Source organism: Variovorax sp. J22R115 (assembly GCF_030317005.1).
In the GTDB taxonomy this organism is placed as follows: domain Bacteria; phylum Pseudomonadota; class Gammaproteobacteria; order Burkholderiales; family Burkholderiaceae_C; genus Variovorax.
The window spans coordinates 56,924-111,117 of record NZ_JASZYM010000017.1 but is presented as its reverse complement, the minus strand read 5'-3'; the positions used below and the strand labels follow the sequence as shown (position 1 = coordinate 111,117).

58 protein-coding genes (2 of these 58 running past the window's edge) are annotated in these 54,194 nt (G+C 64.8%); 36 read left to right on the top strand and 22 right to left on the bottom strand.

Annotation, left to right across the window (positions count from 1 at the left end; all coding sequences use genetic code 11):
• Together QTI04_RS27175 and QTI04_RS27170 are read left to right on the top strand one after the other, a co-directional pair.
• Nucleotides 1–395 carry the 3' portion of a LysR family transcriptional regulator gene (locus tag QTI04_RS27175; RefSeq protein ID WP_286618270.1) on the top strand. It extends 493 nt beyond the left edge of the window, so only the last 395 of its 888 coding nucleotides appear in the window; its start codon lies beyond the left edge, outside the window; it ends in the stop codon at nucleotides 393–395.
• Nucleotides 396–516: 121 nt separating this feature from the next.
• Nucleotides 517–1,470: a YihY/virulence factor BrkB family protein gene (locus QTI04_RS27170; RefSeq protein WP_286618269.1), complete on the top strand. Its 954-nt coding sequence runs from the start codon at nucleotides 517–519 to the stop codon at nucleotides 1,468–1,470.
• On the opposite strand, the gene QTI04_RS27165 is transcribed toward QTI04_RS27170, so the two are convergent.
• Nucleotides 1,445–2,446, bottom strand: a complete 1,002-nt coding sequence (locus QTI04_RS27165) for an SDR family oxidoreductase (protein WP_286618267.1) — start codon at nucleotides 2,444–2,446, stop codon at nucleotides 1,445–1,447. The two genes, QTI04_RS27170 and QTI04_RS27165, sit on opposite strands and share 26 nt — an antisense overlap.
• Before the next feature lie 158 nt (nucleotides 2,447–2,604).
• On the opposite strand from QTI04_RS27165, the gene QTI04_RS27160 reads away from it, so the two are divergent.
• The 3 genes from QTI04_RS27160 (at nucleotide 2,605) to QTI04_RS27150 (ending at nucleotide 5,801) form a co-directional block, all read left to right on the top strand.
• A complete protein-coding gene (locus QTI04_RS27160; protein WP_286600371.1) occupies nucleotides 2,605–3,900 on the top strand; it encodes an Nramp family divalent metal transporter in 1,296 nt (431 codons plus the stop codon).
• Between the two features lie 237 nt (nucleotides 3,901–4,137).
• Nucleotides 4,138–5,397 carry a porin gene (locus QTI04_RS27155; RefSeq protein WP_286600370.1) on the top strand — a complete coding sequence of 420 codons (1,260 nt, stop codon included), beginning with the start codon at nucleotides 4,138–4,140 and terminating at the stop codon, nucleotides 5,395–5,397.
• 167 nt (nucleotides 5,398–5,564) lie between these two features.
• Complete coding sequence (locus tag QTI04_RS27150) at nucleotides 5,565–5,801, top strand: hypothetical protein (RefSeq protein WP_286618266.1); 237 nt, start codon at nucleotides 5,565–5,567, stop codon at nucleotides 5,799–5,801.
• Nucleotides 5,802–6,187: 386 nt separating this feature from the next.
• On the opposite strand, the gene QTI04_RS27145 is transcribed toward QTI04_RS27150, so the two are convergent.
• Complete coding sequence (locus QTI04_RS27145; RefSeq protein ID WP_286618264.1) at nucleotides 6,188–6,691, bottom strand: Lrp/AsnC family transcriptional regulator; 504 nt, start codon at nucleotides 6,689–6,691, stop codon at nucleotides 6,188–6,190.
• A gap of 91 nt (nucleotides 6,692–6,782) precedes the next feature.
• On the opposite strand from QTI04_RS27145, the gene QTI04_RS27140 reads away from it, so the two are divergent.
• Nucleotides 6,783–10,376: an indolepyruvate ferredoxin oxidoreductase family protein gene (locus QTI04_RS27140; protein ID WP_286618263.1), complete on the top strand. Its 3,594-nt coding sequence runs from the start codon at nucleotides 6,783–6,785 to the stop codon at nucleotides 10,374–10,376.
• A 62-nt stretch (nucleotides 10,377–10,438) separates the two neighbouring features.
• On the opposite strand, the gene QTI04_RS27135 is transcribed toward QTI04_RS27140, so the two are convergent.
• Nucleotides 10,439–10,681, bottom strand: a complete 243-nt coding sequence (locus QTI04_RS27135) for a hypothetical protein (protein ID WP_286600365.1) — start codon at nucleotides 10,679–10,681, stop codon at nucleotides 10,439–10,441.
• A 609-nt stretch (nucleotides 10,682–11,290) separates the two neighbouring features.
• Between QTI04_RS27135 and QTI04_RS27130 the strand changes: the two genes are divergently transcribed.
• The 5 genes from QTI04_RS27130 to QTI04_RS27110 all read left to right on the top strand — a co-directional run bounded on the left by QTI04_RS27130 (nucleotide 11,291) and on the right by QTI04_RS27110 (nucleotide 14,227).
• A complete protein-coding gene (locus QTI04_RS27130) occupies nucleotides 11,291–12,721 on the top strand; it encodes a basic amino acid/polyamine antiporter (RefSeq protein ID WP_286618262.1) in 1,431 nt (476 codons plus the stop codon).
• 17 nt (nucleotides 12,722–12,738) lie between these two features.
• Nucleotides 12,739–13,209, top strand: a complete 471-nt coding sequence (locus tag QTI04_RS27125; RefSeq protein WP_286600362.1) for an SH3 domain-containing protein — start codon at nucleotides 12,739–12,741, stop codon at nucleotides 13,207–13,209.
• Between the two features lie 51 nt (nucleotides 13,210–13,260).
• The gene (locus QTI04_RS27120) at nucleotides 13,261–13,482 is read left to right on the top strand and encodes a DUF1049 domain-containing protein (protein ID WP_286600361.1); all 222 of its coding nucleotides are present in this window, start codon (nucleotides 13,261–13,263) and stop codon (nucleotides 13,480–13,482) included.
• A 35-nt stretch (nucleotides 13,483–13,517) separates the two neighbouring features.
• A complete protein-coding gene (locus QTI04_RS27115) occupies nucleotides 13,518–13,895 on the top strand; it encodes an SHOCT domain-containing protein (protein ID WP_286600359.1) in 378 nt (125 codons plus the stop codon).
• A 134-nt stretch (nucleotides 13,896–14,029) separates the two neighbouring features.
• Nucleotides 14,030–14,227, top strand: a complete 198-nt coding sequence (locus QTI04_RS27110; RefSeq protein WP_286600356.1) for a hypothetical protein — start codon at nucleotides 14,030–14,032, stop codon at nucleotides 14,225–14,227.
• A 26-nt stretch (nucleotides 14,228–14,253) separates the two neighbouring features.
• Here the strand turns inward: QTI04_RS27110 and QTI04_RS27105 are convergent, their stop codons facing one another.
• Nucleotides 14,254–14,532, bottom strand: coding sequence for a DUF2164 domain-containing protein (locus tag QTI04_RS27105; RefSeq protein WP_286618259.1), 279 nt, complete (start codon nucleotides 14,530–14,532; stop codon nucleotides 14,254–14,256).
• Between the two features lie 162 nt (nucleotides 14,533–14,694).
• Here QTI04_RS27105 and QTI04_RS27100 point away from each other — a divergent pair, with 162 nt between their 5' ends.
• Together QTI04_RS27100 and QTI04_RS27095 are read left to right on the top strand one after the other, a co-directional pair.
• Complete coding sequence (locus tag QTI04_RS27100) at nucleotides 14,695–15,174, top strand: VOC family protein (protein ID WP_286618256.1); 480 nt, start codon at nucleotides 14,695–14,697, stop codon at nucleotides 15,172–15,174.
• A 157-nt stretch (nucleotides 15,175–15,331) separates the two neighbouring features.
• Nucleotides 15,332–17,614: a helicase C-terminal domain-containing protein gene (locus QTI04_RS27095; protein ID WP_286618254.1), complete on the top strand. Its 2,283-nt coding sequence runs from the start codon at nucleotides 15,332–15,334 to the stop codon at nucleotides 17,612–17,614.
• Between the two features lie 12 nt (nucleotides 17,615–17,626).
• Here the strand turns inward: QTI04_RS27095 and QTI04_RS27090 are convergent, their stop codons facing one another.
• Complete coding sequence (locus QTI04_RS27090; protein WP_286618251.1) at nucleotides 17,627–18,400, bottom strand: GDSL-type esterase/lipase family protein; 774 nt, start codon at nucleotides 18,398–18,400, stop codon at nucleotides 17,627–17,629.
• A gap of 190 nt (nucleotides 18,401–18,590) precedes the next feature.
• Between QTI04_RS27090 and QTI04_RS27085 the strand changes: the two genes are divergently transcribed.
• Nucleotides 18,591–18,902: a plasmid stabilization protein gene (locus QTI04_RS27085; RefSeq protein WP_286618250.1), complete on the top strand. Its 312-nt coding sequence runs from the start codon at nucleotides 18,591–18,593 to the stop codon at nucleotides 18,900–18,902.
• A gap of 23 nt (nucleotides 18,903–18,925) precedes the next feature.
• On the opposite strand, the gene QTI04_RS27080 is transcribed toward QTI04_RS27085, so the two are convergent.
• Nucleotides 18,926–19,111 (bottom strand): hypothetical protein, encoded by a 186-nt coding sequence (locus QTI04_RS27080; protein ID WP_286600346.1) that lies wholly within the window; start codon nucleotides 19,109–19,111, stop codon nucleotides 18,926–18,928.
• A 121-nt stretch (nucleotides 19,112–19,232) separates the two neighbouring features.
• Here QTI04_RS27080 and QTI04_RS27075 point away from each other — a divergent pair, with 121 nt between their 5' ends.
• Entirely contained in the window at nucleotides 19,233–20,438 is a 1,206-nt protein-coding gene (locus tag QTI04_RS27075; protein WP_286618301.1) for a M20 aminoacylase family protein, read from the top strand.
• 36 nt (nucleotides 20,439–20,474) lie between these two features.
• Nucleotides 20,475–21,449, top strand: a complete 975-nt coding sequence (locus tag QTI04_RS27070; RefSeq protein ID WP_286600344.1) for a tripartite tricarboxylate transporter substrate-binding protein — start codon at nucleotides 20,475–20,477, stop codon at nucleotides 21,447–21,449.
• Nucleotides 21,450–21,464: 15 nt separating this feature from the next.
• Here the strand turns inward: QTI04_RS27070 and QTI04_RS27065 are convergent, their stop codons facing one another.
• The 4 genes from QTI04_RS27065 to QTI04_RS27050 form a co-directional block, all read right to left on the bottom strand.
• Complete coding sequence (locus QTI04_RS27065) at nucleotides 21,465–22,439, bottom strand: tripartite tricarboxylate transporter substrate binding protein (protein ID WP_286618249.1); 975 nt, start codon at nucleotides 22,437–22,439, stop codon at nucleotides 21,465–21,467.
• 92 nt (nucleotides 22,440–22,531) lie between these two features.
• The gene (locus QTI04_RS27060) at nucleotides 22,532–23,449 is read right to left on the bottom strand and encodes a c-type cytochrome (protein ID WP_286618248.1); all 918 of its coding nucleotides are present in this window, start codon (nucleotides 23,447–23,449) and stop codon (nucleotides 22,532–22,534) included.
• On the bottom strand, nucleotides 23,446–23,763 hold the full coding sequence (locus QTI04_RS27055) for a hypothetical protein (protein WP_286618247.1): 318 nt from the start codon (nucleotides 23,761–23,763) through the stop codon (nucleotides 23,446–23,448). Before QTI04_RS27055 ends, QTI04_RS27060 begins: the two co-directional genes overlap by 4 nt.
• The gene (locus QTI04_RS27050; RefSeq protein WP_286618245.1) at nucleotides 23,760–24,215 is read right to left on the bottom strand and encodes a hypothetical protein; all 456 of its coding nucleotides are present in this window, start codon (nucleotides 24,213–24,215) and stop codon (nucleotides 23,760–23,762) included. Before QTI04_RS27050 ends, QTI04_RS27055 begins: the two co-directional genes overlap by 4 nt.
• Before the next feature lie 8 nt (nucleotides 24,216–24,223).
• Between QTI04_RS27050 and QTI04_RS27045 the strand changes: the two genes are divergently transcribed.
• Entirely contained in the window at nucleotides 24,224–24,949 is a 726-nt protein-coding gene (locus QTI04_RS27045; RefSeq protein WP_286618244.1) for a TetR/AcrR family transcriptional regulator, read from the top strand.
• Between the two features lie 6 nt (nucleotides 24,950–24,955).
• On the opposite strand, the gene QTI04_RS27040 is transcribed toward QTI04_RS27045, so the two are convergent.
• The 5 genes from QTI04_RS27040 to QTI04_RS27020 form a co-directional block, all read right to left on the bottom strand.
• Entirely contained in the window at nucleotides 24,956–25,279 is a 324-nt protein-coding gene (locus tag QTI04_RS27040; RefSeq protein ID WP_286618243.1) for a hypothetical protein, read from the bottom strand.
• Nucleotides 25,280–25,362: 83 nt separating this feature from the next.
• Nucleotides 25,363–25,533, bottom strand: coding sequence for a hypothetical protein (locus QTI04_RS27035; RefSeq protein ID WP_286600336.1), 171 nt, complete (start codon nucleotides 25,531–25,533; stop codon nucleotides 25,363–25,365).
• 34 nt (nucleotides 25,534–25,567) lie between these two features.
• Nucleotides 25,568–26,962 carry an ATP-dependent RNA helicase DbpA gene (gene dbpA, locus QTI04_RS27030; protein ID WP_286618242.1) on the bottom strand — a complete coding sequence of 465 codons (1,395 nt, stop codon included), beginning with the start codon at nucleotides 26,960–26,962 and terminating at the stop codon, nucleotides 25,568–25,570.
• A gap of 8 nt (nucleotides 26,963–26,970) precedes the next feature.
• A complete protein-coding gene (gene infA / locus QTI04_RS27025; protein ID WP_286519699.1) occupies nucleotides 26,971–27,243 on the bottom strand; it encodes a translation initiation factor IF-1 in 273 nt (90 codons plus the stop codon).
• A 54-nt stretch (nucleotides 27,244–27,297) separates the two neighbouring features.
• Entirely contained in the window at nucleotides 27,298–27,546 is a 249-nt protein-coding gene (locus tag QTI04_RS27020; RefSeq protein WP_286600334.1) for a hypothetical protein, read from the bottom strand.
• 512 nt (nucleotides 27,547–28,058) lie between these two features.
• Here QTI04_RS27020 and QTI04_RS27015 point away from each other — a divergent pair.
• Nucleotides 28,059–29,009 (top strand): DMT family transporter, encoded by a 951-nt coding sequence (locus QTI04_RS27015; RefSeq protein WP_286618241.1) that lies wholly within the window; start codon nucleotides 28,059–28,061, stop codon nucleotides 29,007–29,009.
• Between the two features lie 85 nt (nucleotides 29,010–29,094).
• Complete coding sequence (locus QTI04_RS27010; RefSeq protein ID WP_286618239.1) at nucleotides 29,095–30,183, top strand: S1C family serine protease; 1,089 nt, start codon at nucleotides 29,095–29,097, stop codon at nucleotides 30,181–30,183.
• A gap of 1 nt (nucleotide 30,184) precedes the next feature.
• On the opposite strand, the gene QTI04_RS27005 is transcribed toward QTI04_RS27010, so the two are convergent.
• The gene (locus QTI04_RS27005; RefSeq protein WP_286618237.1) at nucleotides 30,185–31,240 is read right to left on the bottom strand and encodes a sugar phosphate isomerase/epimerase; all 1,056 of its coding nucleotides are present in this window, start codon (nucleotides 31,238–31,240) and stop codon (nucleotides 30,185–30,187) included.
• Nucleotides 31,241–31,415: 175 nt separating this feature from the next.
• Between QTI04_RS27005 and QTI04_RS27000 the strand changes: the two genes are divergently transcribed.
• The gene (locus QTI04_RS27000; RefSeq protein ID WP_286600327.1) at nucleotides 31,416–32,297 is read left to right on the top strand and encodes a gamma-glutamyl-gamma-aminobutyrate hydrolase family protein; all 882 of its coding nucleotides are present in this window, start codon (nucleotides 31,416–31,418) and stop codon (nucleotides 32,295–32,297) included.
• Here the strand turns inward: QTI04_RS27000 and QTI04_RS26995 are convergent.
• Both QTI04_RS26995 and QTI04_RS26990 read right to left on the bottom strand, forming a co-directional pair.
• On the bottom strand, nucleotides 32,294–32,467 hold the full coding sequence (locus QTI04_RS26995; protein WP_286600326.1) for a hypothetical protein: 174 nt from the start codon (nucleotides 32,465–32,467) through the stop codon (nucleotides 32,294–32,296). The two genes, QTI04_RS27000 and QTI04_RS26995, sit on opposite strands and share 4 nt — an antisense overlap.
• Nucleotides 32,468–32,484: 17 nt before the next feature.
• Nucleotides 32,485–35,412: a DNA topoisomerase III gene (locus tag QTI04_RS26990; protein ID WP_286618236.1), complete on the bottom strand. Its 2,928-nt coding sequence runs from the start codon at nucleotides 35,410–35,412 to the stop codon at nucleotides 32,485–32,487.
• A gap of 181 nt (nucleotides 35,413–35,593) precedes the next feature.
• Between QTI04_RS26990 and QTI04_RS26985 the strand changes: the two genes are divergently transcribed.
• The 3 genes from QTI04_RS26985 to QTI04_RS26975 are packed head-to-tail and all read left to right on the top strand — an operon-like array spanning nucleotide 35,594 to nucleotide 37,235.
• Nucleotides 35,594–36,250, top strand: coding sequence for an SET domain-containing protein (locus QTI04_RS26985; RefSeq protein WP_286600324.1), 657 nt, complete (start codon nucleotides 35,594–35,596; stop codon nucleotides 36,248–36,250).
• Nucleotides 36,251–36,252: 2 nt separating this feature from the next.
• Nucleotides 36,253–37,050: a biotin--[acetyl-CoA-carboxylase] ligase gene (locus QTI04_RS26980; protein WP_286618234.1), complete on the top strand. Its 798-nt coding sequence runs from the start codon at nucleotides 36,253–36,255 to the stop codon at nucleotides 37,048–37,050.
• Nucleotides 37,047–37,235 (top strand): sporulation protein, encoded by a 189-nt coding sequence (locus tag QTI04_RS26975; protein ID WP_286600320.1) that lies wholly within the window; start codon nucleotides 37,047–37,049, stop codon nucleotides 37,233–37,235. Before QTI04_RS26980 ends, QTI04_RS26975 begins: the two co-directional genes overlap by 4 nt.
• Here QTI04_RS26975 and QTI04_RS26970 read toward each other — a convergent pair.
• The 3 genes from QTI04_RS26970 to QTI04_RS26960 all read right to left on the bottom strand — a co-directional run bounded on the left by QTI04_RS26970 (nucleotide 37,232) and on the right by QTI04_RS26960 (nucleotide 40,028).
• Nucleotides 37,232–38,698: a sensor histidine kinase gene (locus QTI04_RS26970; protein ID WP_286618232.1), complete on the bottom strand. Its 1,467-nt coding sequence runs from the start codon at nucleotides 38,696–38,698 to the stop codon at nucleotides 37,232–37,234. The genes QTI04_RS26975 and QTI04_RS26970 overlap by 4 nt on opposite strands.
• Before the next feature lie 40 nt (nucleotides 38,699–38,738).
• Complete coding sequence (locus QTI04_RS26965) at nucleotides 38,739–39,413, bottom strand: response regulator transcription factor (RefSeq protein WP_286600318.1); 675 nt, start codon at nucleotides 39,411–39,413, stop codon at nucleotides 38,739–38,741.
• Between the two features lie 129 nt (nucleotides 39,414–39,542).
• On the bottom strand, nucleotides 39,543–40,028 hold the full coding sequence (locus tag QTI04_RS26960; protein WP_286600317.1) for a MarR family winged helix-turn-helix transcriptional regulator: 486 nt from the start codon (nucleotides 40,026–40,028) through the stop codon (nucleotides 39,543–39,545).
• A 146-nt stretch (nucleotides 40,029–40,174) separates the two neighbouring features.
• On the opposite strand from QTI04_RS26960, the gene recA reads away from it, so the two are divergent.
• Both recA and recX read left to right on the top strand, forming a co-directional pair.
• Nucleotides 40,175–41,254, top strand: a complete 1,080-nt coding sequence (gene recA, locus QTI04_RS26955; protein WP_286618231.1) for a recombinase RecA — start codon at nucleotides 40,175–40,177, stop codon at nucleotides 41,252–41,254.
• 72 nt (nucleotides 41,255–41,326) lie between these two features.
• Nucleotides 41,327–41,776, top strand: a complete 450-nt coding sequence (recX, locus tag QTI04_RS26950; protein ID WP_286618229.1) for a recombination regulator RecX — start codon at nucleotides 41,327–41,329, stop codon at nucleotides 41,774–41,776.
• 4 nt (nucleotides 41,777–41,780) lie between these two features.
• On the opposite strand, the gene argC is transcribed toward recX, so the two are convergent.
• Complete coding sequence (argC, locus tag QTI04_RS26945; RefSeq protein WP_286618228.1) at nucleotides 41,781–42,704, bottom strand: N-acetyl-gamma-glutamyl-phosphate reductase; 924 nt, start codon at nucleotides 42,702–42,704, stop codon at nucleotides 41,781–41,783.
• Nucleotides 42,705–42,889: 185 nt separating this feature from the next.
• Between argC and sucC the strand changes: the two genes are divergently transcribed.
• The 11 genes from sucC to QTI04_RS26890 all read left to right on the top strand — a co-directional run.
• Nucleotides 42,890–44,056: an ADP-forming succinate--CoA ligase subunit beta gene (gene sucC / locus QTI04_RS26940; protein ID WP_286600313.1), complete on the top strand. Its 1,167-nt coding sequence runs from the start codon at nucleotides 42,890–42,892 to the stop codon at nucleotides 44,054–44,056.
• Nucleotides 44,057–44,065: 9 nt separating this feature from the next.
• Nucleotides 44,066–44,959: a succinate--CoA ligase subunit alpha gene (sucD, locus tag QTI04_RS26935; RefSeq protein WP_286618227.1), complete on the top strand. Its 894-nt coding sequence runs from the start codon at nucleotides 44,066–44,068 to the stop codon at nucleotides 44,957–44,959.
• A 91-nt stretch (nucleotides 44,960–45,050) separates the two neighbouring features.
• Complete coding sequence (locus QTI04_RS26930) at nucleotides 45,051–45,731, top strand: TerC family protein (RefSeq protein WP_286618226.1); 681 nt, start codon at nucleotides 45,051–45,053, stop codon at nucleotides 45,729–45,731.
• 26 nt (nucleotides 45,732–45,757) lie between these two features.
• Nucleotides 45,758–46,567, top strand: a complete 810-nt coding sequence (locus tag QTI04_RS26925) for a Stp1/IreP family PP2C-type Ser/Thr phosphatase (protein ID WP_286618225.1) — start codon at nucleotides 45,758–45,760, stop codon at nucleotides 46,565–46,567.
• Between the two features lie 68 nt (nucleotides 46,568–46,635).
• Nucleotides 46,636–47,292 carry an FHA domain-containing protein gene (locus tag QTI04_RS26920; RefSeq protein ID WP_286600306.1) on the top strand — a complete coding sequence of 219 codons (657 nt, stop codon included), beginning with the start codon at nucleotides 46,636–46,638 and terminating at the stop codon, nucleotides 47,290–47,292.
• Between the two features lie 39 nt (nucleotides 47,293–47,331).
• Nucleotides 47,332–49,599 (top strand): CHASE2 domain-containing protein, encoded by a 2,268-nt coding sequence (locus QTI04_RS26915; protein WP_286618300.1) that lies wholly within the window; start codon nucleotides 47,332–47,334, stop codon nucleotides 49,597–49,599.
• A gap of 40 nt (nucleotides 49,600–49,639) precedes the next feature.
• Nucleotides 49,640–50,437, top strand: a complete 798-nt coding sequence (locus tag QTI04_RS26910; RefSeq protein ID WP_286618299.1) for an MBL fold metallo-hydrolase — start codon at nucleotides 49,640–49,642, stop codon at nucleotides 50,435–50,437.
• 204 nt (nucleotides 50,438–50,641) lie between these two features.
• Complete coding sequence (locus tag QTI04_RS26905; RefSeq protein ID WP_286618223.1) at nucleotides 50,642–51,136, top strand: pilin; 495 nt, start codon at nucleotides 50,642–50,644, stop codon at nucleotides 51,134–51,136.
• Between the two features lie 92 nt (nucleotides 51,137–51,228).
• Entirely contained in the window at nucleotides 51,229–52,017 is a 789-nt protein-coding gene (locus QTI04_RS26900) for a hypothetical protein (protein ID WP_286618221.1), read from the top strand.
• Nucleotides 52,018–52,028: 11 nt separating this feature from the next.
• A complete protein-coding gene (locus tag QTI04_RS26895) occupies nucleotides 52,029–53,189 on the top strand; it encodes a hypothetical protein (protein WP_286618219.1) in 1,161 nt (386 codons plus the stop codon).
• A 188-nt stretch (nucleotides 53,190–53,377) separates the two neighbouring features.
• A protein-coding gene (locus QTI04_RS26890) for a glycosyltransferase family 2 protein (RefSeq protein WP_286618218.1) crosses the window boundary here: on the top strand, nucleotides 53,378–54,194 show its 5' portion. Its footprint extends 449 nt past the window's final position; 817 of the gene's 1,266 nt are visible here — the first part of the coding sequence; the start codon lies at nucleotides 53,378–53,380; its stop codon lies off the right edge, out of view.

Genomic DNA, 54,194 nt, shown 5'->3' with positions numbered 1-54,194 from the left:
TCAAGGTGGTGGCCGCGCCCTCGCTGATCGCCCGCGTCGGCACGCCGGAGGACGTCGATGCGCTCGCCGCCTTGCCGCTCACCGCGCTCATCGACGGCAACTCCGGCCGCCCGTGGCCCTGGCTTTTCAGCAAGGGGCGGCACATGACCATGCCGCCCGCGGCCTTCATCACCGACGACACCGATGCCGAATGCGCCGCCGTGCTCGCCGGCCTGGGTTTCGGGCAACTGGTCGCGTCGCTGGCGGAACCAGGCTTGACGTCCGGCGAACTCGTGTCCGTGCTCGACGCCGACGCGCCCGAGCCCTGGCCCATGTACGTCTACCGCTCGCAGCGCACGCCGGTGCCGGCAAGAGTGCGGCTGGTCTACGACGAGCTGATTCGCGTCCTGGGCTGAGCCGATCGCCCGGCGCGCGGCATCGAGGAGTGGGCCGGCGCCTACTCCAACATGCAAACTTGGCGCATGACAGCGGTGCGTGCCGGAGCGACATTGGCGCTCTCGACTTCGCACGCCCGCCATGAAGCCCAAGCATCTCTTCGACCTCTGCCGCAAGGCCGCGATGGCCTGGGTCGACGACCTGGCGCCGAGCATGGGCGCGGCCATCTCCTATTACACGATGTTCTCGCTGGCGCCCCTGCTGGTGATCGTCATCGCGATCGCGGGCGCGCTCTTCGGCCGCGAGGCGGTGCAGGGTGAGATCGTCGCCCAGCTCACGGGGCTGATCGGCCGCGAGGGCGCGATCGCGGTCCAGGGGCTGGTGCGCAGTGCGAGCGAGCCCGAACGAGGCTTGATTGCCGGCGTGGTCAGCGTCGTCGTGCTGGTGGTGGGCGCCACGACGGTGTTTGCCGAACTGCAGAGTGCGCTCGACCGCATCTGGCACGTGCCGGAGAAGGACAAGCCCTCGGGCGTCTGGGCCGTGCTGCGTGCGCGGCTGCTGTCCTTCGGGCTGATCCTGGGGCTGGCTTTCCTGCTGATGGTGTCGCTGATCGTGAGCGCGGGTGTCGCGGCCGTTGGCACCTGGGCCGGCGGGATACTGCCGGCCTGGGAACTGCTGCTGCAGGGACTCAACATCCTGGTGTCGCTGTCGATCACCACGCTGCTCTTCGCGATGATCTTCAAGTTCATGCCGACCGCTCCAATCGCGTGGCGCGACGTGTGGATCGGCGCCGCCGTGACAGCGGTGCTCTTCGAGATCGGCAAGCTGCTGATCGGCCTCTATCTCGGCAAGAGCGGCGTCACCGAATCCTTTGCCGCCGCGGGATCGCTCGTCGTGCTGCTCGCGTGGGTGTACTACGCGGCGCAGATCTTCCTGCTGGGGGCCGAGTTCACCAAGGTGTATGCCAACGAGCACGGCTCGGTCGCCGGCGCAAAGGCCGTCGTGGCCACCAAGGTGATGGCGAAAGAGGCCGAGGCCGGCACCGATCGCATCCCGACCCCGCCCCACGCTACACCGCGCCCACGCTCCCTGTGATCGGCAGCACGATGCCCGTGATGTAGCTCGCGCAGCACGGCGCAGCCAGGAACACGTAGGCCGGCGACAACTCCTCGGGCTGGGCCGGGCGCTTCATGTCGGTGTGCTTGCCGAAGTCCTTCACCTCCTCGCCGGAGCGGTCGGCCGGGTTCAGCGGCGTCCACACTGGGCCAGGCGCGACCGCGTTGACGCGGATGCCTTTGTCCAGCAGGTTGCTCGCGAGCGACTTCGTGAAGGCGTGAATCGCGCCTTTGGTGGTCGAGTAGTCGAGCAGCTGCGCGCTCCCTTCGAGCCCCGTCACGGAACCGGTGTTGATGATCGAGCCGCCCTTCGGAAGATGCGGCACCGCCGCGCGCGCCATCTGGAAGTAGCCCATCACGTTGGTGCGCAGGGTGAGGTCGAGCCGCTCGTCCGTGATGTCCTCGATCGAGGCGGCATGCAATTGGAATGCGGCGTTGTTGACGAGGATGTCCAGCTTCCCGAAAGCCTGCAGCGTCTCTTGTACCGCCTGCTTGCAGAACGCGGGGTCTCGCACGTCACCGGGAATCAGCACGCAGTGCTGGCCCTCGGCCTCGATGCAGCGCCTGGTTTCGTCGGCGTCCACCTGCTCTTCCTTCAGGTAGACGATCGCGACCTGGGCGCCCTCGCGTGCATACAGCAAGGCCACGGCCCGTCCGATGCCCGAGTCGCCGCCCGTCACCAGCGCCACCATGCCGTTGAGCTTGCCGCTGCCGAGATAGCCCGGCGCCTTGAACCGCGGCTGCAGATCCATGTCGGCTTCGATGCCGGGCTTTTTCAGATGCTGAGAGGGCATGGGGTTTTCGGGCTCGGGACGATGGCCGGCCTGCACCGGTTTCTCGCTCCTGACATTGGGCTTGGCGGCGCGGTCCTTGGCGTCCTGCTCGCGCTGCACCTTGCGCTGCTGGACCGCGACGTCGCCAGCTTCCGTTTTCGACGGGTCATGGGATGAAGTCATGGGCTGCTCCTGGGTTGATGCCCCACCGTAGGCAGCCGCCGCGGCGCGCCATGTCATCCAAGGCCGCATCCCCCGCGCAGACGTCGATGACGTCCCACAGCGCGCCGGGGCCCGCACCTATGTGGCGCCATGCGTCGTCGCGGCAACGTCTCCCCTCCATGAGCACCCCTTCGACGAGCGCGCCCGGCCGTACCCCGCAGACCAGCGAGCGCTGGTGGTCCAAGCTCGGGCCGGGCCTCATCACGGGCGCGGCGGACGATGATCCGAGCGGCATCGCCACCTATTCGCAGGCCGGCGCCCAGTTCGGCTACGGCGTGGGGTGGACGCTGCTCATCACCTATCCCCTGATGATGGGCATCCAGCTCGCCAGCGCGCGCATCGGCCGAGTCACCGGCAAGAACCTCACCGAGACCTTCGCGCGCTTCTGCCCGCGATGGATGGTCGCCTCGTTGGTGCTGCTGCTGCTGGTCGCCAACGTGATCAACCTCGGCGCCGACCTGAGCGCCATGGGCGCCTCGGCCGCACTCGTGCTGCACGGACACGGAGCCTGGTACGCGGCGGGCTTCGGTGTCGTCTCGCTGCTGCTGCAGGTCTTCATGTCCTATGAGCGCTATGTGCGCGTGCTCAAGTGGCTGACGCTGTCGCTCTTTGCCTACGTGGGCGTCGTGTTCGCGGTCGACGTGGATTGGGGCGCGGCGATGCGGGGCGTGTTCGCGCCCTCCTTCCAGTGGAGCCGCGAGTACGTGACCACCGTCGTCGCCATCCTCGGGACCACCATCAGCCCCTATCTCTTCTTCTGGCAGGCCTCGCAGGAAGTGCAGGACATCAAGCGTGTGCCCGAAGACCGTCCGCTGCGTGTCGCACCCGAGCAGGCACGGCGCCAGTTGCGCCGCCTGCGCATCGACACGGCGGTGGGCATGGGCTTCTCGAATCTCATCGCCTTCTTCGTCATCACCGCCGCGGCGGCGACGCTGCATGCCAACGGTCAGACCCAGATCGACTCCACCGAGCAAGCCGCTGCAGCGCTGCGCCCGATTGCGGGCGATGCGGCCTTCCTGCTTTTCGCGCTCGGCATCATCGGCACCGGCATGCTGGCGCTGCCGGTGCTCGCGGGATCCGCGGCGGAGGCGGTGGCGAGCTACTTCCATGTGCGCAAGGGGCTGGACCTGACGCTGGCGCAGGGCCGCAGCTTCTACGGCATCCTCGCCGCCGCCATGGCGATCGGCGTCGCGGTCAGCGTGTCGGGCATCAACCCGATCTCGGCGCTCTACTGGGCTGCGGTGATCAACGCCGTCATCTCCGTGCCGGTGATGGCGGCCGTGATGATCGCGGCGTCGAGCCGCAAGGTGATGCGAGAGATGGTGCTGCCGCGCAAGTGGAAGGTGCTGGGATGGCTCGCGACGGCGGCGATGGCGACGGCTTCTGTGGCGCTGGGGGTGGTTTCCGTCGGGTGAGGTGATCCAACGAAGCCAGCGAATGTCCGATTCTCGGCCCTCATATCGGGCCTTTGGGGTTGCGTTGGGGTGGACGAGTGTGCGTCCAAGAAAGGATCGTTTGGCGCGCGCGCGAGCGCGCAAGCAACCCGGGCACAGACAAGAAAGCCGCAGGCCATGTGATCCTTCGCGTCCTATTGCTGTAATCTCCGCGCTCTACGGTGACTTCGGTCATTGGTCAGCCTCAGGAGATGGGCGATGAAGAAATACGTAGCAGCGATGATGCCTCTGGCCGCATTGATGAGCATCGGTACAGCCTCGGCTCAATCCACCGTCACGCTGTTCGGTATCGTGGATACCGGCGTCAGCAGTTACTGGAACCAGGCTCAGGGCCCGTTCGGCACGACCATCACGACCAAACAGACCCTTCTGACCAATTCCGCCTACAACTCCAGCCGGCTCGGCTTCAAGGGCACGGAAGACCTCGGCGGCGGTCTGCTTGCTGGCTTCTGGCTCGAAGCCGGCATCAATTCCGACGACGGTACAGGCGTCAGTTCAAACGGTGGCCTGCAGTTCAACCGCCGGTCGACTGTGAGTCTCGAAGGCGGCTTCGGCGAAATTCGCCTGGGCCGCGACTACACGCCGACCTACTGGAACGACAACCTCTTCGATCCGTTCGGCGTGAATGGCGTCGGCACGAGCCTGATCAGCACTGCCAGCGGGCAGACTTCGCCCGGAAGCGTCAGGAGCGGCTGGACGAACGGACAGTATTCGCGCTCCAGCAACTCGATCGGCTACTTCCTGCCGAAGCTCGGCGGCTTCTACGGCCAGTTCATGTATGCCTTCAACGAGTCGACCCGCTACGACCCGGGCGGCCTGACGCCTCCCGGTGTCGCTGCGATCGTCGCCGATCCGTCGCTGGCATCCGTCGCCGACGACGCACGCGCTGGCCGATACATCGGCGGCCGCGTCGGCTACAACAACGGCCCGCTGGATGTGGCGCTGGCGTATGGCGAAAGCACCGTCGGATCCAACTTCTACCTCGGGACGACGTCCAACATCAATATCTGGAGCATTGGCGGGACCTACGACTTCGGCGTGGTCAAGCTGTTCGGGGAGTACTCGAACAACAAGATGGACACCAGCTTCGCGACCAACGCCTTCAATCCCTTCGGTACCACCAGGCCGGGATTCGACGGTCTGCTGATCGGCGCGACGATCCCCGTTGTCGGGTACGACCTGATCCGCGTCTCGTATTCCGCGGTCAGGTACAACAATGTCAACACGGACTTCTTCGGGTTCAACCCGAACCCGGAGGCCGACAAGTTCGCGATCGGATACGTGTACAACTTCTCCAAGCGCACGGCCGTGTACGCGACGTTCGCCTACCTGAGCAACAAGAACGGCGCCGCCCTGACGGTCGGGGGCCCGGCCTACTACACCGCGCCAATCGCCGGCTTCGCGCCGGTGCCGGACAAGTCGTACGGCTACGACCTCGGTCTGCGCCACTCCTTCTGACCTTGCTCATCATCTTGAGAGTTGACGCAGACGGCTCCGGGGTCTTCAATTGAACCTCCACGGACGGACAGCTTAGGAGGTCTCGCGTGACGATATCCTCAGCTGTGGCCGCGCTCTTCGGATGCATATCCGTCCTCGGCTGCGACGTGCAGCCAAGCGTCTTGTTCGTGGCCAACGGCACCCTGTTCCAGATGTTGCAGTTGACCGACGCGCAAGACGGATGCCCTGCCGCAAGCCGGGTTTGCTACCTGACGCTGTGGGATGGCTCAGCTTCTCGCGGATGCTGGGTCCGCGAACATTCCCACATCCGCGTTCGATTTGCCGATCTGGGCGAAAAGCTGATTCCAGTGAACGAGTTCCAACGCACGATGGTGGGCGAGTATCGGAATTCGTCCTTGGACTAGGAAACCATGCGCCGCGAAAACGCGGGCCTGCGAGGCTTGGCAGTCGGGTCAAAAAACGTGAGCAGCGAATGCGCCTGCTTGTTCGGTGAGCACCGCAATGAAAGCCAAGCCGGATGCGGCTCCGGCGAGATGCTCAGTGGGTTATCCACAGAGTCATGCACCGGCCAAGGGGACAACAAAGCCTTGACTTTCGCATTTTGGTGCAGTGCACAACCCCCTTTCTTCATTGGGAACGGCACACTTTATGTGCGTCAGGACAGTGCAGCGCAGCACGCCACGTTGGTGCGTCGCTTACTTTCTTTTCCACAGCGAGATGCAAGCGGTAACTCACTTGCCCGTGGCGTTACCGAAGCGCGGAGATGGCAGCGCTCCGAGCCTGCCACCGTTCAGGCGCGCGAACGCCGGGCCGGCCCGAAGTCGACCGGCAGGCTCCCTTCGGTCTTCACTTCCCGCAGCACGATCGCCGAGCGCACGTGGGTGACGCCGGCCTGCTCGAACAAGGTGGTGTGCAGGAATTTCTCGTAGTGCTTGATGTCCGGCACCAGCACCGTGAGGATGTAGTCGGCCGGGCCGGTGGCCGACACGCATCGCACGATCTCCGGGCTCGCTTCGACGGCCTTTTCGAAGTCGCGCACCTTCGATTCGTTGTGCCGGTCGAGATTTACTTCCGTCACCGCGGCGATATGGAGGCCGACCTTCTCGCGGTCGACCACGACGGTGTAGCCGCGAATCACGCCCGCGGCTTCCATCTCCTTGATGCGGCGCCAGCAGGGCGTGGACGAGAGGCCGACCTTGTCGGCGATCTGCTGCACCGTCTGTCGCGCGTCGCGCTGCAGTTCCAGCAGGATCTGCAGCGAGTAGTTGTCGAGAGGAATGGAATCGTCATTCATGGGGCTCTGCGAGAATGAAATTCTCGGAACTAGGGTCGTTTCGGGTGCATTGCAGAGGATATTCCTCCCGAGGGCGGAGAACAATTCTCGGATGAACTCGATCGAGACTCCTTCTCCCATCCGGCGCCCCGCGTATCAGCTTGCCGACAGCCTCTGGGCTCGCTCCGGCGCCGTTTTCCTGACCGGCACGCAAGCGCTGGTGCGCGTGCTGCTGATGCAGCGCCAGCGCGATGCGGCCCGCGGATTCGACACCCAGGGCTTTGTCAGCGGCTACCGCGGTTCACCGCTCGGCATGGTCGACCAGGCGATCTGGAAAGCCGGCCCTCGATTCGGAGATGCGGGCATTCGCTTCGTGCCGGCGATCAACGAGGAACTGGCGGCGACGCAGGTGCTCGGCACGCAGCGCGTGGAGTCGGACCCCGAACGCACTGTCGAGGGCGTGTTCGCGATGTGGTACGGCAAGGGCCCGGGCGTCGACCGTGCCGGTGATGCGCTCAAGCATGGCAATGCCTATGGCTCGTCGCCGCTCGGCGGTGTGCTGGTAGTGGCGGGCGACGACCACGGCTGCGTCTCTTCCTCGATGCCGCACCAGAGCGATAACGCCTTCGTCGCCTGGAGCATGCCCGTCATGCAACCGGCGAGCGTCGCCGAGTACCTGGAGTTCGGCCTGTACGGCTACGAGCTGTCGCGCTTCTCGGGTGCGTGGGTCGGCATGGCGGCGCTGTCCGAAGTGGTCGAGAGCGCGGGCACGGTGGACCTCGACCTGATCGACGCGCGCATCGCCGCGTGGGCCGATGCCGACACGGTGCGCGCCGCCACTGGCCATCGCGCGCCGGCCGATGGCTTGCACTACCGCTGGCCCGACCTGCCTTCGCTGCGCATCGAATCGCGCCTGGCCGACAAGCTGGAGGCGGTGGCTGCGTTTGCGCGCGTCAACAGCATCGATCGTCACGTGATCGAGAGCCCGCATGCGAAGGTGGGCATCGTGACTTGCGGCAAGGCGCACTACGACCTGATGGAAGTGCTGCGCCGTCTCGAAGTGACGCCGGAGAGTCTCGCGCACGTCGGCGTCAGGCTCTACAAGGTGGGCCTGAGCTTTCCGATCGAGCAGACCCGCATCCAGGCCTTCGCGCAGGGCCTCGACGAGATCCTGATCGTCGAGGAGAAAGGCGCGATCGTCGAGAGCCAGTTGCGCGACCTTTTCTACAACGCGCCGTCCGGTGCGCGACCTGCGCTGGTCGGAAAGCACGACCGCGACGGCCGGCCGCTGGTATCGGCGCTCGGCGAGCTGCGGCCATCGCGGCTGATCGAACTGGTGGCCCATTGGCTCTCGGTGCACTTTCCCGACAACGCCGAGCTCGGTGATCACTTCCAGCACGTGCGCGACTTCACGCCGCCGGAGCTGCTGAGCAACGACGGCGATTCGGTCAAGCGCCTGCCGTACTTCTGCGCCGGCTGCCCGCACAACACGAGCACCAAGGTGCCCGAAGGCTCGACGGCGCGCGCCGGCATCGGCTGCCACTTCATGGCCAACTGGATGGACCGCAGCACGGCGGGCCTGATCCAGATGGGTGGCGAGGGCGTCGACTGGGTCTCGCACTCGATGTTCACGCGCACCCCGCATGTCTTCCAGAACCTCGGCGACGGCACCTACTACCACTCGGGCTATCTCGCGATCCGGCAGGCTGTCGCGGCCAAGGCGACGCTGACCTACAAGATCCTGTTCAACGACGCGGTCGCGATGACCGGCGGACAGCCGGTCGACGGCATCATCAGCGTCGATGCCATCGCGCGGCAGGTCGAATCCGAAGGCGTGAAGCAGGTGGTCGTCGTCAGCGATGCGATCGAGAAGTACGCGGCGATCAAGGGCAAGTTCCCGGCCGGCACCGAGTTCCACGACCGCAGCGAACTCGACGCGGTGCAGCGCCGCCTGCGCGAGATCCCCGGCGTGACGGTGCTGATCTACGAACAGACCTGTGCGGCCGAGAAGCGCCGGCGCCGCAAGAAGGGCGAGCTGGCCGATCCGCCCAAGCGCCTGTTCATCAACGAGGCGGTCTGCGAGGGCTGCGGCGATTGCAGCGTGCAGAGCAACTGCGTGGCCGTACTGCCGCATGAAACCGACCTCGGCCGCAAGCGCAAGATCGACCAGACGAGCTGCAACAAGGACTATTCCTGCGCGAAGGGCTTCTGCCCCAGCTTCGTCGGCGTGACCGGCGGCGCGCTGCGCAAGAAGAGTGGCGCACTGGCCGCCGGCCGCGAGGCCTTCCTGCAGCATGTGGCCGCATTGCCGCGCCCGGCCTCGCGCACATGGGATGCGCCCTATGACCTGCTCGTCACCGGCGTCGGAGGCACCGGTGTCGTGACCGTGGGCGCGGTGATCGCGATGGCCGCGCACCTCGAAGGCAAGTCGGCCAGCGTGCTGGACTTCATGGGCTTCGCGCAGAAGGGCGGCGCGGTGCTCAGCTTCGTGCGCCTGGCCGATACGCCCGAGCGCTTGAACCAGGTGCGCATCGACACCCAGCAGGCCGATGCGATCCTGGCCTGCGACATCGTCGTGGGCGCTTCGCCCGATGCACTGCAGACTGTGCGGCATGGACGCACCCGCATCCTCGCGAACACGCACGAGATTCCGGTGGCCGAGTCGCTGCGCAACCCGGACGCCGATCTCAAGGTCGAACTGCTGTTGGAGAAGATGCGCTTCGTTGCGGGCAGGAGCCAGGTCGAGACCTTCGATGCGCAGACGATGGCGGAGGAATTCCTCGGCGACACGCTGGCGTCGAACATTCTCGCGACCGGCTATGCGTGGCAGCACGGGCTGGTCCCCCTGAGCCTGGAGGCGGTGACGCGCGCGATCGAACTCAACGGGGTCGCGGTCGCTGCGAACCTGATGGCCTTTTCGCTCGGCCGGCTTGCCGCAGGCGCACCGCAGGCGATCGAGGGATTGCGGAGCGCGACCGCATCCAACATGCAGGATGAATCATTGGAGGCCTTGATCGCGCGCGGACGCCAGCACCTCACCGGCTACCAGAACGCAGCCTGGGCGCAACGCTTCGAGGCGCGCGTGCGCACCCTGCAGCAGCGCGAAGCGGCACTCGCCGGTGGCGACCCGAGTCTGCCGGTCACGCGCAACGCAGCGCGCAGCCTGCTCAAGCTCATGAGCTACAAGGACGAGTACGAGGTCGCGCGCCTCTACAGCGACGGCAGCTTCCGCGAGAAGCTCGCGGAGCAGTTCGAAGGCGACATCCGGCTCGAGTTCCAGATGGCCCCGCCTCTGCTGTCTCGGCCGAAGGACAGTCAGCCGCCGGTCAAGATCCGCCTCGGCGCGTGGATGCTGCCGGCCATGAAGTGGCTCGCCCACGGCAAGCGACTTCGCGGCACGGCCCTCGACCTCTTCGGACACACAGCGGAACGCCGGCTGGAGCGCTCGCTGATCGACCAGCTCGATGCGCGGCTCGACGAGTTGATGTCCGAGCTGTCGCCCGACAACCAGAAGCTCGCGGCGCAGATCGCCGCCGTGCCCCTGACGATCCGCGGCTACGGTCACGTGAAGCTGGCCAATCTCGCACTCGCGCGCGGCCGCGAAGCCGAGCTGATGCACCGCTTCTCGCCCGGCCGCTACCCGAGGCCGGCCACGGAAGCGAAGGCCGGGCAGATCCGCGGGATTGCGGTTGTCGCGACGAACTGAATTGCCCGGTGCGTCGCCTCACGCGCGGGGCTACGCCACGACCTGCTCTGCGTTCACGTCCTTCACCAGCCTTGCCATTGCTGCTGCTGCCTGCCGCCGTGGATATTTCCGGCGATTGCGCCGGCAATGCCACCGATTGCGGCGCCTGTCCATGCGTCGCCCCCGGCGATTGCCGCGATGCCTGCGCCGCCCGCAGCGCCCATGGCCGCGCCGCTCATCGTCCCTTGCTGCTGCGGCGTCATGTCCACGCAACTCGCCAGGAGCGTGAGGGCCGCGACACTTGTCATCCATGCGAGTTTTTTCATGGTCAGCCTTCTACGATTTAGAGCACCGGCTACTTCGATGCGGGTACCTGCATTTCATTGCGACGGATCGTGCCGCCGCCTTGCACGCTTCCTCGAACCTGCGTGTCGCCTGCGCCCGTGACGCGTTTCTCGCACGCGTCACGGGCAGTGCCCGCCGGCTGACGCTGGCAACGCGCCAACGCGTTCTCGTCGTAGCCTCCAGTGCTATTGAGTTTGCCCCGGCTCTTTGCATCTTGCGCCGCCGCCGCTTCGCGCAAACAAGCCGTTCGATCGACGCGAGGATCGTTGCATCGATCGAGGTCACTTGCAGCGAAGGTGCTAGTTGCGCCCACTGTGGCGCCGACAGCTAGCAGTACTTTCATCACTGATCGAAGAGGCCTTTTCATTTGGCTTGCTCCTTGTGCGAGTGAAGAGGACGCGCAGTTTGACGCCATTCCTCTCTTCTGCCAACTCCAGGTGGCCGCCGCTCCGGTGCGATGGGAACAAGTGCCCGATGGTGCTATTGACAAAGGCCGACCACCCACTGATCCTCGTTCGCGAAGGCGAATCGATTCAAGAAAAAGAGGAGATTCCATGGCTTCGAATGAGAGTCCGCAGCGCTGACCTGGCATGACCACACCGGAGGACCAGACACTCTCGCGAGGTGCGCTTGTTGGCCTCGTCGTCGGCTCGATGGTCGGTGCCGGCATCTTTGCGCTGCCGGCGGCTTTCGGCCGTTCGACCGGGGTTGTGGGTGCGCTGGTTGCATGGACCATCGCCGGGACCGGCATGCTGATGCTGGCGTTCGTCTTCCAGACCTTGTCTCGGCGGCGGCCCGACCTCGACTCCGGCATCTACGCCTATGCCAAGGCCGGGTTCGGCAACTACCTCGGCTTTGCAGCGGCAGTGGGCTACTGGATCGGTGCATGCCTGGCCGACACCGCTTGCCTGATCCTGATCAAGGCAACACTGGGGCAGTTCATCCCGGCCTTCGGTGACGGCTCGACGGCGGCGGCGATCGTCTCTGCGTCGGTGCTTCTGTGGGGCGTGCATATCCTGGTCCTGCGCGGCATCAAAGGGGCAGCGGCGCTGAACTCCATTGCCACGGTCGCGAAGATGGTTCCGATCGTCATCTTCATCGTCGTCGCCTTCTTCGGTTTCAAGGCGGACATCTTTGCGCTCAATTTCTGGGGCAGCGAAGAACCAACCGTGTCCAGTGTGGCCAGCCAGGTGCGCGGCACGATGCTGGCGACCGTCTTCGTCTTCGTCGGAATCGAAGGGGCAAGCGTCTACTCGCGCTACGCGAAGAACCGAGAGGATGTAGGCATAGCCACCGTGCTTGGATTTCTCGGTGTGCTTTGCCTGCTCGTGCTCGTCACCATCCTGTCTTATGGTGTGCTGCTGCGCCCTGACCTCGCGGCACTCCCCACACCCGCGATGGCCGGCGTGATGGCGTCCATCGTCGGACCGTGGGGCCTGGTCTTCATCAGCATCGGCCTGCTGATCTCCATCCTCGGCAACTATCTGTCGTGGTCCTTGCTCGCGGCCGAAGTTCTGTTCTCCGCGGCGAACGCCAAGGTCATGCCGGCCTTCCTGGCGCGCGAAAACGCCAACAAGGTTCCTGTGGCGTCGCTGTGGCTGTCGAACATCGTGATCCAGCTGTTCCTGCTCGTGACCTGGTTTGCCGAATACGCCTTCACGCTGGCGTTGAAGATGACGAGCTCGATGACGCTCATCCCCTACCTGCTCGTCGCGGCCTATGGGCTGAAGCTTGCGTGGACAGGTGAGACCTACCAGGCGGACGCACGCGCCCGAACCGCAGATGGGGTGCGCGGCGCCATCGCGACGGTCTATGCCATGGGCATGCTCTACGCGGGCGGCCTCAAGTTCGTGTTGCTGGCGGCGGTCCTGTATGCGCCCGGAACGATCCTTTATTTCATCGCCCGGCGTGAGCAGAAGGAGCGGCTTTTCACAACGCCCGAGTTGATGGTCTTCGCAGTGCTGATCGTGGCTGCGATCGCCGCACTGATCGCGCTCGGTTCCGGCGCGATCACCGTGTAGAGCCGCAAGGAATACGAATGTCGATGTCGAACCCCTCGCGCCATGCCGCTGCGTTGCTGCTCTTGCTGCTGCCTCTCCCGGCGCTCGCAATGAACGCAATGACACTGCAGGCGGTCAACATGAGAAGCGGACCGGACCGCGCCTTCCCGTTGGTGACCTGGCTGCCTGCGCGAGCCCCCGTCAGGGTGATGGGCTGCACCAACGGCTGGAGGTGGTGCGATGTCAGTTCGGGCCGCAACCGTGGATGGGTCGATGCGCGCTATCTGTCCAATTCTGTTCGAGGCCGGGCACCCATCGTGCGCTTCTCGCCCGAGCGCTACTGGGACCAGCACTATCGCGGCCGCCCGTGGTACGCCGATCGTTCGAACTGGATCAACTGGTGGGCCGCGCCTTCATTCGGGCCGCCGCCATCGCCACCGGCATGGCGGCCCGGCATGCAGCCTTCGCGGCAGCCACCGGCGTCGCCGGGCAGGCCGCCCAGCGGCTGAGTGTGCTTCATCGATACCTTCAACCCTTCCACTTCTCATGGAGCGAGCCGTATGACCCGTTATCTGTACATCGCGCTGATTGTGATCCTCGCTGGCGTCGTCCTGCTGTTCAAAGTCCAGAACATGGAGACTGCGACGGTCTCTCTGTTCAACATGAGCGTCACGCTCCCGACCTCGGTTCTTGTTCTGATCGTGTATGTGCTTGGCATGTTCACGGGCGGCTCCGTCTTCGGGCTCATGCGCACATGGACGAACAAGGCCACTGCACGATAACGTTCACCTTCATCGACAAATTCAAAGGAAGTCAAATGAGCAATTTCTGGGACTTGATTCAACTGCTGCTGTCGACCTTCGTCCTCATCGTCTATCTGCTCATCCTGTTCCAGATCATCGGGGACCTCTTCCGCGATTCGGAGTTGGGTGGCGGATTCAAGGTGCTGTGGATCATCGGCCTCATCTTCGTCCCCGGCCTCACGGCCATCGTCTACATCATTGCGCGGGGTCGAGGCATGGCAGAGCGGCAGCGCGCCAGTCTGCAGCGTGCCAAGTCAGACGCCGATGCCTACATCCGCGAGGTGGCCGGCAAGGCGCCGGCCGAACAGATTGCCGATGCCAAGGCGCTGCTCGATGCGGGAACGATCAATCAGGACGAGTTCGCAAGGTTGAAGGCCAAGGCACTGTCCTGAGGCCAGAGTTGCTGCGCTACCGTTCCGGCCATGGGCTGTTGTGACAAATACACGAGGGAGTACGTTTTTCGCGCGTCGACGTTACATTTGAATACGTTTGGGCTACTATCGCCTCATCCAATGAGGTCGAAAGTATGAACACGTACCAGACATCCAGCCAAGCCACCGGGGTCGCACGCACGCTCAGCAGGAGCAGCCGCAGCACCATCGTTGTTTACAAGACGGCAGAAAACAGGTTCGTGACGGCCAGCCCCAAAGACACGGTGCGCGGGCTGGTGCTTGGCGCCTATCGCAACGGCTACGGGATTCCCGTCGGCGAAGCGGTCAGGTAAGCAAACCGGGGGCAGCGGGTCGAACTTCATGACCTCTGCGACCGCCCCTTGTGCTCGTACTTGCGCCAGTACTGAAACTCGTCCTCATGGACTTCGATGTCCAGTTCCGAGACCCTGGCCTGGAGCCTTTCCTGTACTTCGGCCACGGCCCGGTTGTAGATTGCCGGACCCACTTCTTCCAGGAAGAACCCAAGGAGAGCGCCAGCAGCAATGTTGCCGATGCGTTCCTCCATGTTCTCGCGGAAGTACCTCTCGATGGAGGCGACGGCTTCCTTCCGTGCCTCCTTGCTCAGTTCAATGGTCATGGCGCCCCTCTCCAGGAATGCATGCAGGTTGCCGCCGATTCTGCCGTGCCGTACAACGGTATCAGTCTCATCCGACAGACCGAAATGCCGCGACGAGGAGGATTGGCGCTGTTTGGACCGTGACGGCGGATGCCAGATCCTCAACTCTTCAGGAGATACGGAATGACCAGCAAGAACACGATATGCCTGTGGTACGACCGGGACGCCGTCGACGCCGCAAACTTCTATGCCAAAACATTCCCCGACAGCGCCGTCGGCACCGTCTTCCGCGCGCCGGGCGACTATCCCGATGGCAAACAGGGCGATGTGCTGACGGTCGAGTTCACTGTCGCCGGCATCCCTTGCCTCGGGCTGAACGGCGGTCCGCACTTCAAGCACAACGAGGCTTTCTCCTTTCAGATCGCGACCGACGACCAGGCCGAAACCGACCGCCTGTGGAACGCGGTCGTCGGCAATGGCGGCCAGGAGAGCGAGTGCGGCTGGTGCAAGGACCGGTGGGGCCTGTCATGGCAGATCACCCCGCGCGCCCTCACCGCGGCAATAGCTGACCCCGATCGCGCGGCGGCCAAGCGCGCGTTCGACGCGATGATGACCATGAGAAAGATCGACATTGCCGCGATAGAAGCGGCACGACGGGGCTGAAACTTGTCCTCAAGTTGGCGGGCGCACATCGTCGTTGGCCCTCAGGCTCGCCCGAGCGGGCCTTCGATCAACTTCACAGCCCCGCTAACATGTGTACGTTCATCCAGTGTCCGACGCGCTGGAGCCAAGGGGCTGCGCCCCTCATTCATTCATCCTCATGGCGTCCGCAGATTCGTCATCCTCCGCGTTCACCGTTTCCGTCAAGACGCTCTGCGCTTTCGGCGCCAAGGCCGGTGACCTGGATCTGCGCTTCGTCCCCGCGCCGAGCGCGCAGGAGGGACAGGCTGGGCATCGGCTGGTGCAGGCGCGCCGAGGCTCGGGCTACGAAAGCGAAATCGCCCTCTCGTCGCGCCACGAGCACCTGCACGTGCGAGGACGCGCCGACGGCTACGACACGCATCGCCGGCGCGTCGAGGAGATCAAGACCTTTCGCGGCGACTTCGAAGCCATCAAGGCCAATCACCGCGCGCTGCACTGGGCGCAGGCCCGCACCTACGCCTGGATGCTGTGCGAGCGCGATGCGCTGGAACAGGTCGAGGTGGCGCTCGTCTACTTCGACCTGGGCACGGAACGGGAAGTGGTGCTCGAAGAGGCCTGCACCCGCGACGCACTTCGCCAGCATTTCGAACTGCTCTGCAGCGGCTTTCTCGCCTGGGCCGAGCAGGAGGCCGCACACCGCGCCGGCCTCGACGAGGCACTCGGCGCGCTGAGCTTTCCTCATGGCGAATTCCGCGCGGGCCAGCGCGATCTGGCGCAGGCCGTGTACCGCTCGGCTGTCTCTCAACGCTGCCTGCTGGCGCAGGCGCCCACGGGCATCGGCAAGACGGTGGCCACGCTCTTTCCGCTGCTCAAGGCCCGGCCCGGGCGCCAACTGGACAAGATCTATTTCCTCACCGCGAAGACCTCTGGCCGGTCGATTGCGCTGAACGCCCTGCGCACGCTGGACCGCGAACTTGCGCCGCTGCGCGTGCTCGAGCTCGCCGCGCGGGAGAAGGTCTGCGAATATCCCGGCCGCGCCTGCAACGGCGAAGCCTGCCCATTGGCGCGGGGCTTCTACGACCGTCTGCCGGCGGCGCGCAGCGAAGCCGCGCGAAGCGCATGGCTCGACCGCGCGGCAGTGCGCAGCATTGCGCTGACGCACGAGGTCTGCCCCTACTTCCTCTCTCAAGAGATGGTGCGCTGGAGCGACGTGATCGTCGGCGACTACAACTACTACTTCGACGGCAGTGCTTTCCTCTTCGGGCTGATGAAGGAAGAAGACTGGCGCGTCGCGCTTCTGGTCGACGAGGCGCACAACCTTCTCGACCGCGCGCGCGGCATGTATTCCGCGGAAGTGGAGACGCAGGCCGTGGAGGCCGTGCGCGGCAAGGCACCGCCCGTCATCAAGAAGGCCCTCGGCCAGTTGCAGCGTGAATGGCAACTGCTGCAGCGCGATCAGGTCGCCGCCTACCAGGCGCGCGACGAGATCCCGGAGCGCTTCACGCGTGCCCTGCAGGACGTGGTCGCGGCGATGGCCGAGCACTTCTCGGCGCGGCCCGACGATGCGCAGGGCCTGTTGCAGCAGTGCTTCTTCGACCTGCTCCAGTTCAGTCGGCTCGCCGATTCTTTCGGCAAGCATTCGGTCTTCGAATGCACGGTGGGCGAAGACGGCGCGCGGACGCTTGCCATTCGCAACCTCGTGCCCGCGCCCTTCCTGAAGGGCCGCTTCGCGGACTGCAACTCGGCGGCCTGTTTTTCAGGCACGCTCGCACCCTTCTCGTTCTATCGCGACACGCTGGGTCTGCCGGCGGACACGGCCACGCTCGACGTGGGCTCGCCCTTCCGAAGCGAGCAATTGACGGTGCGCGTCGCGATGGACGTATCGACCCGCTTCCGCGACCGCGGCCGTTCATTGACGGCGCTCACCGACATCATCGCGAGCCAGTTCGCCGGCCAGCCGGGCAACTACCTTGCCTTCTTCAGCAGCTTCGACTACCTGGCCAGTGCTTCGGCCGCCTTTGCGCACCGGCATCCGGAGATTCCGGCATGGTCGCAGTCACGTGGCATGCGCGAGGCGGATCGCGACGCCTTCCTCGCCCGGTTCATCGCCGGCGGGCAGGGCATCGGCTTTGCGGTTCTGGGCGGCGCCTTCGGCGAGGGCATCGACCTGCCGGGCGACAGGCTCGTCGGCGCCTTCGTCGCCAGCCTGGGCCTGCCGCAGTACAACGAGCCGAACGAGATCATGCGCGAGCGCATGCATGCGCTGTTCGGCGACGGCTACGAGTACACCTACGTCTATCCCGGCCTGCAGAAGGTGGTGCAGGCGGCCGGCCGCGTGATTCGCACCGAAACCGATGCGGGCGTGCTGTACCTGCTGGACGACCGCTTTGCGCGGCAGGAGATCCGCGCATTGCTGCCCGCGTGGTGGGAAGTGCAGCCGTTGTTCGCGGCGCAGCGGTAGGACGGGCCGGCCTCAGAAAGCGGACCCGCGCGCCGCCGCGCTGCGTCCGATCTTGCGGAGCTTGGCCGACAACTGCACCTGCGCTTCGAGCTCGCGCTGCCAAAGCTCGTAGCCCGCATCGCTGGGATGGAGCCCGTCGCGCGCGTTCATGCGCTGGGGATGGCGCGCGAAGGGGTCGCCGTCGCGGTCCCGGAAGAGCGACACATAGAGGGCGCCGTTGGCCTGCGCCTCTTGCGAGACGATGGCGTGCAGCCTGCGCGAGCGGTAGCTCATCCACCAGTTCCACGGCGGAAGGAAGAAGGGCGCATTCCCGATGTTGCCCGGCGGCATGAAGACCACCAGGTCGGAGCGCACCCGCGCGCGCTGGGCCACGCGCCGGATGCTGTCGCGCAAGGCGGCGTCGCGTGTCATGCGGAGCACGTCGTTGGCGCCGCCGAGGATCAGCACGGCATCGAAGCGCTCGTCCCCCTCCAGTTGCGCGAGCAAGTCTTCGAAGCGCGCCCTGTCATGCCCCCGGTTGACCACGGTGAGCGACGGGTTGGCGCGGCACAGCAGCCCCGGCAGGCTGTACTCCGGCGTGCTGGCGCCCGTGCCTTTGGCGGTGCTGTCGCCGACCACCAGCAGCCGGGCGCCTTCAGCCTGCGCAAGCCTGTCGAAGGCGTGACCCTTGTGGGCCAGCCTCGCCGATTGCCGCAGCCGGAGCGCCGCGTAGCCAGCGGTCGCCGCGGCAATGCCGACCAGCACGGACAGGCCTGCGAAAGCTGCGATGTTCTTCTGGCGTTTCACGCTGGCTCCTCGTCGAATGTCTCAAGCGTAAAGGTAGCGAGTTCAACCGCTTGTAGGAAGCGGCCGAACGGCCAGCATGCGAGCCATGAAAGCGTGTACTGACGAACAACGCCCGTCTCTTCCTACCCGTCTCGCGCGCGGGGTGCGAAACATGGGCATTCCAGCATCCAACGATAGAAGGAGCATCACCATGCCAAGAGGTGACAAGTCGTCGTACACGGGCAAGCAGAAGCGCCAGGCCGAGCACATCGAAAAAGGCTATGAGCATCGCGGCGTCGCGAAGAGCGAAGCGGAACGGCGCGCGTGGGCCACGGTGAATGCCGAGACCGGCGGCGGCAAGAAGAGCGGCTCCGGCCGCGGCAAGGCCGAGAACCATGCGCCGGCCCACAAGGGCGGACGCCTCGGCGGTGCGGCCTCCGCCTCACGCAGCGCGGCCGAAAGGTCCGCTTCGGCGAAGAAGGCAGCCGCCACCCGCAAGCGCAACGCCGAGCACCGGGGCTGAGCCCCTCGCTTCGCGCCGCTGGGTCAGGCCGGATCGGCATCCAGGCGTTTGGACATATCACCGAGCTGAAGCTCGATACGGAACAGGCGCTCGTTGAGGATCGCGGTCTGCAGCCGCAGCGCCTCGATGATCGCGCGGGTCTGCGGGTCGGCGGCGTTGTTCGAAAGCTCCTGCAGCTCGTGCAGCTTGTTGCGCAGCTCGTTGCTCATGTCGAAACTCCATCGGGGGCTATGGAGCCATCCTAGGGCCTGAGACGGATAGAGCCAACTACTCATGCGCTCTGGCGTCACGCTGCGTCAGAATCCGTGGCTCGTTCTCTCCAGCCACGTCATGAACCTCGCCGATTCCTTTGCGGACGTCACCCGTTTCGTCGCCATCCGCCGCGACATCCACGCCCACCCCGAACTGGGCTTCGAAGAGCATCGCACCTCGGAGAAGGTCGCGCAGCTGCTGGAGGAATGGGGCATCGAGGTCCACCGGGGCATTGCCGGCACCGGCCTCGTCGGCGTGCTGCGCCGGGGCACGGGCCAGCGCACCATCGGCCTGCGCGCCGACATGGACGCGCTGCCGCTGCACGAAGCCAACGAGTTCGCTCACAAGTCCACGCATGCGGGCCGCATGCATGCCTGCGGCCACGACGGCCACACGACCATGCTGCTGGCGGCCGCGTGGCATCTGGCGCAGAAGGGCAGCCAGTTCGACGGCACCGTGCACTTCATCTTCCAGCCCGCGGAGGAGATGGGCAAGGCCGGCGCCAAAAAGATGATCCAGGACGGCCTCTTCGATCGCTTCCCGTGTGATGCGGTCTTCGCGCTGCACAACTTCCCGGTGGGCGAGGTCGGGCGTTTCGCGCTCAACGAAGGCGCCCTCATGGCGTCCAGCAACACCTACAGGATCACGCTGCGCGGACGCGGCACCCATGCCTCGATGCCGCACACGGGAATCGACCCGGTGGCTGCCGTCATCACGCTGGCGCAGCAACTGCAGACCATCGTGCCTCGCACCATCGCGAGCACGGAGCGCGCACTGCTCGCGGTCACGCAACTGCAGGGTTCGGACGCGCCCAACGTGATTCCCGATTCGGCCACGGTCGGCGGCACGGTGCGCACCTTCTCGATCGATGCGCTCGACAAGATCGAGGCGCGCCTGCGCACGGTCGCCGAAGGTGTAGCGGCTGCGCACGAATGCACGGCGGAGATCAGCTTCAACCGCGCCTCGCCGCCGGTCGTCAATCACGCGGCCGAGGCGCGCTTCGCCGCCGGCGTGATGCGCGAGGTGGTGGGCGATGACATGGTCACCGACGACTTTCCGGCCGTGATGGGCGCCGAGGACTTCGCCCACATGCTGCAGGTGCGGCCGGGCTGCTATGCCTTCCTGGGCAATGGCGACGGCGACCACCGGCTCGACGGGCACGGGCCCGGGCCTTGCATCATCCACAACACCTCGTTCGACTTCAACGACGAGATCATCCCGATCGGTGCCAGCTACTTCGTGAAGCTGGTGGAGCGTTGGCTCCCGGTCGGCGTCAGCGCCTGAATTTTTACCCCCACCGACCCGAAAGCGATCCCGACGATGACCCATCACCCCACCCGACGTTCGGCCCTTCTCGCAGCGGCCGGCACGCTGGCCCTCGGCGCCGCCGGACCTGTTCTGGCGCAACAGCGCGTGATCCACATCGTGGTGCCCTTCGGCACGGGCGCGGTGCAGGACACGGTCGCGCGCGCCTTCAACAATGAGCTGGGCGCGGCGCTCAACGCCGCAGTGATTGTCGAGAACCGCGCGGGCGCGGGCGGCACGGTGGGCGCGGCCATCGCGGCCAAGGCGCCGGCGGACGGCAACACGCTGGTGCTGGCGGCGGCCAGCCACCACATCGCGGGCTTTCTGTACAGCAAGCTGCCCTATGACCCACTGAAGGATTTCGTCGGCGTCGCCAACATCGGCAATGCCGGCTATGTGCTTGCGGTGGCGAGCGGCCTGAACGTGTCGAGCACGGCCGACTTCATCAAGGAGGTCAAGGCCAACCCCGGCAAGTACAACTATGCCTCGGCGGGCAACGGCAGCGCGACGCACCTTGCGATGGCGTCCTTCCTCGCCAAGGCCGGCCTCCAGATGACGCACATCCCGACCAAGTCGACCGGCGAGGCCGTCAACGAGGTGCTCGCGGGCCGCGTGCAGGCGGTGATCTCGTCGAGCATCGGCGTGATCGGCTTCCAGAACGACGCACGCGTGAAGCTGCTGGCCTCCACCGGCCAGCAACGCAGCCCCTTCCTGCCGAACCTGCCGACCGTGGCCGAGAGCGGCCTGCCCGGCTATGCCTTCGATTCGTGGATCGGCCTGCTCGCCCCGGCCGGCACGCCGAAAGCCGAGGTCGACCGCCTCAACGCCGCGACCAACAAGGTGCTGGCCGACCCGGCGATCCAGGAGCGCTTCAAGCGCCTGGGCGTGGAGCCGCGCAGCCAGAGCGCCGAGGAGTTCCAGAAGCTGCTGCGCGCCGACTGGGATGCGATGGGCGCCGTGGTGAAGGCGTCCGGCGCGAAGGTCGATTGAGCGAGCGCCAGGGGCTCAGTCGGCCTTGATGCTGCGGGCCTTGATCACCTTGCCCCAGTACTCGGTGTCCTTCTTGACCAGCGCGGCCAGGGCGTCGGGGCCCAGGTAGCGCGGTTCGATGCCGAGCGTTTCGGCGCGCTTCTTCGTCTCGGGCAGTTCCAGCGCCTTCTTCACGCCTTCCGAGAGCTTGGCGATCACCTCGGGCGGCGTCCCGGCCGGCGCGAACAGGCCGACCCAGGCCTCCAATTCGAAGCCCGGCAACCCGGCCTCGGCCGTCGTGGGCACGTCGGGCAGCATCGGGTGGCGCACCTTGCTGGTGACCGCGAAGGCCTTGAGCTTGCCGGCCTGCACGTGACCCATCACCGAGGGTGGCGTCGTGATGAACACCTGCACCTGGCCGCTCAGCACGTCCTGGATCGCGGGGCCCGAGCCCTTGTACGGCACGTGCGTCATCTCCGTCTGCGTGGTCTGGTCGAACAGCTCGGTCCCGACGTGCGACAGGGAGCCGTTGCCCTGCGATGCGTAATTGACCTTGCCGGGGTTCTGCTTCACGTAGGCGATGAACTCCTTGAGGTTCTTCGCCGGAACCGAGGGGTGCGCGGTGATGACGTTGGTGGCCGCGGCGATCAGCGCCACCGGCACCAGGTCCTTCTGCTCCCACGGCAGCTTGGGGAAGAGCGCGGGGTTGCCCACGTGGTAGGCCGAGTACGAAGCGAGCAGCGTGTAGCCGTCTTTCGGCGCGCGCGCCACCATCTGGTAGGCGATGTTGCCGCTCGCGCCGGCGCGGTTGTCGATGATCACGGCTTGCCCGAAGAGCTTGGTCAGCGGATCGGCGACCAGGCGCGCCGACGAGTCGACCACGCCACCCGGTGGGTTGGGCACCACCACGGTGATGGTCTTGTCGGGGAAGGATTGCGCCAGCGCTACGGGCGCGGCCAGTGACGCGGAAAAGGCGAGGATGGCGGTGCAGACCAGACGGCGGTTGAACATGGGTTCGTCTCCTTGGATGTTGTGGAGACGGATTTTGCGGGCACGCCGTGTCCCTGCCCGTAGCGCTGATTGCAATACGCCCGCGCGCAGGCCTAGCCGTGCGGACTCGCCGGCAGTGTCTTGAGGTAGAGGAACAAGGCTCGCACGTCGATGTCGCTCATTGCGCCGAGTGATCCGAAGGGCATGACCTTCACCGGCGTGCCATCGGGGCGCTTGCCCGTCTTGAACATGCGAGCGAAGGCATCGGCGTCGGCATAGCGCGTCATCGCGGTTCCCTCGCCCGGCGTGAGGTTGGCGGCGGCAGGCCAGTCCGGCGGGCCGCCGGGGATCTTGCCGCCGTTGAGCTTGGCGCCGTGGCAGCCCAGGCACATGTTGGCGACGTAGGCGCCGTGCGTCACGTTCACGCCATCGGGCACGGGTTGCTCGGGCGGCCGTGTGTGGTCGATCTTCGAGGCCGCGTCGTGAATCATCCCGAAGCCGTACAAGGCGCGCATCGGCAGTGGCAGGTCGAGCACGGCGGCCCCGCCCGACGCGGGCTCCATGCGGCGGATGTAGGCGACCAGCGAAGCCAGGTCGTCGTCGGTCAGCCGGTTGTAGTCCTCGCTGGGCATGACCATCAGCGCGTGGCCTTTCGGGTTGACGCCGTGGCGGATCGAGCGCACCCAGTCCTCGGACGTGTAGCCCGCGACGACGCTGCCCGGGCCGGGGCTGATATTGGGTCCCGCGATCCGCAGGCCCTTGCCATCATCGACGAACACCGCGCCGCCGCCCTTGGCGCCATGGCAGTCGACGCATCCGCGCGAGGCGAAGAGATAGCGTCCGCGTTCGAGCGAGGCCGCGTCGTCGCGGAAGGGAAGGCCCTTGACCGTCACCTCGACCTTGCGCTGCATCTTGTGGCGAGCCAACTGGTCGCCGATGAAGAGCGCAGCCGCAGCGAGCGCGAGCAGCGCGACGAGCGCGATGACGATACGTTTCAGCCAGCGTTTGCCGGTCGAGGTGGTGGTGGTCATGCCAGCTCCTTTGTGGCGCGCGGCGCGCCGGAAACCTTCTGGGCGATCAGGCCCGCGGCCATCTTTGGCTCAAGCCGCAGCTTCGGCTTGTGGCCCCGAGTGCTGGTGACGTGGGTGTGGTGGATCTCCCAGCCGGCCGGGTCGATGGTCTGCGTGCCCGCGCCGATCTCGAAATCGAAGCCCGACGGCGTGGCGCCGTAGAAGGAGAAGGTGCCGTCCGGATCAGGGTGCTGCCCCAGTTCCAGGCTCAGCGGCACCTTGTGGCGCCGGGCGCGCTCGCAGGCCCGGCCGATGTCGCACAGCCGCTCGGTCACGCCAAGCCCCGCAGGTCGACGTAGAAGAACTCCATGGCCGCGATGTCGTGCGCGACCAGTACCGCATGGCCCAGGCCGAGATCGCCGGTGCGAAAGCCTTCTGGGAAGTCGGCAGATTCGAAGGGTGCGGTTGCCGGCGTTAGCACCTCATCGCTCGAGCATTCCAGGCCCAGCGCGCCGAGATCGTCCGCCTCGCCCTCCTGCACGATCAGCCGCTGGCTGGCCTCGTCCAGTTGCCAGCCGAAGCTGCCGTCCGCGTTGCTCACCGGTGCGGGTAGCCCGAGCATTTGCTCGCAGAACGCCATCCATCGTGGAATCCCGCGGACTTCAAAGACCAGATAGCCGAGGCGGAGATCAGGACGCATGGCAAACTCTCTCAGATGGATGGATCGACCAAAAATGGACTGTACGTGCAAAAATGAATGATGGCGTAAATTTTGGCGCAGGGTCAATATCACTTTTGCCAGAGGTCCTGGCCGAAAGCGTGTGGGCGCCGCGGCCCGGCCTGCTCAAGCGCGAGCGCACGCGGCTGCAGCTCGTGCAGGCGGCGATCCGGGTGTTCAGCATGCGGGGCTATGGCGACGCGACGATGCAGGAAATCGCGACGACCGCGAGCATGACGACCGGTACGGTCTACAACCACTTCAAGACGAAGGAAGAGGTGGCGAGGGCGGTCGCCCTGCTGCTGGCGCACACCTTGTGCCGCCGCATCACCGACAGCCAGCAGGGCGTCGCGGAGGGCTCACAGCGTATGGCGATCGGAATACAGCGCTACATCTGGCTGGCCGGGCAGAGCCCGGAATGGGCGCGGATGATGCTGGAGGTCTCGGCCGCGGCGCCGGAGATGCTGCTGGAAATCCGCGATTACGTGCTGGCCGACCTGCGGCTCGGGGTGAAGCAGAAGGCCTTTCGCGTTCCAGGCGAGACGGCGGCCATGGACCTGATCAACGGCACCGTGCAGCAGGCGATGCGCACCGTGTCCCTCGGCGGCGTGCCGGCGTTGCACGGCCGTGAAGTAGCGAGCTGTGTGCTGCGGGGCCTCGGCATGGAATGGGCCGAGGCGAAGCGGGTGGCCCAGCGGGCACTGCCGCCCTTCCCTCCAATGATCCCGTCCACGGACGCCGTGACGGCTGCGCGGGCCAAGGCGGCGGCACCGGCAAAGAAGGCGAAGCGCGCGGCGGCCTGAGCGCCTTCAGGCGGCAGGTTCGTCGTCGAGCGGTGGGCACGCCCAGCCGAGCAGCTCGGCGAGCCGGCGCACGATCCATTGCGCTTCGGCCGCCGACACGCCGGCATCGGGCGATGCCAGTCCTGCGAGGATTCGCCGCAGGATCTCGTCCTCCGACGGCACCTCGACGTGGTGCAGGATCTGCGCGTGCTGCACCAGATGATTGGCGAGGTCCTCGCAGACTTCGTAGCGCTGGCGCACGACGGCGATCGGCTCGCTCAGGCGCTGCCTGGCGTCGGTGAACACCGCGAAGAACGAGGGCGGGATGTCGATCTGGTAGTCGTCGGACATGATGCTGCGGAAGGGTCCAAATGAAAAACGCGCCCGAAGGCGCGTTTTGCCGTGAGCCGAGGCTCACAAGGCGCTATGCGCGATCAGCCGCCCTTCTTGGGCCGCTTGCCCGGGTTCTTCTTGCTGCGGGTTGCGGTGCCGCGCTCCAGGCTGACCTTCTGGCCACCGCCCGCCTTGGGAACGTTGTAGCCGGGCGTCGGAACGGGTCGGGGGGTGGCAATGCGGTCTGCCTCGGTGCGGATTTTCTTGGGCATGGAAAGCTCGGTAAAAAGAAATCGAAGGACGTAATTAAGCCACATCGTCGAGCAGCCGTACTTTGACGGTCTTGCCCTTGACGCGGCCGGTGGAAAGCTTGTGAACGGCCTCGCGCGCAATTCGCCGGTCGACCGCCACGTAAGTGGAGAACTCGTTGACGTTGATCTTGCCGACCTGCTCCTTGGTGAAGCCGGCCTCGCCGGTCAGCGCACCCAGCACGTCGCCCGCGCGGATCTTCTCCTTGCGGCCGCCGACGATCTGCAGCGTGGCCATCGGCGGCTGCAGCGGGGTCGGGTCGCCGGCGAGTTCGCCGACGGGGTGCCATTCGGATTCGCGGCCCTGCAATTGTTCGATTTTTCCGACGCTGCCCATCTCGTCCATGCCGGCGAGGCTCAGCGCCAGGCCTTCTGCATCGCCGCGACCGGTGCGGCCGATGCGGTGGATGTGGATCTCGGGGTCGGGCGTCACGTCGACGTTGATCACCGCCTCGAGCTGGGCGATGTCGAGGCCGCGTGCCGCCACGTCGGTGGCGACCAATACGGAGCAGCTGCGGTTGGCGAACTGCACCAGCACCTGGTCGCGTTCGCGCTGTTCGAGCTCGCCGAACAGCGCCAGCGCACTGAAGCGCTGCGCCTGCAGCACCTGCACGAGGTCGCGGCATTGCTGCTTGGTATTGCAGAAGGCGAGCGTGCTGAGCGGGCGGAAGTGGTTCAGCAGCAGGCTCACGGTGTGGAGCCGCTCGCTGTCCTTCACCTCGTACCAGCGCTGGCGGATCTTGGCGCCGTCATGCTGGGCCTGTACCGTGATCTGCTGCGGGCTCTTCATGAACTGCGCGCTGAGCTTGGCGATGCCTTCGGGGTAGGTGGCCGAGAACAGCAGCGTCTGGCGCTCCTTGGGGCACAGCCGCGCGACCTTGGCGATGTCGTCGAAGAAGCCCATGTCGAGCATGCGGTCGGCTTCGTCGAGCACCAGCGTGTTGAGCGCTCCGAGGTCGAGGCTGCCGCGGTCGAGGTGGTCCATGATGCGGCCCGGCGTGCCGACGACGATGTGCGCGCCGTGTTCGAGGCTGGCGAGCTGGCCGCGCAATGCGACACCGCCGCACAGCGTGACGACCTTGATGTTTTCCTCGGCCCGTGCGAGACGGCGGATTTCCGTGGTCACCTGGTCGGCGAGTTCGCGCGTTGGGCACAGCACCATGGCCTGCACCGCGAAGCGCCGCGGATTGAGGTTGGCCAGCAGCGCCAGCGCAAAGGCGGCGGTCTTGCCGCTGCCCGTCTTGGCCTGCGCGATGAGGTCCTTGCCGAGCAGCGCCACGGGCAGGCTGGCCGCCTGGATCGGCGTCATCTGCAGATAGCCGAGCTGCGTCAGGTTCGCCAGCATCTGTGGCGAAAGTGGCAGCGTGGCGAAGTCGGTGGCGGAACCGGTCACTGCGAGGATCAGCGGCGCTGCGAGTTGTTGCCGCCGCTGTTCACGGGCGGGGGACCACGGCGTTCCAGGTGGCGGAACGTGATGCGCCCCTTGGTCAGGTCGTAGGGCGACAGCTCCAGCGACACCTTGTCGCCGGCCAGGATGCGGATGTGGTGCTTGCGCATCTTGCCGCCGCTGTAGGCGATGAGCTGGTGGCCGTTGTCGAGCGTCACGCGGTAGCGCGAGTCAGGCAGCACTTCGGTCACTGCGCCGTTCATTTCGATCAGTTCTTCCTTGGGCATGAATTACCTTTTGAAAATGGTTGTCGTGATTGGATAGGAAATCGGGGGCGCTGTTCAAGCGGCGCAACGCGCATGCGGGGCCGTGCGATCGCGCACCCAGCCCAGGCCCTGGTCGACGGCATAGCGCACCGCGGCGGCATGGCTGCCGAAGCGCGGCGTGAAGCGCATGACGCGGTCGTGCATGCCGCTGCCGCGGCCGGAACGGATCGACACGGAAGCCGAGAAACGGCCGTCGTCCAGATCCTTGATGAGCGGTGAGACAAGGTACTTGCCCACTGCAATGCTGTGTTGAATGATGTCCATGAAAAGCCTTGCGCTCCGCGACGCCGCGAAACGCTGAAATCAATTGAAAAAACGAGCGCAGGCCGGCCGGAAATGGCGCCCACCGGAGCGGACAGCGCGCTGTTCGCTTCAACAAGTACGAAGGCAGTGGTGGCAATCATGGGCGCCGGGTCTGGCGCTCCAACACACTGTTTGAGCCGGCTTGAAATGAAAGGGCCCGGAAATTCCAGGCCAGCCGGCGAGGTGACGAAGTGCTTCGTCGTGGTATCGAAACGAACCCCAGATTCTAACCGATCTGGCACGACAGTTGCTATTTCAGTTCCGTGACAGCGCGCCGAGCGGAGGCGCATGTGTGTCGGAAGCGCCACCCGCGGCGCCTGTAGCCACTGGGTTGTCAGACGACTTTGTTGTTTCTCCGATAATTGCCGGTTTGTTGTACGACAACATGACTGGCAGAACGCGTTTTCAGGGAGAACAACGATGAATGAACCGTCCGGACGGAGAGACAGCCACGAGGTCTGGGGAGCGCGCGCGTGAACAGCCGTGCCTTCTTCACCCACCGCAAGGTCGTCTTTCTTCTCGCTTCGCTGTGCTGCTTGCTGTGGGGCAGCGCCTATCCTGCCATCAAGAACGGCTACGCGATGTTCCACATCGCGCCGGGCGACATTCCCTCGCAGCTCGTCTTTGCGGGCTACCGCTTTCTCTTCGCGGGGCTGGTGCTGTTAGGGGTGGCGGCGCTGGGCGGGAAGAACGTCTTTCCTTTCGACCGGCGCACCGTGGGACAGGTGACCCTGCTGGGCCTGACGCAGACCAGCTTGCAATACCTGTTCTTCTACCTCGGGCTGGCGCACACGACCGGCGTCAAAAGCTCGATCATGAATGCCACCGGCACCTTCTTCAGCGTGCTGCTGGCGCACTTCATCTATCACAACGACCGGCTCAGCTTCAACAAGGTGCTCGGCTGCCTGGTGGGCTTCGTCGGCGTGATGGTGGTGAACTTTGGCAGCGGCCTGATGCAGTTCGACTTCACTCTCCTGGGGGAAGGCTCGGTGGTGATGGCGGCGCTCGTGCTGTCTGCGGCCAGCATCTACGGCAAGAAGCTCTCGCAGCGGATCGATTCGGTCGTGCTCACGGGCTATCAACTGGCGATCGGTGGCGCCGCGCTGCTGGTGATCGGCTTTGCCATGGGCGGAACGCTCGGCAGCCCGACGCCGGCTGCGCTGGCCTTGCTGGGCTATCTGGTCGTGCTGTCGTCCGCTGCCTTCTCGCTGTGGACCACCCTGCTCAAGTACAACCGCGTGAGCATGGTCGCGGTGTTCAACTTCATGGTGCCGGTCTTCGGCACCCTGCTGTCGGCGTTCTTCCTGAACGAGAGTTTCCTGGAATGGAAGAACGGACTGGCGCTGCTGCTGGTGTGCGGGGGCATCTGGCTGGTGACCCGCGACGAACTGCCGGCCGCGCGGCCAGCACTGAAGCCGCAATGACGCACGCTGCTTCGCGCTGAAGCGGACTTGCGAGCGCGGCTTCGGGGGCGCACCATGGGGGACCATCGTTCCAAGGAGCGCGGCCATGCAAGTTCAAGGATCAGTTGTTCGATCTTCGCGGGCCGACTGGTTATCTTGCGCTCGCACCCGATGGGTCGGATGCCTGCTCGCGGGAAGCGCCCTGCTCTTCTCCAGTCTTCCCGCCGCGCAGGCGGCCAATGCGCCGGAGAGTGCATCGTCCAACGCGCAGATCCGGGCGCTCAAGCGCGCGGGCGATGCGGTCGTCGCACTCAACGTCACCGCGACGGAAGGCGCCACCTCGGCTGAGAGCCTGGGCCAGCGGCGCTCGGGATCGGGTGTGGTGATCGGCCCCGACGGGCTCATCCTCACCATCGGCTACCTGCTGCTCGAAGCCGAAACCATCCAGGTCGTGACCCAGGATGAACGCGTCCTGCCCGCGCGCCAGGTGGCCTACGACCTCGCCACCGGATTCGGACTGGTGCGTCCGCTGGTGCCGCTGCGGGGTGTAGAGCCCGTTCCGCTGGCCGGCGTGTCCAGCCTGAACACGGGGCAACCTCTGCTCGTTGCGACCGGCAGCAGTAGCGGCACGGAAGTGGGCTTCACGCGCCTGGTCGGCACGCGTGCCTTCTCGGGCTATTGGGAATATCACATCGAGGCGGCGATCTTCACGAGCCCGCCGGTTGCCAACCACAGCGGCGCATCGCTCTTCAACGCCGACGGCGAATTGCTCGGCATCGGCAGCCTGTTCGTGCTGGAAGCCGCCGGGCCGGAGCAAACCCTGCCCGGCAACATGTTCGTGCCGGTCGACCTGCTGCGCCCAGTCCTTGCGGAGATGCAGTCCACCGGCAAGACGCGCGCTAGCGTCCGGCCGTGGCTGGGCCTGTCATCGTCGGAGCGCGGCGGTCACGTCGAGATCGTTCGGGTCGATCGCTCCGGACCGGCGCTCGAAGCCGGCTTGCGGCCCGGTGACGTGGTGCTGGAGATCGACGGCATCCAGGTCACGACGCTGGAGGCTTTCTACAAGCAGCTGTGGAAGCGGCCGGACGCCGACGCGGATGTCGAACTGACCGTGCGGCAGGGGTCGGAGGTGCGCAAGATCAAGGTGCACGCGGTTGATCGGATGCAAACCCTTCGCAAGCCACAAGGCATTTAGCTCAAGCGATGCCGAGCATCTTTTTGTTGGCGGCCGTGTTGATCCCGCCGCCCGCGAAGTCATCGAACGCGCGATCGGCCACGCGGATGATGTGCTGCGCGATGAACTCCGCGCCTTCGCGTGCGCCGTCCTCAGGATGCTTGAGGCAACACTCCCACTCCAACACGGCCCAGCCCGGGAAGTCGTAGGCCGCCATCTTCGAGAAGATCGCGCCGAAGTCCACCTGGCCGTCGCCCAGCGAGCGGAAGCGTCCTGCCCGGTTCAGCCAGGACTGGAAGCCGCCGTAGACACCCTGCTTGCCGGTCGGGTTGAACTCGGCGTCCTTCACGTGAAAGATCTTGATGCGCTCGTGATAGTGGTCGATGTAGTCGAGGTAGTTGAGCTGCTGCAGCACGAAGTGGCTCGGGTCGTAGAGCAGGCAGGCGCGGGGATGGTTGTTCACGCGTTCGAGGAACATCTCGTAGGTCACGCCGTCGTGCAGGTCCTCGCCCGGGTGGATTTCGTAGCAGACGTCGACGCCGGCCTCGTCGAATCGGTCGAGGATCGGCTTCCAGCGCCGCGCGAGTTCATCGAAGGCTTCCTCGATGAGGCCGGGCGGGCGCGGCGGCCAGGAGTAGAGATAGGGCCACGCCAGCGCGCCGGAGAAGGTCGCGTGGGCGGTCAGGCCGAGATTCGACGAAGCCTGCGCGGCGTAGTGCAGCTGCTCGACCGCCCATTTCTGCCGCCGGACCGGATCGTTGCGCACTTCGGGCGCGGCGAAGCCGTCGAAGCCCGCGTCGTAAGCGGGGTGCACCGCGACCAGCTGGCCTTGCAGATGCGTCGACAGTTCGGTGATCTCGAGCCCATGCCTTGCGAGCGTGCCCTTCACTTCATCGCAGTAGGACTTGCTCTCGGCAGCCTTCTTGAGGTCGAAGATGCGGCCGTCCCAGCTCGGGATCTGCACGCCCTTGTAGCCAAGGCCCGCCGCCCAGCCGGCGATGGTGTCGAGCGAGTTGAACGGCGCGGTGTCGCCAGTGAACTGGGCCAGAAAAATGGCAGGCCCCTTGATCGTCTTCATCGCTTGTCTCCTGGTCAATCGGCGCAAATGATGCACGATTTGCGTCGACGCAACGCGAGGCGTTGTCCGACACGCTGCGAAGCCCCACGGCGTGTGCGCATTACGCCGGAACGTTTCACAATGGGCGCTCTGTCAATCCGAGGGCGAAGCGGCACAGGTCGGCGCCCCGAATGCGATGTCACAAACGGTTTCCGGGCGTCTCAAGATCGGCCTGTCCGCCTGCTTCTCCCACGCCGACCCTGCGCGCTCCTTGTTCACCAACAAGACGCTGCAGTACGTGGAGCAGTCGATCGCCCACTGGCTGATGTCGGCCGGCGCGATGGTGGTGATGGTCCCCTGCCCGACGGGCGAAACGGCGCGTGGCGACACCAAGCTCTCGCACTACGCCGAATGGCTCGACGGTGTCGTGATGCACGGCGGGGCCGACGTCTGGCCTGGCAGCTACGGCGAGGTGCCCCTCAAGGACGCCTGGATCGGCGACCGCGTCCGCGACCTCTACGACCTCGCGCTGGTCGAAGCCTTCGAGCAGGCGGGCAAGCCCATCTTCGGCGTTTGCCGGGGCTTGCAGTTGATCAATGTGGCTTTCGGCGGCACGCTCTACCAGGACATCGAGGCGCAGCATCCCAATGCCCAGCGGCATCGCGATCCGGTCACCTACGACCAGAACTTCCATGAGATCCGCATCACGCCGGGATCACGGCTCTCGCACCTCTACCCAGACATGGAGACAGCGCGCGTCAACAGCATCCATCACCAGGGCGTGAAGGATCTGGCGCCCGGTTTCGAGGTCGAGGCCTGGAGCATTCCCGACCACGTGGCCGAAGCCATCCGCCGCCGGCCCGATCGCGGCCGCAGCTACATCGCGGCGACCCAGTGGCACCCGGAGTTCCACAACTACGGCGCGACCGACACGGTCGACGACACGGCGATCCTCGAGGACTTCCTGTGGGCTTGCGCGACGGCCAAGGTGAGTCCGCGCGGTCCGCTGCGCAGCGCGCCTGGCCGCATCCGCAACCGCGCGGCGCGGCTGCTGCGGCAGGCCTTGCTCATGAACTAGCGGCTCTGGTTCTTGTAGCCGCTGACGCCGGCATCGATCGTGCCGAACACGGTGATGCCGTTGCTGCCCGTGCTGCCGCTGGAGGCCGAGCCGCCGCCGGAGCCCGGCGCGGCGCAGCCCGCGAGCAGGCAAAGGGCCGCAGCGAACGAGATGGCAAAGAACTGCTTCATGCGAATCTCCTGTCTCTTCAGGCCAGATGTTTACCCACGATGCCGGCCAGCTCGAACATCGTGACCTGATCCTTGCCGAACACCGGCTTCAGCTTGGCATCGGCGTTGATGGCACGCTTGTTGGCCGCGTCCTGCAGGCCGTTGGCCTTGATGTAGTCCCACAGCTTCTTGATGACCTCGGTGCGCGGCACGGGGTCCGCGCCGATCACCGCAGCCAGCGCGTCGCTGGGCTTGAGGCCCGCGCCCGGCTTGCGTGGTGCCTTGGGGGCGGCAGCCTTCTTTGCCGCGACCTTCTTGGCTGCCGGCGTTTTCGCCGCCGCCTTCTTTGCAGCGGCCGGTGCGGCCTTGGTGAAGGTCTTGCGCGGCGGGAACTTGCTGGTCCGGGGCTCGAACTCGAAGGTCACCTTGCCCTCTTCCTTGTTCCAGGCCAGGAAGGCCTTGAACGCACGGCGCGTGCGCATGGAGACGAACTTGTCGAGCAGGTCCGTCTTGCCGGTGGCGAGCAGTTTTTCGACCTGCGCGCGATCCACGGGCTGCTGCAGGATGATCTTGCCGGTCTTGAAGTCGCAGCTCGGGGTGGGCTGAGCTTCGGTCGGCACCGACTTCTCGCAGACGTAGTTGCTGCCGTACTCGAACACGCGCGAGGCGCATTTCGGGCACGGGCCGAGCGACTCCTGGCCGGCGAAGTCGACGATCTCTCCGGTCTCGGCGTTCTTGTCGTCGCCGAAGTCGAACTCCAGCTTCCAGTTGTTCGCCTCGTCGTCGAACTTGAGGACGATCTCCGAGGTGAAGGGCCAGCCGGCCTTGGAGCGGAAGCCCTCCAGCGGGCCGATCTGCTTGTCGCGCAGCAGTTGCTCCGCCTCCTCCACTTCGAAGGTGCGGCCCGCGGGCGACTTGCCGAAGGAGAAGCCGCAGGGCTCCTGCCCGGGCTTGCCGGTGCAGGAATAGCGGCGGTAGTTCTCCTTCACCACGCCGCCGCAGTTGGGGCACGGCGTCGCGAGCGTGGCGTAGTCGCCGGGCACGGTGTCGCGGTCGTACTCCTTGGCCTTCTTGACGATGTGCTCCGTCATCTCGGCGATCTCGCGCATGAAGGCCTCGCGGCTGAGCTTGCCATGTTCCATCTGCGCGAGCTTGTATTCCCATTCCCCGGTGAGTTCGGCCTTGGAGAGCTCTTCCACGCCGAGGCCGCGCAGCAGCGTCATGAGCTGGAAGGCCTTGGCGGTCGGGATCAGCTCGCGGCCTTCGCGATGCATGTATTTCTCGGCCAGCAGGCCTTCGATGATGGCCGCGCGCGTGGCGGGGGTGCCGAGGCCCTTCTCCTGCATGGCCTCGCGCAGTTCGTCGTCGTCGATGGTCTTGCCCGCGCCTTCCATCGCGCCGAGCAACGTGGCTTCCGAATAGCGCGCGGGTGGGCGCGTCTTGAGGCCCTTGGGCTCGACGGACTCGACCTTCACCATCTCGCCGGGCTTCACCGGCACGAGGCGCTTGCCGTCCTTGTCGTCTTCCTTTTCGTCGTCCTGCGCTTCCTTGCCGTAGATGGCGAGCCAGCCCGGCTTCACCAGCACCTTTCCGTCGGTGCGAAACGGGTACTTCTTGCCCGCGTGCTCGACCGTGCTGATGCGGGTCGTCACCTGGTATTCGGCGCTGGGGAAGAACACCGACATGAAGCGGCGGACCACGAAGTCATAGAGCTTCTGTTCCGCGTCGGAGAGGCCGCTCGGCGCTTGCAAGGTCGGGATGATCGCAAAGTGATCGCTGACCTTGGCGTTGTCGAAGATGCGCTTCGAGGGCTTCACGTAGTTGCCGTCGATGGCCTGCTGCGCGAAGGGCGCCAGGTGCCGCATCCCGCTGTTCGCGAGCATGCCCATGGTCTGCTTGACGACCGGCAGGTAGTCCTCGGGCAGCGCTCGCGAGTCGGTCCGCGGGTAGGTCAGCGCCTTGTGGCGTTCATAAAGGCTTTGCGCCAGCGCCAGCGTGGTCTTGGCGCTGAAGCCGAAGCGGCCGTTGGCCTCGCGTTGCAGTGAAGTCAGGTCGAACAGCAGCGGCGAAGCCTGCGTGGTGGGCTTGCTCTCCTCGGTGACGGTGGCGGTCTTGCCGCGCGCGGCTTCGGCGATCTCGCGGGCTTCACGTTCGTTCCACACGCGGTCGGCGCGCTGCTCGGGGTCGGCCACGCCGTCCGGGCCGGGCGGCGGCTTTTTCCAGTTGGGGTCGAACCACTTGCCCGGGTATTCGCCCGCCTCGGCCAGGAAGCTGCCGTGCACTTCCCAATAGTCGCGGCTCACGAACTTGCGGATCTTTTCCTCGCGTTCGACCACGACGGAGAGCGTCGGCGTCTGCACGCGGCCCACGGTGGTCAGGAAGAACCCGCCGTCGCGCGAGTTGAACGCCGTCATGGCGCGCGTACCGTTGATGCCGACCAGCCAGTCGGCCTCCGAGCGCGAGCGCGCGGCATCGGCCAGGCCCTGCATCTGCTGCTCGGTGCGCAACTGGTCGAAGCCGTCGCGGATGGCCTGCGGCGTCATCGATTGCAGCCAGAGGCGCTTGACCGGCTTGCCCAGCGGCGACTTGCCGCCCGCGTACTGCTCGATCAGGCGGAAGATCAACTCACCCTCGCGGCCCGCGTCGCAGGCGTTCACGAGCTGCGTCACGTCCTTGCGCTTGGCCTGCTTCACGACCGCGTTGAGGCGGGTCTTGGTCTTGTCGACCGGCTTGAGGTCGAAGCGCGGCGGGATCACCGGCAGGTTGGCGAAGCTCCACTTGCCGCGCTTGACGTCGAACTCCTCGGGCGCCTGGATTTCCACCAGGTGACCGACGGCACTGGTCACGACGTACTTTTCGTTCTCGAAGTGTTCTTCGTGCTTGTCGAACTTGCCGGCCACGGGCGTGAGCGCCCGGACGATGTCCTGGGCCACCGATGGCTTCTCTGCAATCACCAAAGTCTTCATCAACGATTCCATTCTCAAAAAATAGGCCGGCGCCGGGCCGCCCCAAGGCGGCCTGCGGCCCCCTCGGGGGGCAGCGACGACACGCAGTGGGGGAGCGTGGGGGCCACATCTACAATCTGGCGCTTCTCGCGTGCGTACGCGCACGCGCATGCGTACATATTCAAACTAACAGACTTCCGCGATGCCATCCAAATCCCCCGTTTCCGGCGGCCGCCGCATCCAGACGCGGCGCTCCGGCGTTCATGGCAACGGCGTCTTCGCCGTGCAGGATATAGCGGAGGGCGAAACGCTCATCGAATACAAGGGCGAGGTCATCACCTGGAAGGAAGCGCTGCGCCGCCATCCGCACGACCCGGCGCAGCCCAACCACACCTTCTACTTCCACATCGATGATGGCCGTGTGATCGATGGCGGCGTCAACGGCAATGCCGCCCGCTGGATCAACCATTCCTGCGATCCCAGCTGCGAAGCCGACGAGCAGGACGGCCGCGTCTTCATCAAGGCGCTGCGCAACATCGCGGCCGGCGAAGAGCTGAGCTACGACTACGGCCTGATCATCGACGAGCCCTACACGAGGAAGCTGAAGGCCGAGTTCCCCTGCTGGTGCGGCTCCGAAAGCTGCCGCGGCACGCTGCTCGCCCCGAAGTCCGACAAGGACAAGAAGAGCAAGAAGAAGGACAGGAAGAGCGAGAAGAACGGCGACAAAAAGGCCGAGAAAAAGAGCGAAATCAAGCTGAGCAAGAAGCTCGACAAGAACGGCGGCGAGGCCGGCAAGGAACCGAAGAAGAAGGCCAAGGCCGCCAAGGACGGCAAGTCCGGGAAAACCGGCAAGCGCTGATCATGGCCACGCCCTGGTTCGAGGACGAGATCGCGGGCGCAGTGGCGCCCCTTCTGCCTGGGTTCGCCGTCGAGGTCGTCCCCGAGATCGATTCCACCAGCAGCGAACTCATGCGGCGTGCCCGCGATGGCCGCCAGGCGCCGGTGCTGCTGGCCGCCGAGCGACAGACGGCGGGGCACGGCCGGATGGGCCGCGCCTGGCAAAGCGCGCAGAGCGATCGCGAACCCGCCACCCTGACTTTCTCGCTGGGCCTGCCGCTGGCGCCTCGCGACTGGTCGGGGTTGTCGCTCGCCGTGGGGGTCAGCGTGGCGGAAAGTCTCGACCCTTCGAACGCCGTGGGCCTGTCGCTCAAGTGGCCCAACGACCTGTGGTACCGCGAGCGCAAGCTGGTCGGCATCCTGATCGAAACCGCCACGCTCCAACAGGATGCTGCCGAGCGCTATCTGGTGATCGGCATCGGCATCAACATCGGGCCTCGTGACGCCACCGGCCTCAGCACACCGCCGGCCTGGGTGCAGGAATGGCGTCCGCTCGCCACCCCGGCCGAGGTACTGCGTGACATCGCGCTGCCGCTGGTCCGCGATATTCAGCTCTTCGACGAGGATGGCTTCGTACCCTTTGCCCCCCGCTTCGCCGCGCGCGATGTCCTGCGCGGCCGCGAGGTCCAGCTCAGCGACGGCACCGAAGGGCTTTGCGAAGGTGTGGGCTGGGGCGGCGAGCTGCTGGTGCGAACGACTTCGGGCGTGAAGTCGATCATCAGCGCGGAAGTCAGCGTGCGGCCCGTGCGCACGCGACCATGATGTTGCGGCTGCTGGTCGTTGTCCTGCTGCTGGCGAACCTGGGCTACTTCGCCTGGACGCGCGGCGGGCTCGCCGTCTTCGGCACCGAGCCTGCACGCTTCAGCGAACGCGAGCCGCAGCGCCTGACGCAACAGGTGCGGCCGCAGATGCTGCAGATCCGCAAGGACGAGCCTCCGAAGCCCTAGGCGCGAGGCCGTTCGGCGCGGCGTTCGCTTTCGTTGGCGTCGAAGCGCAGGCTCACGAGCGTGCCCGGAGGGTGCTGGCCCGGGTGCGCGTCTTCCAGTCGCACCGTTGCGAAGTGCTGTCGCGCAATCTCCAGCACGATCGGCAGGCCCAGACCGGAACCGTCCGCTTCATTCCCCAGCACGCGGTAGAAGGGCTGGAACACCAACTCGCGCTCGCTCTCGGGGATGCCCGGGCCGTTGTCCTCGACCTGCAGCACGACGATGCGGCCGAAGGGATCGGCCAGCACCCGCGCAGTGATCACGCCCGGCCGCTCCGGCGTGGAGGGCGTGTAGTTGATGGCGTTGTCCAGCAGGTTGCGCACCAGCTCCTTCAGGAGTGTCGGATTGCCTTCGAAGGCCACGCCGGGCGCACCCGGCTCGGCGCCTTCATAGCCGAGGTCGATGCGCTTGTCGATCGCGCGCGGCACCGCTTCGCGCACGACTTCGATCGTCAGTCGTGCGAGGTCGCAGGGCTGCCGGCCGATGTTGGCGCCGCTGCCTTCCGCGCGGGCGAGCGACAGCAACTGGTTCACGGTGTGCGTCGCGCGCACGCTCGCGCGGCCGATCTGCTTGAGGGATTGCTTCAGTTCATTCGCATTGGCGCCTTCGCGCTGCGCCAGGTCGGCCTGCATGCGCAGGCCTGCGAGCGGCGTCTTGAGCTGGTGCGCCGCATCGGCCAGGAAGCGCTTCTGGGTGCCGATGGAGTCGTTGAGCTTGTTCAGCAGATCGTTGACCGACAGCACCAGCGGCACCACTTCGAGCGGCACGGAGGACTCGTCGAGCGGGCTCAGGTCGCCCGGCCGCCGCTCGCGGATGCGCGCCTCCACCACCGACAGCGGCTTGATGCCGCGCACCAGCGCAAGCCAGATCAGCAGCACTGCCAGCGGCAGAATCGCGAACTGCGGCAGCAGCACGCCCTTGATGATCTCGGTTGCGAGCACCGACTGCTTCTCGCGCGTTTCGGCCACCTGCAGCAGCGTCAGCGGCGCGTCGGGCGAGGTTCCGGCGATCCAGAGCGAGGCGATGCGCACGGCCTTGCCATGAATCTGCCCATTGCTCAGGTAGACCACGCCTGGGATCGGAGGGTCGTCCGTGCCAGGAAACGGAATCTCGCGTTCGCCGCTGAGCAGCGTGCCGTGCCCGTCGAGCAACTGGTAGTACACGCGGTCGATCTCGTCGCCGCCGAGGATCTCGCGCGCCGGCTGCGGCAGCACGAACTGGATGCGCCCGTTTTCCACGTCGACAAGCCGCGCGAGGATCTGGATGTTGGCTTCCAGCGCGCGATCGAAAGGCGCGTTCGCGATGCCCTGCGCCACCAGCCACGTGACGCCGATGCTGACTGGCACCAGCAGCAGCAGCGGCGTGAGCATCCAGTCGAGGATCTCACCGAACAGAGAACGCTGTGCGCGCTGAAAAAGCTTCACGTGGCGCGCCCCCGGGCTTCGCGCGAAGCGCAGCGAGGCATCAGGAGGGAATCTTCTCGAGGCAGTAGCCGAGGCCGCGCACGGTGGCGATGCGCACCGGGCCCTTCTCGATCTTCTTGCGCAGGCGGTGGATATACACCTCGATCGCGTTGAGGCTGACCTCCTCGCCCCACTCGCACAGGCGCTCGACCAGTTGGTCCTTGCTCACCAGGCGTCCGGCGCGCTGCAGCAGGACTTCGAGCAGGCCGAGTTCGCGCGCGGAGAGTTCGATCATCTTGCCGTCGATGGTCGCGACGCGGCCGGCCTGGTCGTAGACCAGCGGGCCGTGCTTGATTGCGTTGCTGGTGGCGCCCATGCCGCGCCGCGTGAGCGCACGCACGCGCGCCTCGAGTTCCTGCAGCGAGAAGGGCTTGGCCATGTAGTCGTCGGCGCCGTAGTCGAGGCCCTTGACGCGCTCCTCGACGCTGTCGGCAGCGGTCAGCACCAGCACCGGCAACTGCGAGCCGCGCGCACGCAGCCGCTTGAGGATTTCGAGGCCGTGCAGGTTGGGCAGGCCGAGGTCGAGAATTAGCAGGTCGAATTCGCTGTTGGTCATCAGCGCGGCATCGGCTTGCGAACCGGTCGCCACGTGGTCGACCGCCGAGCCGGAGGTGCGCAGGCTGCGCAGGAGGGCGTCGGCCAGCACCTGGTCATCTTCCGCAATCAGTATTCGCATCCTAGGTTCACCCCCAGCCTCGCCCACGTCGTGTGGCTCTGCACCCCCTCTCCGGGGGCAACCCCAGCGGCCCGGCGGAGCCGGTTCCGCAGGGTCCCTGGACTTGGTCGCGCCAATTCCCATCGAATTCTAGGCCGCTGCATAGGCTTCGAGACCGATGGTTACCACGGTGGCGATCTCGTCGCCCACGCTGGCGCGGAACTCCTTCTCCGCCTGTGCGACGGCGTTGCGGAAGGCCTCGAGCCAGGCCAGGCCATCAGCGGTGAAGAGCACTCGACGCGCGCGCGCATCGAGCGGATCAGGCCCGCGCGTCACCAGGCCCCAGGCCTCGCATTGGTCGACGAGCGCTCCCATCGCCTGCTTGGTCATGCCGGCGCGCTCGGCAAGTTCGGTCAGGCGCGAGCCGTCACGCGCGAGGTGGCGCGTGATGTGGATATGCGCGGCGCTTACCTGCGCGCGTGCCGCGAGGTTCGAGAGCGCGAGCGGCACCTCGGCGTCATGGGCCATCAACGCGAGCACGCGTTCGTCGAAACGGCGCATGGCATGGCCGAGCAGGCGTCCCAGGTGGGTTTGCCGCCAGGCTTCGTGGTCGATCGGGAAAACGGGGGCTGACATGGCGGCCAGATAGTAAAGCAAACTGACCAAAAAATGGGTTTACTCGCACTCATTGGCCCCTACACTACTGTTCAAGCATCCAGCCTGTAATTAAAAGCAGCGGGATGAATCCCACCCAACCCGTTGATATTCAAGGAGTTTTCCACATGGACGCAGTCGTCAAGGGCGCAAGCATTTCGGTCGCCAACAGCGAAAAGGCCAAAGCCCTCCAGGCCGCATTGGCCCAGATCGAAAAGCAGTTCGGCAAGGGCACGATCATGCGGCTCGGCGAAGGCGAAGCGCTGGAAGACATCCAGGTGGTCTCCACCGGCTCGCTCGGCCTCGACATCGCGCTCGGCGTCGGCGGCCTGCCGCGCGGTCGCGTCATCGAAATCTACGGCCCGGAATCGTCCGGCAAGACCACGCTCACGCTCCAGGTCATCGCCGAAATGCAGCGCCAGGCCGGCACCTGCGCCTTCGTCGATGCCGAGCACGCGCTCGACGTGCAGTACGCGCAGAAGCTCGGCGTGAACCTCTCCGACCTGCTCATCAGCCAGCCCGACACCGGCGAGCAGGCGCTCGAGATCGTCGATTCGCTGGTGCGTTCCGGCGCGGTCGACCTGATCGTGGTCGACTCGGTCGCCGCGCTCACGCCCAAGGCCGAAATCGAAGGCGAAATGGGCGACTCGCTGCCCGGCCTGCAGGCCCGCCTGATGAGCCAGGCGCTGCGCAAGCTGACCGCCACCATCAAGAAGACCAACTGCATGGTCATCTTCATCAATCAGATCCGCATGAAGATCGGCGTGATGTTCGGCTCGCCCGAAACCACCACCGGCGGCAATGCGCTGAAGTTCTACGCCTCGGTGCGCCTGGACATCCGCCGCATCGGCACCATCAAGAAGGGCGACGAGGCGATCGGCAACGAGACCAAGGTCAAGGTGGTCAAGAACAAGGTCTCGCCACCCTTCAAGACGGCCGAGTTCGACATCCTGTTTGGCGAGGGCATCAGCCGCGAGGGCGAGATCATCGACATGGGCGTGGCCGCCAAGATCGTCGACAAGTCGGGCGCCTGGTACGCCTACAACGGCGAGAAGATCGGGCAGGGCCGCGACAACGCACGCGAGTTCCTGCGCGAGAACCGCGAGTTGTCGCGCGAGATCGAGAACAAGGTGCGCGAATCGCTGGGCATTCCGCTCCTCTTGGCCGAGGCGCCCGCCGACGCACCGGTCGAGAAAGAGAAGAAGTAAGCCTCGATCGGGCTCGCGCCACCCGTCCCCAGCGGCGGGTGCGCTTCGATACGCAGCGATTCAACCTACCCCATGGCCTTTGCCGCTCCATCTCTCAAGGGGCGCGCGCTGCGACTGCTGAGCCAGCGGGAGCATTCGCGTGCCGAACTCGAACGCAAGCTCGCAAAGTACGAGGAACAGTCGGGCGATCTGGCACGCGCGCTCGACGAACTGGCTGCCAAGGATTTCATCAGCGAGGCGAGGGTGGTGCAGTCGGTCCTGCATCAGCGCTCAGCGCGCCACGGCGCGGCACGCGTGCGCCAGGAGCTGCTGCACAAGGGCATTGCGCCCGAGGCGGTCGCCGAAGCGGTCGCCAGCCTCCAGGGCAGCGAGCTCGATCGTGCACGTGACGTCTGGCGCCGCCGCTTCGGCGAGCTGCCGCAGGATGCGGCGGAGCGCGCGAAGCAGACGCGATTCCTGCTGGCCCGCGGATTCGCCGGCGCCGTGGTCGCAAAGGTGCTGCGTTACGACCCGGACGAGTGAGGGCTCAGAGCCCGAGCATCAGCTTGAGGTTTTGCACCGCGGCGCCGCTCGCGCCCTTGCCCAGGTTGTCCAGGCGGGCGATGACGACCGCATGGCGATGGTCTTCGTTCGGGAACACCCGAATGTCGAGCTGATTGGTGTCGTTGAGCGACAGCGCATCGATCTTGCCGTCCTCGGTGGGCGGCAGCACCTTCACGAACTGTTCCGGCGTGTTGCTCCTGGCGTAGTGCGCGGCCAGTGCGTCATGCAGGTCGCTGGCCTTGGGGCGGTCGGGCAGGTCGTCCAGATGCAAAGGCAACTGCACCAGCATGCCCTGCTTGAAGTTGCCGACGGAGGGAATGAAAACCGGCCGGCGCGTGAGGCCGGTGTATTTCATGATCTCGGGGATGTGCTTGTGCTTGAGCCCGAGCGCATAGGTCTCGAACAGGGGCGCCTGGCCGCTTTCGTACGCCTCGATCATCGAGCGCCCGCCGCCGGAATAGCCGCTGACGGAGGGGAGGGCGATCGGAAAGTCGGGCGGCAGGAGCCCTGCATCGACCAGCGGGCGGACGATGGCGATGGCGCCGGTGGCGTAGCAGCCGGGGTTGGCCACGCGCTCGGCCTTGGCCACGGCGTCCTTCTGCCCGGCCGCGAGTTCGGGGAAGCCGAACACCCATCCCGCAGCCGTGCGGTGCGCGGTGGAGGCATCGATGATCTTGGGGCGGCGACCTTCGAGCTGATCAATTAGTGCGACCGATTCGCGCGCGGCATCGTCGTGCAGGCACAGCACGACCAGGTCGACGCCGGCCATCAGTTCGCGCTTGGCGGCGATGTCCTTGCGCAGGTCGGGCGCGATGCTGACGAGTTCGATCTGCGGCATCTTCTGGAGCCGCTCGCGGATTTGCAGGCCGGTGGTGCCGGCTTCGCCATCGATGAAGACCTTGACCATGACGGGGAGCCTCTGGGATGCTTCTGGAGAAAGTACGTATTGACCACAGCGACGGGTTTGCCGTTGGTGCGGCGCACCATGATACAGTCCTCTGCTGTCCGCCGCCCCCGCCCTCTGGGCGCCGTGGCCCGTGGGCAACAGCCAAATTCTCCCGTTCTCTAAACCTCGATCCGAGAGACATCCTCATGAAGATTCACGAGTACCAAGGCAAGGAAATTCTTGCCAAGTTCGGCGTGCCTGTGCCGCGCGGCATTCCGGCGTACACAGTGCAGGAGGCGGTCGAAGCCGCTCAAAAGCTCGGCGGCCCGGTCTGGGTTGTCAAAGCCCAGATTCACGCGGGTGGCCGCGGCAAGGGCGGTGGCGTCAAGGTCGCCAAGTCGATCGAAGACGTCAAGAAACTCGCTGGCGACATCCTCGGCATGCAGCTCAAGACGCACCAGACCGGCCCTGAAGGCCAGAAGGTCCGTCGCCTCTACATCGAGGACGGCGCCGACATCCAGAAGGAATACTACGTCTCGGCCGTGACCGACCGCGCCACCCAGAAGGTGGCCTTCATCGCTTCGAGCGAAGGCGGCATGGACATCGAGGAAGTGGCCCACTCCACGCCCGAGAAGATCATCACCGTCTACGCCGACCCGAAGGACGGACTGACCGATGCGCAGGCCAAGCAGATCGCCGACGGCATCGGCATGCCGGCCGATTCCACCGCCCAGACCGTGGACATCCTGAAAAAGCTCTACGCCTGCTACATGGAGACGGACGCCTCGCTGGTCGAGATCAACCCGCTCAACCGTGACAGCAAGGGCAAGGTGATGGCGCTGGACGCCAAGTTCAACTTCGACAGCAACGCGCTGTTCCGCCACCCCGAAATCGTGGCGCTGCGCGACCTCGACGAGGAAGATGCGGCCGAAGTCGAAGCCAGCAAGTTCGATCTCGCCTACATCAGCCTCGACGGCAACATCGGCTGCCTGGTGAACGGCGCCGGCCTCGCGATGGCCACCATGGATACCATCAAGCTCTTCGGCGGCGAGCCTGCCAACTTCCTCGACGTGGGCGGCGGTGCCACCCCCGAGAAGGTCACCGAAGCCTTCAAGATCATGCTGAAGAACAAGAATGTCGAGGCCATCCTCGTCAACATCTTCGGCGGCATCATGAAGTGCGACACCATCGCCACCGGCGTGATCGCAGCCTGCAAGGCCGTGAACCTGCAAGTGCCGCTGGTCGTGCGCATGAAGGGCACCAACGAAGTCGAAGGCAAGAAGCTGCTGGCCGATTCGGGCCTGCCGATCATCAGCGCCGACACCATGGCGGAAGCGGCCCAGAAGGTCGTGGCAGCAGTCAAGAAAGCCTAAGGAAACGTCATGTCGATCTATATCAACAAAGACACCAAAGTCATCACGCAAGGCATCACCGGCAAGACCGGCCAGTTCCACACCGAGAAGTGCCAGGAATACGCGAACGGCAAGAACTGCTTCGTCGCGGGCGTGAACCCGAAGAAGGCCGGCGAGTCGATCTTCAACATCCCGATCTTCGGCTCCGTCAAGGAAGCCGCGACGCAGACCGGCGCGACCGTGTCGGTGATCTACGTGCCGCCGGCAGGCGCTGCCGCTGCGATCTGGGAGGCCGTCGAGGCCGACCTGGACATGGCGATCTGCATCACCGAAGGCATCCCGGTTCGCGACATGCTCGAAGTGCGCAACAAGATGAAGGCCAAGGAAGCCGCCGGCGGCAAGAAGACGCTGCTGCTCGGCCCGAACTGCCCCGGCCTGATCACGCCCGACGAGATCAAGATCGGCATCATGCCCGGCCACATCCACCGCAAGGGCCGCATCGGCGTGGTCAGCCGCTCCGGCACGCTGACCTATGAAGCCGTGGCGCAGCTCACCGAGATCGGCCTCGGCCAATCGTCGGCGGTCGGCATCGGCGGCGACCCGATCAACGGCCTGAAGCACATCGACGTGATGAAGGCGTTCAACGACGATCCGGACACCGACGCGGTCATCATGATCGGCGAAATCGGCGGCCCCGACGAAGCCGACGCGGCCCGCTGGTGCAAGGACAACATGAAGAAGCCGATCGTCGGTTTCATCGCCGGCGTGACGGCACCTCCCGGCAAGCGCATGGGCCATGCCGGCGCGCTGATCTCCGGCGGCGCGGATACCGCGGATGCCAAGCTCGCCATCATGGAAGAATGCGGCTTTACGGTGACGCGCAACTTCTCGGAGCTCGCCAAGCGCCTCAAGGCACTTCTCTGATTAGCTCGTTATCTCGCTGACCACACAAGAAGAAGGCGCCCGCAATTCCGATTGCGGGCGCTTTTTCAATCTATAACAGTGGAATAGAGACATGGAATATCTGCAAACAGCGGACTTCTGGATCGGCCTGCTCAAGATCGTCTGGATCAACATCATTCTGTCCGGCGACAACGCCGTGGTCATCGCCATGGCGGCCCGCTCGCTGCCGCCGCAACAGCAACGCACGGCGGTGCTGTTCGGCTCGGGCGCAGCGGTGGTGCTGCGTATCATCCTCACGGTGGTCGCGGCCAAGCTGCTGGCGCTGCCTTACCTGCAGATCGTCGGCGGCGCGCTGCTGCTGTGGATCGGCACCCAGTTGCTCAGCGAAGAAGAAGACGGCGAGGGTGAAGACAAGGAATACGGCAGCATGCTGGCCGCGGTGCGGACCATCCTCCTGGCCGACCTTGTCATGAGCCTTGACAACGTGATCGCGGTCGCCGCGGCGGCTCAGGGCAGCATGGTGCTGCTGATCCTCGGCCTTGCGATCAGTATTCCGTTGGTGATTTTTGGCAGTACGCTCATGATCAAGCTCATGGAACGTTTCCCTATCATCGTCATGCTCGGCGCCGCCCTCATCGGCTGGGTGGGTGGCGAGACGATCGTGAGCGATACGATCCTGCGCGACGTGCTGGTGGCGAAGCCCTGGCTGCACTACGCGGCCGCAATGGCCGGCGCGGTCTTCGTCGTGGCCGTGGGCCGCTGGTTGCAGAAGCGTGCGCGCACCCAGCACTGATCGTCTGCATATCAACTGATTGAGTCATGGCAAATCCCGGCGCGCCCGTTTCCACTGAATCCGGTGTGCAGACCTGGGATTTCGCCGCGCTCACCGATCCGGGCAGGGTGCGCGCCAACAACGAGGACACGATCGCTTTCGACGCCTCGCTGGGGCTGGTCCTGCTGGCCGATGGCATGGGCGGCTACAACGGCGGCGAAGTCGCGAGCGGCATGGCCATCGCGTTGCTGCAAGCCAGTTTCGGTCGCTGGCTCGCGCACGCAGGGCCCCACGCCAACCCGAAGGCGGTGCGCCGCGCCCTGCAGGCGGGCACCGACGAAGCCAATGCGGCAATCCTCGAAGCCGGCATCGCCAACGTGCAACTCCAAGGCATGGGAACCACGCTGGTGCTGGCCGCCTTCGGTCCGCAGCGCGCGATCATCGGGCACATCGGCGATTCCCGCTGCTATCGGCTTCGCGGCGAAAGATTCGAACTCCTCACACGCGACCACTCACTCCTGCAGGAGCAACTCGACGCAGGAGCGATCACGCCCGAGCAGGCCGTCCAGTCGCCGCATCGCAACCTGGTCACGCGTGCGCTGGGCATCGAGCGCCACGTCGAACTGGAAATGCACGAGCACAGCGTGAAGGCTGGCGACCTTTTCCTGCTCTGTTCCGACGGATTGAGCGAGATGGTGTCGGACGCGCAGCTTTTCACACTTTTGTTACAAGATATCGATTTGCCGGAGAAAGCAACACTTTTGGTTGCAACTGCCAACGAGAATGGCGGCCGGGATAACATTTCGGTTGTCCTGGCTCGGGCAGGTGGGAGCGAGACGCCCGAAGTCCCCGGATAGCAAGCTCAAGGAATCCACCCACCGCAAGGGCCCGCTGTGAATAAAAAAATGAGATTCAGGAGTCGGCCATGCCGAAATTGATCGTTTCGATCGATGGTGTCGTCATCAAGGAGGTGACGCTCGCCAAGGACCGCACGACGCTCGGGCGGCGGCCGTACAACGACATCGTGGTCGACAATCTGGCGATCAGCGGCGAGCATGCCGTGCTGCACATGATCGGCGGCGATGTCTACCTGGAAGATCTCAACAGCACCAATGGCACCTACGTCAACGGACGTGCCATCAAGAAGCAGGCGCTCGAGCAGAACGACGTCATCGAGGTCGGCAAATACAAGGTCCGCTACGTGGCGGCGTCTGGCGCTGCCGACAGCGGGACAGCGACACGCACCGTCGTTGCTCCAGCGCCCTCGGGTCCGATTCCCCTTTCGTCCGCACCCACGGTGCAGGCACCGCTTGGCGGCGGCACTGCGGGTGTCGCGGTCATCCGCGTGCTGTCCGGCTCCGGCGCTGGACGCGAGCTTTCCCTGCAGAAGGTCGTCACCACCATCGGCAAGCCCGGCGTGGCAGTTGCTGCGGTTACCCGACGTTTGCACGGCTACGTGGTGGCGCCGATCGACGGCGGCACTTCCCTCAATGGCGAACCTCTCGGCAGCGAGGCGGTCGCCCTGCAAGACGGCGACGTGCTCGAGCTCGGCGGCACTCGGATGCAGTTCGTCGTCAGCTGATCCTTTACCTCCGCCCTGGATGAGCGCATGCGAGGCGCGATGAACGCGCTGCGCCAGCGCTGGGCGCGGATTGCCGTCACCCTTCTGCCCATCGCGCTCGTCGTCGCGCACGTGGTGGGCGTCTGGCGCCTTCCGCTCCTGGAGGAACTCGACAATTTCATCTACGACGCGCGTCTGCGGGCGACCATGCCGCGCACCATGGATTCGCGCGTCGTCATCCTCGACATCGACGATGCGAGTCTCCAGCAACTCGGCCAATGGCCCTGGCGGCGCGACCACCTCGCCCGCCTCACGACGGAGGTCATGGACCGTCAGCAAGCCACTGTGCTGGGCTTCGACATCCTGTTTGTCGAGCGCGATGAAAGTTCAGGGCTCGACGTCCTGAGGCGGCTGGCAGACGGACCGCTGCAGCACCAGATCGGCTTCGCCGAGGAAATCAAGCGCCTCACCGCCGAGCTGGACCATGACGCAGCCTTCGCAGATGCGCTGGCCGGACGACGCGTTGCGCTGGGCTTCTATTTCACCCAGAGCGTCGAGCCACGCGCGAACGGCGTGTTGCCAGCGCCGCTCCTGCTCCCCGGAGCGTTCCCTGAAGGGCGCGCCTACGCGACGCACTGGAACGGTTTTGTCGGCAGCATCCCGCAGTTGGGGGAGGCCGCGCCCGCGGCCGGATTTCTCAACGTGCTGCTCGAAGCGGAGAGGGACGGCATCGTTCGATCGGTGCCCCTGATTGCGCGTTACACCGGCACTAAGGCGCAGCCTGGCTATTACGAGTCGCTCGGGCTTGCCGTGTACCGCCTGGCCGTTGGAGCGGACACCGTCACACCCGTATTTGCACCGGCGGGTGCGAACGCCGGTCCGCCACCGCTCGTAGCCCTGCTGCTGAAGGCCGGCACGAAGTCACTGCGAATTCCGGTGGATTCGAGCGCCAGCGCGCTCGTGCCGTTTCGCGGCGCCGGCGGGCCGCGTGGAGGATCGTTCCGGCACATCTCCGCGGTCGACGTCATCCGTGGCGCCTTGCCCCCCGGCGAGTTGAAGGACAAGGTGGTGCTGGTCGGCTCCACGGCGCCCGGATTGGGGGATCTGCGATCCGCACCGGTAGGCGGAGCCTATCCCGGCGTCGAAGTGCACGCCAACATCGTCTCCGGCTTACTTGACGGGCGAATGCCCGTAGTGCCCGATTACGCGCTGGGCTACGAACTGGTCACGGTGCTGGCAACCGGCCTGATCCTGGCTTTTGGCCTGTCGCTGAGCGCCGCGCCGCGCGCCGTGCTCATTGCCGTGGCCGCGACCGTTGCACTCATTGGCATCAATACATGGCTATTCATCCAGGCGGGTCTCGTGCTGCCGCTGGCATCCGCACTCGCGGTGGTCGCACTGGCATTCGTCCTGAACATGAGCTGGGGCTTTCTCGTCGAAACCCGCGCCAGCCGGAACCTGGCCAACCTGTTCGGCACCTACGTGCCGCCGGAACTGGTGAGCGAGATGCGGGCCGATCCCGAGCGCTACAGCATGCGCGCCGAGAGCAAGGATCTCACGGTCATGTTCTGCGACATGCGCGGCTTCACCAAGATGGCCGAGCAGATGACGCCCCTCGACCTGCAGGACTTTCTGAACGCGGTTTTCAGCCGGTTGACGGAGGTCATCAGCGCGCACCGTGGAACCGTCGACAAGTACATGGGCGACTGCGTCATGGCGTTCTGGGGAGCGCCCGTCGACATGTCCAATCACGCCGATCTGGCCGTGCGGGCTGCCGTCGAGATGGCGGCCGCCGTGCGGGAGCTTAATGCAGCGCATCGCCAGAACGGCCGGCCCGAGATCAGCATCGGCATCGGCATCAATTCCGGGGTGATGAGCGTGGGCGACATGGGCTCGGCCGTCCGGCGCAGCTACACCGTCGTCGGCGATGCGGTCAACCTCGCGTCGCGCATCGAAGCCCTGGGGGGGCGCTACGGCGTCGAAATCGTGGCGAGCGAGGCCACGCAGCGACTCGTCCATACCTTCGTCTGGCAGGAACTCGATTGCGTGCGGGTGCAGGGCAAGGTGGGCACGGCGCGGATCTTCACCCCTGTCTGCCGCCGTGTCGACGCCGTCCGGAGCCAGTATGCGGACCTCGAACGCTGGAATGGAGTCCTTTCGGCCTACCGGGCACAGGATTGGGAGCAAGGTCAAGCTATGCTTTCGCCCCTCATTACTGTGGATGCCAAAAAAGTCCTTTACCTGCTATACGCGCAGCGTTTAGCCTCGATGTCGTTGCAGCCCAAAGATCCGGACTGGGATGGCGCAACCCGGTTCGAAACAAAGTAACAGCCAGCCCTCGGGCTGGCAGATGAAGGGTCTCGCGAAAATGCAGGTGCGTGTGTTGGGGTGCTCAGGCGCCATCGCCAAGGACTGCCGCACGACCTCCTTCCTGGTCGATAGCGACCTGCTGGTCGACGCCGGCACCGGCGTCGGCGACCTCACCCTGGACGAGATGGCCGACATCGACGACGTCGTGCTCACCCATTCGCATCTCGACCACGTCGCCGCGCTCCCCCTGATGATCGATGCCGTCGCCAGCCGCCGCACGCGGCCGCTGCGCGTGCACGCGCTGCGCGCGACCATCGAGGCGCTGCGAGCCCACGTGTTCAACAACGTCATCTGGCCCGACTTCGCGAGCATCCCGACCCGGGAAGCGCCCTTTGTGTGCTTCCATGACCTGGTGATCGGGCAGCAACTGCAGATCGGCAGCCGCAAGCTCAAGCACATCGAGGTGCTGCCGGCCGTGCATACGGTGCCGGCCTGCGGGTATGCCGTGCGCTGCGCCCAGGGCGGGCCGAACTGGGTGTTCAGCGGCGATACCGAGCGGAATGCGCCGTTCTGGGAGCGGGTGAACCAACTCGACGTGGCGATGCTGGTGATCGAGACGGCGTTCAGCAACCGGGAGCAGGCGCTGGCGCAGCGGAGTTTGCATCTTTCGCCTGCGACGCTGGCCGGTGAATTGGCGCAGATTGCGGACGGGAAGAACTATCCTATCTACATCACTCATACCAAGCCGGCTGAGACGGTCGAGATCATGAGCCAGATCGACGGGCTCACAGATGGGCTGGAAGCGCGGGGGCAGGATATTCGGTGGCTGCAGGCGGCAGAAGTGCTGGAGGTGTGACACGATTGCTCGGTGAGTGACAAAAGTGTCACCTCTCGTCAGCCTCGGGCAACAGTTTGGTCACACGTTGTAACCGGAACGTGAACAAATCCGCAGCAACGTCGGCCTAGAGGGACGAAACAAGGTTGGCACAGTTGCTGCGGTTACATGAGCGCACCGGGGGCACACCTCGGGCCCTCTGTAAACCAACCTGGAGTAACTGAAATGAACCGTCGTTCCATCGCACGCAATGTGCAAAAGGGTTTCACCCTCATCGAATTGATGATCGTTGTGGCGATCATCGGTATTCTGGCTGCTGTCGCGCTGCCGGCCTATCAGGACTACACCGTTCGCGCTAAAGTTACGGAAGGCCTCTCATTGGCTGCTAGCGCGAAGACCGCTGTCGCCGAGAACGCGGCAAACGGTCTGGCTTTTGCGTCCGGTTGGAGTTCGCCCGCCGCTACTAAGAATGTCGCATCGGTCGCGATCGGCGCGACTGGCGCGATCACCATCACCTATGACGCCTCGATCGACGGTGGCAAGACGCTCATCCTGACGCCCACTGATGGTGCTCCCACGGGCAGCGCTCTCACGGCTGGAACAATTCCTACGAATGGATCGATTTCTTGGAACTGCAAGTCGGCCGGTTCAAGCTACGGAACTGGTTCGAACGGTACGATTGCAGCGAAATACGTTCCTGCAGAATGCCGTAAGACTTAAAAGTCTGTTCTTATCAACCAAGCCGCCTTCGGGCGGCTTTTTCTATGAACTCGCGGCAGAATAATTCACCTGCCGCAATCACTGAAGTCTAGATGATGTCATCCAAAACCGGCCTTCGCATGCCTCCATCCGAGAAATGCGAAATCATCGCTACTACGATGGTGGCATGGGCGTTGATGGTCATCATTTTCCTGAAATTTGGAAATTTCGGATTTAGCTGGGACGCCTTAAACCATCATATCTATCTTGGTTGGATGGCGCATCACTCGCGGCTGGATCTCGATTTGTGGGCTGCCGCGTCGCAATCTTATCAGTATCCGTATTTGTACTTGCCAATCTATGAATTTTACAGTCATGGAATTCACGGCTCATTGGTGGGCATCGCGACAATTTCCATGAGTTCAATCGCAATTCCCGCGGTATGGCTAATTTCGAACACGTTGGTAGCCGAAAGATCCTGGGGCGCGGTAATTTTTCGTTTTGGAGCCGTACTCCTGGCATTTTCCAGTGCCATAGTGTTGTCAACATTCGCGACGACTGCGAACGATTTTTTCGCGGCCTTGCCCATGATATGGGCAATCGCACTCGCGCTAATTAGCTACGAGCGAATGAAAAATGGAAGTGCTGAGAGATATTTTGGACTCCTAGCGGCATTCATGGCGGGAGTTTCGGTCGGACTCAAGGTTAGCAATATAGTCATCGCAGTTGCCCTGCCTCTATTGTTGTTCCATGAAATTAAGGCTCTGCAAGGCCGCCGTCTTGTTTCATTGATGCTTTGTTCTCTTGCCGGTTACTTGCTGACATACGGATATTGGGGCTGGAAAATGTGGACCAGATTTGGAGATCCTTATTACCCACTTCTTCAGTCAGTGCTAAAATGATGATTCGATTCATGCCAGACGACATCATGGACGGATTCTTAAGGCCGTTCGCGATGTTGCTGCCCGATGCAGACATTTATGCAGAAATCCGAGCGCCCGACGTTCGACTCGCATTGGTTGCGGTGTTTTCGCTAGTTTACGTGGCGACGAGGGTAAAAGGCACTTCAAATAGTCCGGATTCAATGGGTCGCGTGTTGGCTTTCCTTTGCGCGACCTTCATCGCATGGATTCTCACTTCAGGAAATGGCAGATACTATTTGGCAATCTTGGTGATCGTTGGGCCTGTGTGTGTTGCCTTGATTTGGAGGTTACCTCTCTCGGCATTTTTAAAAGGTGCGACGTTAATGCTGGCGCTGGTGGTTCAATTCTGGCTCGCTAGCACCGCGCAACCCCTCCAAGCCTGGTCGCTAACCGATTGGAACAGCGTCTCGCCATTTCACATGGAACTCCCCGAGTCGGATCGAGGCCCTGCAACATTTCTCACTCTCGCTACACCATCCTATTCAGTTTTGGCCCCGTCGTTTTCGTCGGATGCGCGGTGGGTCAATCTAAGCTTTTTGAAGGGTGTAGAAGGTCAGAATAAAGAGTTGCTTCAGAAGCTACTTCGCCAATCCGCCAGAATAAAGACCATTTATCCCAATTATTTGGGGCTGAGTAGTAATAGCGGATACCCATCAAAACAAGTGCTCGAAGATATTAATCTTCAGCTTGCGGAACACCATTTGACTGTCATGTCCGTGGAGCAATGTCGATCAATCATTGCGAAGTCGTTCGGACCGAAATTTGCTGTACAGATTGTCGTTCCAGCCGGCACGATCAGGGGTGCGCCCGGCTTTTGGCTTTGTGACACGATATTCGATTCGACGATTGTCGCTCCGCCATACCCGGGTATTTGGCCTGAGGCTGTCGCAATTTCAAAAGAAATTGAGTCAAGATGTCCGCGATTCTTTGGTCCGGGGAAAGGCGCTCCGACACTGAACGACGACTTTGTGTTTTTCGACTATCCAGCTTCGGATATGCGACTTTACGTATATCGATCAGGCGAGGTGGCTTACAAGTACTACAATGCGCTCAATCCGATTGTACTTCGTAAGGCGCAAGGCGGGTCCTTAAGCCTCGACTGCACAAAGATTAGGCGCACCTTCTTGGGTTCATTGTTCGATAAGAAGTAATCTTTAGGCCTCTGTCGCTGATAGTAATATCGTAAGAGATTGGGCGATGTTCCAAGCGGCGGGGAGAGCTGATGGAGGACTATGGACGCAACATCAATTGACCAAGGAAGGCAGAGCTCGCCGGCCAAAGCTGGATGTGCCTGCGTGTCTTTTCATTGGATACTAGTTTCCTAGAGGCGAGAGTAATTATGACTGCGGCGGTTCTGAATTCGGTAATAGCTCCCCCCGTCGGTCCGGCACATCTTTCAGCATCGGCGAACGCCTCGCCGATTGAGTTGACTATCCTCATGCCATGCCTCAATGAGGTGCGAACGCTCCCAACCTGCATCGCGAGGGCCAAGGCGTTCCTTGCGCGCGCGGGCATCGGCGGAGAGGTGCTTGTTGCCGACAATGGCTCGGCCGATGGCTCGCGGAATCTCGCCGCATCATGCGGGGCCCGCGTCGTCTCTGTGCCCGTGCGTGGCTACGGCGCGGCGTTGATCGCCGGCATTGAAGCTGCAAAGGGGCAATATGTCATCATGGGCGATGCCGACCAAAGTTACGACTTCGGCGAGCTTGACGGCTTCGTCGCTGCACTCCGCAGCGGCAGTCAGCTGGTGATGGGCAACCGCTTTCGCGGCAAGATCTTGCCCGGCGCCATGCCACCGCTGCATCGTTACCTCGGTAATCCGGTGCTCAGTTTTGTCGGACGGTTGTTCTTCAAGTCACCCATTGGTGACTTTCACTGTGGTCTGCGCGGCTTTGAGCGGCAAGCGATCCTGCACTTGGGGCTGTGCTGTGAAGGCATGGAGTTTGCCAGCGAGATGGTCGTTAAGGCATCCTTGAGCCACCTGCGCATTGCCGAGGTGCCGACCACTTTGTCTCCCGACGGGCGCGATCGGCCGCCGCACTTGCGCACATGGCGTGATGGTTGGCGCCATCTGCGCTTTCTGTTGCTATTCACGCCGCGATGGCTGTTTCTTTACCCGGGCGCTGCGCTGGCCCTGCTGGGGTTGGTCCAGTTAG

Bases quoted from the DNA above. Each gene is read 5' to 3' on its own strand.
- QTI04_RS27155 (WP_286600370.1), top strand. From the start codon at position 4,138: ATGAAGAAATACGTAGCAGCGATGATGCCTCTGGCCGCATTGATGAGC.
- QTI04_RS26960 (WP_286600317.1), bottom strand. From the start codon at position 40,028: ATGTCAGCCCCCGTTTTCCCGATCGACCACGAAGCCTGGCGGCAAACC.
- sucC (WP_286600313.1), top strand. From the start codon at position 42,890: ATGAAGATTCACGAGTACCAAGGCAAGGAAATTCTTGCCAAGTTCGGC.
- QTI04_RS26930 (WP_286618226.1), top strand. From the start codon at position 45,051: ATGGAATATCTGCAAACAGCGGACTTCTGGATCGGCCTGCTCAAGATC.
- recA (WP_286618231.1), top strand. From the start codon at position 40,175: ATGGACGCAGTCGTCAAGGGCGCAAGCATTTCGGTCGCCAACAGCGAA.
- QTI04_RS27085 (WP_286618250.1), top strand. From the start codon at position 18,591: ATGCCAAGAGGTGACAAGTCGTCGTACACGGGCAAGCAGAAGCGCCAG.
- QTI04_RS27035 (WP_286600336.1), bottom strand. From the start codon at position 25,533: ATGCCCAAGAAAATCCGCACCGAGGCAGACCGCATTGCCACCCCCCGA.
- QTI04_RS27130 (WP_286618262.1), top strand. From the start codon at position 11,291: ATGACCACACCGGAGGACCAGACACTCTCGCGAGGTGCGCTTGTTGGC.
- QTI04_RS26990 (WP_286618236.1), bottom strand. From the start codon at position 35,412: ATGAAGACTTTGGTGATTGCAGAGAAGCCATCGGTGGCCCAGGACATC.
- QTI04_RS27125 (WP_286600362.1), top strand. From the start codon at position 12,739: ATGTCGATGTCGAACCCCTCGCGCCATGCCGCTGCGTTGCTGCTCTTG.
- QTI04_RS27145 (WP_286618264.1), bottom strand. From the start codon at position 6,691: ATGAATGACGATTCCATTCCTCTCGACAACTACTCGCTGCAGATCCTG.
- sucD (WP_286618227.1), top strand. From the start codon at position 44,066: ATGTCGATCTATATCAACAAAGACACCAAAGTCATCACGCAAGGCATC.
- QTI04_RS27065 (WP_286618249.1), bottom strand. From the start codon at position 22,439: ATGTTCAACCGCCGTCTGGTCTGCACCGCCATCCTCGCCTTTTCCGCG.
- QTI04_RS27070 (WP_286600344.1), top strand. From the start codon at position 20,475: ATGACCCATCACCCCACCCGACGTTCGGCCCTTCTCGCAGCGGCCGGC.
- QTI04_RS26995 (WP_286600326.1), bottom strand. From the start codon at position 32,467: ATGAAGCAGTTCTTTGCCATCTCGTTCGCTGCGGCCCTTTGCCTGCTC.
- QTI04_RS26900 (WP_286618221.1), top strand. From the start codon at position 51,229: ATGATGTCATCCAAAACCGGCCTTCGCATGCCTCCATCCGAGAAATGC.
- QTI04_RS26910 (WP_286618299.1), top strand. From the start codon at position 49,640: ATGCAGGTGCGTGTGTTGGGGTGCTCAGGCGCCATCGCCAAGGACTGC.
- QTI04_RS26895 (WP_286618219.1), top strand. From the start codon at position 52,029: ATGCCAGACGACATCATGGACGGATTCTTAAGGCCGTTCGCGATGTTG.
- QTI04_RS26905 (WP_286618223.1), top strand. From the start codon at position 50,642: ATGAACCGTCGTTCCATCGCACGCAATGTGCAAAAGGGTTTCACCCTC.
- QTI04_RS27075 (WP_286618301.1), top strand. From the start codon at position 19,233: ATGAACCTCGCCGATTCCTTTGCGGACGTCACCCGTTTCGTCGCCATC.
- QTI04_RS26980 (WP_286618234.1), top strand. From the start codon at position 36,253: ATGGCCACGCCCTGGTTCGAGGACGAGATCGCGGGCGCAGTGGCGCCC.
- QTI04_RS27160 (WP_286600371.1), top strand. From the start codon at position 2,605: ATGAGCACCCCTTCGACGAGCGCGCCCGGCCGTACCCCGCAGACCAGC.
- QTI04_RS27110 (WP_286600356.1), top strand. From the start codon at position 14,030: ATGAACACGTACCAGACATCCAGCCAAGCCACCGGGGTCGCACGCACG.
- QTI04_RS26985 (WP_286600324.1), top strand. From the start codon at position 35,594: ATGCCATCCAAATCCCCCGTTTCCGGCGGCCGCCGCATCCAGACGCGG.
- QTI04_RS27060 (WP_286618248.1), bottom strand. From the start codon at position 23,449: ATGACCACCACCACCTCGACCGGCAAACGCTGGCTGAAACGTATCGTC.
- QTI04_RS27005 (WP_286618237.1), bottom strand. From the start codon at position 31,240: ATGAAGACGATCAAGGGGCCTGCCATTTTTCTGGCCCAGTTCACTGGC.
- QTI04_RS26915 (WP_286618300.1), top strand. From the start codon at position 47,332: ATGAACGCGCTGCGCCAGCGCTGGGCGCGGATTGCCGTCACCCTTCTG.
- QTI04_RS26925 (WP_286618225.1), top strand. From the start codon at position 45,758: ATGGCAAATCCCGGCGCGCCCGTTTCCACTGAATCCGGTGTGCAGACC.
- infA (WP_286519699.1), bottom strand. From the start codon at position 27,243: ATGCCCAAGGAAGAACTGATCGAAATGAACGGCGCAGTGACCGAAGTG.
- QTI04_RS27080 (WP_286600346.1), bottom strand. From the start codon at position 19,111: ATGAGCAACGAGCTGCGCAACAAGCTGCACGAGCTGCAGGAGCTTTCG.
- QTI04_RS27000 (WP_286600327.1), top strand. From the start codon at position 31,416: ATGTCACAAACGGTTTCCGGGCGTCTCAAGATCGGCCTGTCCGCCTGC.
- QTI04_RS27170 (WP_286618269.1), top strand. From the start codon at position 517: ATGAAGCCCAAGCATCTCTTCGACCTCTGCCGCAAGGCCGCGATGGCC.
- QTI04_RS27100 (WP_286618256.1), top strand. From the start codon at position 14,695: ATGACCAGCAAGAACACGATATGCCTGTGGTACGACCGGGACGCCGTC.
- QTI04_RS27135 (WP_286600365.1), bottom strand. From the start codon at position 10,681: ATGAAAAAACTCGCATGGATGACAAGTGTCGCGGCCCTCACGCTCCTG.
- QTI04_RS27010 (WP_286618239.1), top strand. From the start codon at position 29,095: ATGCAAGTTCAAGGATCAGTTGTTCGATCTTCGCGGGCCGACTGGTTA.
- QTI04_RS27140 (WP_286618263.1), top strand. From the start codon at position 6,783: ATGAACTCGATCGAGACTCCTTCTCCCATCCGGCGCCCCGCGTATCAG.
- QTI04_RS27120 (WP_286600361.1), top strand. From the start codon at position 13,261: ATGACCCGTTATCTGTACATCGCGCTGATTGTGATCCTCGCTGGCGTC.
- QTI04_RS26965 (WP_286600318.1), bottom strand. From the start codon at position 39,413: ATGCGAATACTGATTGCGGAAGATGACCAGGTGCTGGCCGACGCCCTC.
- QTI04_RS26920 (WP_286600306.1), top strand. From the start codon at position 46,636: ATGCCGAAATTGATCGTTTCGATCGATGGTGTCGTCATCAAGGAGGTG.
- QTI04_RS26975 (WP_286600320.1), top strand. From the start codon at position 37,047: ATGATGTTGCGGCTGCTGGTCGTTGTCCTGCTGCTGGCGAACCTGGGC.
- QTI04_RS27020 (WP_286600334.1), bottom strand. From the start codon at position 27,546: ATGGACATCATTCAACACAGCATTGCAGTGGGCAAGTACCTTGTCTCA.
- recX (WP_286618229.1), top strand. From the start codon at position 41,327: ATGGCCTTTGCCGCTCCATCTCTCAAGGGGCGCGCGCTGCGACTGCTG.
- QTI04_RS27095 (WP_286618254.1), top strand. From the start codon at position 15,332: ATGGCGTCCGCAGATTCGTCATCCTCCGCGTTCACCGTTTCCGTCAAG.
- QTI04_RS27165 (WP_286618267.1), bottom strand. From the start codon at position 2,446: ATGACTTCATCCCATGACCCGTCGAAAACGGAAGCTGGCGACGTCGCG.
- QTI04_RS27040 (WP_286618243.1), bottom strand. From the start codon at position 25,279: ATGTCCGACGACTACCAGATCGACATCCCGCCCTCGTTCTTCGCGGTG.
- QTI04_RS27105 (WP_286618259.1), bottom strand. From the start codon at position 14,532: ATGACCATTGAACTGAGCAAGGAGGCACGGAAGGAAGCCGTCGCCTCC.
- argC (WP_286618228.1), bottom strand. From the start codon at position 42,704: ATGGTCAAGGTCTTCATCGATGGCGAAGCCGGCACCACCGGCCTGCAA.
- QTI04_RS27115 (WP_286600359.1), top strand. From the start codon at position 13,518: ATGAGCAATTTCTGGGACTTGATTCAACTGCTGCTGTCGACCTTCGTC.